At 68.8% G+C, this 57,177-nt stretch carries 53 protein-coding genes and 2 pseudogenes (2 of these 55 cut by a window edge); 37 read left to right on the forward strand and 18 right to left on the reverse strand.

Features of this window, described 5'->3' with window-relative positions:
* A protein-coding gene (locus tag ACQPYS_RS17190; protein ID WP_433490159.1) for a sigma 54 modulation/S30EA ribosomal C-terminal domain-containing protein crosses the window boundary here: on the reverse strand, positions 1-767 show its 5' portion. It extends 16 nt beyond the left edge of the window; the window shows 767 of its 783 coding nt (coding positions 1-767); the start codon lies at positions 765-767; its stop codon lies beyond the left edge, outside the window.
* Positions 768-1,242: 475 nt separating this feature from the next.
* On the opposite strand from ACQPYS_RS17190, the gene ACQPYS_RS17195 reads away from it, so the two are divergent.
* The 5 genes from ACQPYS_RS17195 to ACQPYS_RS17215 all read left to right on the forward strand — a co-directional run bounded on the left by ACQPYS_RS17195 (position 1,243) and on the right by ACQPYS_RS17215 (position 8,205).
* Positions 1,243-1,791 carry an Rv1733c family protein gene (locus tag ACQPYS_RS17195; protein ID WP_433490160.1) on the forward strand — a complete coding sequence of 183 codons (549 nt, stop codon included), beginning with the start codon at positions 1,243-1,245 and terminating at the stop codon, positions 1,789-1,791.
* A 239-nt stretch (positions 1,792-2,030) separates the two neighbouring features.
* Positions 2,031-3,974, forward strand: a complete 1,944-nt coding sequence (locus ACQPYS_RS17200; protein ID WP_433493066.1) for an MFS transporter — start codon at positions 2,031-2,033, stop codon at positions 3,972-3,974.
* The gene (locus ACQPYS_RS17205) at positions 3,971-4,534 is read left to right on the forward strand and encodes a TetR family transcriptional regulator (RefSeq protein WP_433490161.1); all 564 of its coding nucleotides are present in this window, start codon (positions 3,971-3,973) and stop codon (positions 4,532-4,534) included. The genes ACQPYS_RS17200 and ACQPYS_RS17205 overlap by 4 nt, the downstream gene beginning before the upstream one ends.
* A gap of 99 nt (positions 4,535-4,633) precedes the next feature.
* Positions 4,634-5,923 (forward strand): DNA polymerase IV, encoded by a 1,290-nt coding sequence (gene dinB / locus ACQPYS_RS17210; protein WP_433490162.1) that lies wholly within the window; start codon positions 4,634-4,636, stop codon positions 5,921-5,923.
* 176 nt (positions 5,924-6,099) lie between these two features.
* On the forward strand, positions 6,100-8,205 hold the full coding sequence (locus ACQPYS_RS17215; protein WP_433490163.1) for a neutral/alkaline non-lysosomal ceramidase N-terminal domain-containing protein: 2,106 nt from the start codon (positions 6,100-6,102) through the stop codon (positions 8,203-8,205).
* Between the two features lie 40 nt (positions 8,206-8,245).
* On the opposite strand, the gene ACQPYS_RS17220 is transcribed toward ACQPYS_RS17215, so the two are convergent.
* The 3 genes from ACQPYS_RS17220 to ACQPYS_RS17230 all read right to left on the reverse strand — a co-directional run bounded on the left by ACQPYS_RS17220 (position 8,246) and on the right by ACQPYS_RS17230 (position 11,248).
* On the reverse strand, positions 8,246-9,040 hold the full coding sequence (locus ACQPYS_RS17220; RefSeq protein WP_433490164.1) for an SDR family NAD(P)-dependent oxidoreductase: 795 nt from the start codon (positions 9,038-9,040) through the stop codon (positions 8,246-8,248).
* Positions 9,041-9,125: 85 nt separating this feature from the next.
* Positions 9,126-10,037: an RNA polymerase sigma-70 factor gene (locus ACQPYS_RS17225; protein ID WP_431937734.1), complete on the reverse strand. Its 912-nt coding sequence runs from the start codon at positions 10,035-10,037 to the stop codon at positions 9,126-9,128.
* A 41-nt stretch (positions 10,038-10,078) separates the two neighbouring features.
* Positions 10,079-11,248 (reverse strand): NAD(P)/FAD-dependent oxidoreductase, encoded by a 1,170-nt coding sequence (locus tag ACQPYS_RS17230; RefSeq protein WP_433490165.1) that lies wholly within the window; start codon positions 11,246-11,248, stop codon positions 10,079-10,081.
* Between the two features lie 333 nt (positions 11,249-11,581).
* On the opposite strand from ACQPYS_RS17230, the gene ACQPYS_RS17235 reads away from it, so the two are divergent.
* The 4 genes from ACQPYS_RS17235 (at position 11,582) to ACQPYS_RS17250 (ending at position 15,762) form a co-directional block, all read left to right on the forward strand.
* On the forward strand, positions 11,582-12,475 hold the full coding sequence (locus ACQPYS_RS17235) for an SDR family NAD(P)-dependent oxidoreductase (protein WP_433490166.1): 894 nt from the start codon (positions 11,582-11,584) through the stop codon (positions 12,473-12,475).
* 1 nt (position 12,476) lies between these two features.
* A complete protein-coding gene (locus ACQPYS_RS17240) occupies positions 12,477-13,400 on the forward strand; it encodes a ferritin-like domain-containing protein (RefSeq protein WP_433490167.1) in 924 nt (307 codons plus the stop codon).
* Between the two features lie 11 nt (positions 13,401-13,411).
* Positions 13,412-14,920 carry a flavin-containing monooxygenase gene (locus tag ACQPYS_RS17245; protein WP_433490168.1) on the forward strand — a complete coding sequence of 503 codons (1,509 nt, stop codon included), beginning with the start codon at positions 13,412-13,414 and terminating at the stop codon, positions 14,918-14,920.
* Positions 14,921-14,988: 68 nt separating this feature from the next.
* Positions 14,989-15,762: a MerR family transcriptional regulator gene (locus tag ACQPYS_RS17250; RefSeq protein WP_433490169.1), complete on the forward strand. Its 774-nt coding sequence runs from the start codon at positions 14,989-14,991 to the stop codon at positions 15,760-15,762.
* Between the two features lie 15 nt (positions 15,763-15,777).
* Here the strand turns inward: ACQPYS_RS17250 and ACQPYS_RS17255 are convergent, their stop codons facing one another.
* From ACQPYS_RS17255 to ACQPYS_RS17265, 3 genes are read right to left on the reverse strand one after another with little or no spacing between them, the layout of a single operon-like run.
* Positions 15,778-16,797, reverse strand: a complete 1,020-nt coding sequence (locus tag ACQPYS_RS17255) for an NADP-dependent oxidoreductase (protein WP_433490170.1) — start codon at positions 16,795-16,797, stop codon at positions 15,778-15,780.
* A 41-nt stretch (positions 16,798-16,838) separates the two neighbouring features.
* The gene (locus tag ACQPYS_RS17260; protein ID WP_431937728.1) at positions 16,839-17,210 is read right to left on the reverse strand and encodes a hypothetical protein; all 372 of its coding nucleotides are present in this window, start codon (positions 17,208-17,210) and stop codon (positions 16,839-16,841) included.
* Positions 17,207-17,587 (reverse strand): nuclear transport factor 2 family protein, encoded by a 381-nt coding sequence (locus ACQPYS_RS17265; RefSeq protein ID WP_063035011.1) that lies wholly within the window; start codon positions 17,585-17,587, stop codon positions 17,207-17,209. The genes ACQPYS_RS17260 and ACQPYS_RS17265 overlap by 4 nt, the downstream gene beginning before the upstream one ends.
* A 92-nt stretch (positions 17,588-17,679) precedes the next feature.
* Here ACQPYS_RS17265 and ACQPYS_RS17270 point away from each other — a divergent pair, with 92 nt between their 5' ends.
* The 15 genes from ACQPYS_RS17270 (at position 17,680) to ACQPYS_RS17340 (ending at position 31,196) form a co-directional block, all read left to right on the forward strand.
* Positions 17,680-18,822: an acyl-CoA dehydrogenase family protein gene (locus ACQPYS_RS17270; protein WP_433490171.1), complete on the forward strand. Its 1,143-nt coding sequence runs from the start codon at positions 17,680-17,682 to the stop codon at positions 18,820-18,822.
* 101 nt (positions 18,823-18,923) lie between these two features.
* The gene (locus ACQPYS_RS17275) at positions 18,924-19,712 is read left to right on the forward strand and encodes an enoyl-CoA hydratase/isomerase family protein (RefSeq protein ID WP_063035013.1); all 789 of its coding nucleotides are present in this window, start codon (positions 18,924-18,926) and stop codon (positions 19,710-19,712) included.
* 37 nt (positions 19,713-19,749) lie between these two features.
* Positions 19,750-20,124 (forward strand): Zn-ribbon domain-containing OB-fold protein, encoded by a 375-nt coding sequence (locus ACQPYS_RS17280; RefSeq protein ID WP_433490172.1) that lies wholly within the window; start codon positions 19,750-19,752, stop codon positions 20,122-20,124.
* Entirely contained in the window at positions 20,121-21,272 is a 1,152-nt protein-coding gene (locus ACQPYS_RS17285; protein ID WP_433490173.1) for a thiolase family protein, read from the forward strand. The genes ACQPYS_RS17280 and ACQPYS_RS17285 overlap by 4 nt, the downstream gene beginning before the upstream one ends.
* Before the next feature lie 14 nt (positions 21,273-21,286).
* A complete protein-coding gene (locus ACQPYS_RS17290) occupies positions 21,287-22,495 on the forward strand; it encodes an acyl-CoA dehydrogenase family protein (protein WP_433490174.1) in 1,209 nt (402 codons plus the stop codon).
* The gene (locus ACQPYS_RS17295; protein WP_433490175.1) at positions 22,492-23,442 is read left to right on the forward strand and encodes a phosphotransferase family protein; all 951 of its coding nucleotides are present in this window, start codon (positions 22,492-22,494) and stop codon (positions 23,440-23,442) included. The genes ACQPYS_RS17290 and ACQPYS_RS17295 overlap by 4 nt, the downstream gene beginning before the upstream one ends.
* A gap of 30 nt (positions 23,443-23,472) precedes the next feature.
* Positions 23,473-24,675 carry an acyl-CoA dehydrogenase family protein gene (locus ACQPYS_RS17300; protein WP_433490176.1) on the forward strand — a complete coding sequence of 401 codons (1,203 nt, stop codon included), beginning with the start codon at positions 23,473-23,475 and terminating at the stop codon, positions 24,673-24,675.
* Positions 24,672-25,427 carry an SDR family NAD(P)-dependent oxidoreductase gene (locus tag ACQPYS_RS17305; RefSeq protein WP_433490177.1) on the forward strand — a complete coding sequence of 252 codons (756 nt, stop codon included), beginning with the start codon at positions 24,672-24,674 and terminating at the stop codon, positions 25,425-25,427. The genes ACQPYS_RS17300 and ACQPYS_RS17305 overlap by 4 nt, the downstream gene beginning before the upstream one ends.
* Before the next feature lies 1 nt (position 25,428).
* Positions 25,429-26,220, forward strand: coding sequence for an SDR family NAD(P)-dependent oxidoreductase (locus tag ACQPYS_RS17310; RefSeq protein ID WP_433490178.1), 792 nt, complete (start codon positions 25,429-25,431; stop codon positions 26,218-26,220).
* The gene (locus ACQPYS_RS17315; protein WP_433490179.1) at positions 26,220-27,263 is read left to right on the forward strand and encodes an NAD(P)-dependent alcohol dehydrogenase; all 1,044 of its coding nucleotides are present in this window, start codon (positions 26,220-26,222) and stop codon (positions 27,261-27,263) included. The genes ACQPYS_RS17310 and ACQPYS_RS17315 overlap by 1 nt, the downstream gene beginning before the upstream one ends.
* 70 nt (positions 27,264-27,333) lie before the next feature.
* Positions 27,334-28,848 (forward strand): class I adenylate-forming enzyme family protein, encoded by a 1,515-nt coding sequence (locus ACQPYS_RS17320; RefSeq protein WP_433490180.1) that lies wholly within the window; start codon positions 27,334-27,336, stop codon positions 28,846-28,848.
* 43 nt (positions 28,849-28,891) lie between these two features.
* A complete protein-coding gene (locus ACQPYS_RS17325; protein ID WP_431937719.1) occupies positions 28,892-29,515 on the forward strand; it encodes a TetR/AcrR family transcriptional regulator in 624 nt (207 codons plus the stop codon).
* 72 nt (positions 29,516-29,587) lie between these two features.
* On the forward strand, positions 29,588-29,923 hold the full coding sequence (locus tag ACQPYS_RS17330; RefSeq protein WP_063035024.1) for an EthD domain-containing protein: 336 nt from the start codon (positions 29,588-29,590) through the stop codon (positions 29,921-29,923).
* Positions 29,920-30,939: an MBL fold metallo-hydrolase gene (locus ACQPYS_RS17335; RefSeq protein ID WP_433490181.1), complete on the forward strand. Its 1,020-nt coding sequence runs from the start codon at positions 29,920-29,922 to the stop codon at positions 30,937-30,939. Before ACQPYS_RS17330 ends, ACQPYS_RS17335 begins: the two co-directional genes overlap by 4 nt.
* Positions 30,940-31,040: 101 nt before the next feature.
* Complete coding sequence (locus ACQPYS_RS17340; RefSeq protein ID WP_433490182.1) at positions 31,041-31,196, forward strand: hypothetical protein; 156 nt, start codon at positions 31,041-31,043, stop codon at positions 31,194-31,196.
* 142 nt (positions 31,197-31,338) lie between these two features.
* Here ACQPYS_RS17340 and ACQPYS_RS17345 read toward each other — a convergent pair whose 3' ends face one another.
* The 5 genes from ACQPYS_RS17345 to ACQPYS_RS17365 are packed head-to-tail and all read right to left on the reverse strand — an operon-like array spanning position 31,339 to position 36,863.
* Positions 31,339-32,103, reverse strand: coding sequence for an SDR family NAD(P)-dependent oxidoreductase (locus tag ACQPYS_RS17345; RefSeq protein WP_433493067.1), 765 nt, complete (start codon positions 32,101-32,103; stop codon positions 31,339-31,341).
* Between the two features lie 40 nt (positions 32,104-32,143).
* Positions 32,144-33,841: an ABC transporter permease gene (locus ACQPYS_RS17350; protein ID WP_433490183.1), complete on the reverse strand. Its 1,698-nt coding sequence runs from the start codon at positions 33,839-33,841 to the stop codon at positions 32,144-32,146.
* The gene (locus ACQPYS_RS17355; protein ID WP_433490184.1) at positions 33,841-35,004 is read right to left on the reverse strand and encodes an ABC transporter ATP-binding protein; all 1,164 of its coding nucleotides are present in this window, start codon (positions 35,002-35,004) and stop codon (positions 33,841-33,843) included. Before ACQPYS_RS17355 ends, ACQPYS_RS17350 begins: the two co-directional genes overlap by 1 nt.
* 1 nt (position 35,005) lies before the next feature.
* Positions 35,006-35,788, reverse strand: coding sequence for an SDR family NAD(P)-dependent oxidoreductase (locus ACQPYS_RS17360; protein WP_433490185.1), 783 nt, complete (start codon positions 35,786-35,788; stop codon positions 35,006-35,008).
* 37 nt (positions 35,789-35,825) lie between these two features.
* Complete coding sequence (locus tag ACQPYS_RS17365) at positions 35,826-36,863, reverse strand: ABC transporter substrate-binding protein (RefSeq protein WP_433490186.1); 1,038 nt, start codon at positions 36,861-36,863, stop codon at positions 35,826-35,828.
* A 121-nt stretch (positions 36,864-36,984) separates the two neighbouring features.
* Here ACQPYS_RS17365 and ACQPYS_RS17370 point away from each other — a divergent pair, with 121 nt between their 5' ends.
* Complete coding sequence (locus ACQPYS_RS17370) at positions 36,985-38,931, forward strand: NAD(P)-binding protein (RefSeq protein WP_433490187.1); 1,947 nt, start codon at positions 36,985-36,987, stop codon at positions 38,929-38,931.
* 124 nt (positions 38,932-39,055) lie between these two features.
* The gene (locus ACQPYS_RS17375; RefSeq protein WP_063035032.1) at positions 39,056-40,111 is read left to right on the forward strand and encodes an extracellular solute-binding protein; all 1,056 of its coding nucleotides are present in this window, start codon (positions 39,056-39,058) and stop codon (positions 40,109-40,111) included.
* Here the strand turns inward: ACQPYS_RS17375 and ACQPYS_RS17380 are convergent.
* Positions 40,095-40,787: an RNA-guided endonuclease TnpB family protein gene (locus ACQPYS_RS17380; RefSeq protein WP_433490188.1), complete on the reverse strand. Its 693-nt coding sequence runs from the start codon at positions 40,785-40,787 to the stop codon at positions 40,095-40,097. The genes ACQPYS_RS17375 and ACQPYS_RS17380 overlap by 17 nt on opposite strands.
* Between ACQPYS_RS17380 and ACQPYS_RS17385 the strand changes: the two are divergent.
* The 4 genes and pseudogenes from ACQPYS_RS17385 to ACQPYS_RS17400 all read left to right on the forward strand — a co-directional run.
* Positions 40,729-40,931: pseudogene (locus tag ACQPYS_RS17385) on the forward strand (IS200/IS605 family transposase); the annotation flags it as partial. The gene ACQPYS_RS17380 and the pseudogene ACQPYS_RS17385 sit on opposite strands and share 59 nt — an antisense overlap.
* A 93-nt stretch (positions 40,932-41,024) precedes the next feature.
* Complete coding sequence (locus ACQPYS_RS17390) at positions 41,025-41,813, forward strand: SDR family NAD(P)-dependent oxidoreductase (RefSeq protein WP_433490189.1); 789 nt, start codon at positions 41,025-41,027, stop codon at positions 41,811-41,813.
* A gap of 62 nt (positions 41,814-41,875) precedes the next feature.
* Positions 41,876-43,204: an FAD-dependent oxidoreductase gene (locus ACQPYS_RS17395; protein ID WP_433490190.1), complete on the forward strand. Its 1,329-nt coding sequence runs from the start codon at positions 41,876-41,878 to the stop codon at positions 43,202-43,204.
* 238 nt (positions 43,205-43,442) lie between these two features.
* Positions 43,443-43,892: a hypothetical protein gene (locus tag ACQPYS_RS17400; protein WP_433490191.1), complete on the forward strand. Its 450-nt coding sequence runs from the start codon at positions 43,443-43,445 to the stop codon at positions 43,890-43,892.
* Between the two features lie 54 nt (positions 43,893-43,946).
* Here ACQPYS_RS17400 and ACQPYS_RS17405 read toward each other — a convergent pair whose 3' ends face one another.
* Positions 43,947-44,993: a YdcF family protein gene (locus tag ACQPYS_RS17405; protein ID WP_063035035.1), complete on the reverse strand. Its 1,047-nt coding sequence runs from the start codon at positions 44,991-44,993 to the stop codon at positions 43,947-43,949.
* 231 nt (positions 44,994-45,224) lie between these two features.
* Here ACQPYS_RS17405 and ACQPYS_RS17410 point away from each other — a divergent pair, with 231 nt between their 5' ends.
* Positions 45,225-46,637 (forward strand): hypothetical protein, encoded by a 1,413-nt coding sequence (locus ACQPYS_RS17410; RefSeq protein ID WP_433490192.1) that lies wholly within the window; start codon positions 45,225-45,227, stop codon positions 46,635-46,637.
* Between the two features lie 108 nt (positions 46,638-46,745).
* On the opposite strand, the gene ACQPYS_RS17415 is transcribed toward ACQPYS_RS17410, so the two are convergent.
* A complete protein-coding gene (locus ACQPYS_RS17415; protein ID WP_433490193.1) occupies positions 46,746-47,954 on the reverse strand; it encodes an MFS transporter in 1,209 nt (402 codons plus the stop codon).
* 503 nt (positions 47,955-48,457) lie between these two features.
* On the opposite strand from ACQPYS_RS17415, the pseudogene ACQPYS_RS17420 reads away from it, so the two are divergent.
* Together ACQPYS_RS17420 and ACQPYS_RS17425 are read left to right on the forward strand one after the other, a co-directional pair.
* Positions 48,458-48,892: pseudogene (locus tag ACQPYS_RS17420) on the forward strand (alpha/beta hydrolase fold domain-containing protein); the annotation flags it as partial.
* A gap of 169 nt (positions 48,893-49,061) precedes the next feature.
* Positions 49,062-49,259 carry an alpha/beta hydrolase gene (locus tag ACQPYS_RS17425; RefSeq protein WP_433493165.1) on the forward strand — a complete coding sequence of 66 codons (198 nt, stop codon included), beginning with the start codon at positions 49,062-49,064 and terminating at the stop codon, positions 49,257-49,259.
* A gap of 43 nt (positions 49,260-49,302) precedes the next feature.
* On the opposite strand, the gene ACQPYS_RS17430 is transcribed toward ACQPYS_RS17425, so the two are convergent.
* The 3 genes from ACQPYS_RS17430 to ACQPYS_RS17440 form a co-directional block, all read right to left on the reverse strand.
* Positions 49,303-50,355, reverse strand: a complete 1,053-nt coding sequence (locus ACQPYS_RS17430) for a hypothetical protein (RefSeq protein WP_063035038.1) — start codon at positions 50,353-50,355, stop codon at positions 49,303-49,305.
* Positions 50,356-50,481: 126 nt separating this feature from the next.
* Positions 50,482-51,117 carry an enoyl-CoA hydratase-related protein gene (locus ACQPYS_RS17435; RefSeq protein WP_433490194.1) on the reverse strand — a complete coding sequence of 212 codons (636 nt, stop codon included), beginning with the start codon at positions 51,115-51,117 and terminating at the stop codon, positions 50,482-50,484.
* A 40-nt stretch (positions 51,118-51,157) separates the two neighbouring features.
* Positions 51,158-52,063 (reverse strand): LysR family transcriptional regulator, encoded by a 906-nt coding sequence (locus ACQPYS_RS17440; protein WP_433490195.1) that lies wholly within the window; start codon positions 52,061-52,063, stop codon positions 51,158-51,160.
* Positions 52,064-52,160: 97 nt separating this feature from the next.
* Between ACQPYS_RS17440 and ACQPYS_RS17445 the strand changes: the two genes are divergently transcribed.
* The 4 genes from ACQPYS_RS17445 to ACQPYS_RS17460 form a co-directional block, all read left to right on the forward strand.
* Entirely contained in the window at positions 52,161-53,150 is a 990-nt protein-coding gene (locus ACQPYS_RS17445) for a YeiH family protein (RefSeq protein WP_063035167.1), read from the forward strand.
* A gap of 502 nt (positions 53,151-53,652) precedes the next feature.
* Entirely contained in the window at positions 53,653-54,834 is a 1,182-nt protein-coding gene (locus ACQPYS_RS17450; protein WP_431937700.1) for a cytochrome P450, read from the forward strand.
* Between the two features lie 594 nt (positions 54,835-55,428).
* Positions 55,429-57,024, forward strand: a complete 1,596-nt coding sequence (locus tag ACQPYS_RS17455; protein WP_433490196.1) for a tetratricopeptide repeat protein — start codon at positions 55,429-55,431, stop codon at positions 57,022-57,024.
* A 121-nt stretch (positions 57,025-57,145) separates the two neighbouring features.
* Positions 57,146-57,177: the start of an MFS transporter gene (locus tag ACQPYS_RS17460; protein ID WP_433490197.1), read on the forward strand. It continues 1,459 nt past the right edge of the window; the window shows 32 of its 1,491 coding nt (coding positions 1-32); the start codon lies at positions 57,146-57,148; its stop codon lies off the right edge, out of view.

Genomic DNA, 57,177 nt, shown 5'->3' on the forward strand with positions numbered 1-57,177 from the left:
TCGGTGCCGTCGTCGGGGAGGACAAGTGCCAGATCGGTGTCGTAACGCCGGTACAGCAACCTGCCGCGACCCGTACCGGGGTCGGTGTAGAACAGGACCGGCAATCCGTACTTACACAGCCTGGCCACGGCACCGGCTTCGGTCAGCGGCGGTGCCGGTCGTGGATTGACCGTGCACGCCCACGCCCCGCTCGGCGCCGGTGGCGGGTGGACGCTGTGGCAGCGGGCCAATCGCAGGCCACTCGGCCCCGCGCGGTAGACGATGGCGTCCTCGCCGGTATCGGCATCGACGAACAGGTGGGTGTCGTAATCCATCGCGTCCATCACCGCCGCTGCCGTCGACGGGTGGCACCTGACCACCGGAACCGGCTTCCGGCGGACCAACTCGCCCGGGCCCGGGGTATCGAGGGGCTGCCGGGTCGGATCCGGCCACGGCCGCGGCCGCCACACTCCTCGTAACGCCGTGATCTGCCGTTCCAGCCGCCTGACGGTCGACAGTGCGTCGCCGTCCCGCCGCGTGAGCGTCTGGACCCGGGCCGCGCCGCCGGCGATCCGCAGATTCACCTGGATCACCAGCGGACCACGCTCCGGAGCGGTGATCCGGAGCCGGGCACCACCCGGCACATCCAGCCGTTGCAGCAGCCGGCCGACCGCGCCGGCGAATCGTTCCCGCTCGATCGCCGGTACCCGGCCGCCGGTGTACACCACCACCTGGGGAAACGGCATCGCCGACCACGCCCGTGCGGCCCGCACCCTCTCACTGTCCACAGCACTCCATACGTCCGTCCGCCCCGGCGACCATCAAATGTGTTCGCGGCGCACAGGCGTAGGGCCGAAAGGCCCTGCCATCGGTGACGAGAGCACTTCGAGACACGGCGAAGCAGGGCCGCCGAGGCGGTCCGGCGACTCGCACGAGGCGGACCGTTCCATGACCCCGGCCACGCGCAGCCGGCTCGACGGCACATCACCCGGCCACTGCGCTGCCGACGCCGGGCCACCCGGGTCGGATCGATCACGCACGTATCGACGGCGCGAACGATCGGCACGCCCGGTACGACTCCGGCTCTGTCACTCGTGCGCGGGCAACACATTCGTGGCGATCGGCGATACATGAGACGTATCACAGATGCCCGGCACCGATTTCCCCGGCACGGCCTGACATGATCGAAAGAAGACGATACCGACCCGATTCCCCTCCCGGACAGAACAAATGATCCCCCCACCGAGCAGATACCCCACCGCCGTGACACGGCTGTGGAACCTGCGTCCGTGGCGCGACAGCCCGCTGCTCCGCCGCGAGGACCGCCTCCTGGCCTGGCTCGTATGCGGCGTACTACTCGTCACCGCCGCGGCGATCCCGATCGCGGCAGCGATCGGCATCGACACCCACCGAGCGCTCAGCGCAGCCGCCGCCGAGGCGGCCGCCGAACGGCACCGCGTGCCCGCGACGCTCCGGGAATCCGCGCCCGCCCCCAACGAATACGATCTGTACCCCACGATCCAGGCCACCTGGTTCACCGCCGGCGCCCAGCACACCGGCAAGGTGAACGCCCCGCCCGGCTATCGCCGAGGTGAGGTCATCGATATCTGGGTGGAGCGGGACGGCACGTACACCACCGCACCTCCGAACGATTCGTCGGTCCTGTTCGACTCGGTCCTCGTCGGACTGTTCGCCTGGAGCGCGCCGGGCCTGCTCTGCGCCGTGCCGACCGCGCTCACCGCCTGCCGCCTCCGGCTACGCCGAATGGAGCAGTGGGACATCGAGTGGGCTCGACTCCACGCCGGGTTCTGAGCTCCCGGGCGCGTGCTCTGCCTCGTCCGGCGACCGCGGCAACTGTTCGCCCAGCGTCTCGGCATACGCCGACGGGCGCCTCGAACCCCTCGCGACCTTGATCACAATCATCGCCCGGCGCTCGACTCGGGATGGTGAACACTGGTTCACTCATCGGGGTGAACACTTGTTCACGCCGAGGAAAGGGTTTCTGTGTGAGCGCGCCAGTCCGAGTCGAAGGCACACGGAGCTGGACCGTGATGGCGACCCTGGCGCTCACCGGCACCGTTGTCTCCCTCCAGCAAACGCTCGTCCTCCCACTCCTCCCCGATCTTCCCGGCCTGCTGAACACAACCGCCGACAACGCGTCGTGGCTGGTGACCGCGACCTTGCTCTTCGGTGCGGTCTCGATTCCCACCGTCACCAGGCTCGCCGATATGTTCGGGAAAAAGCGGATGATGATGGTGGCACTCGCCATCATGGTCCTCGGCTCGGTACTCGGCGCCGTCAGTACCGCCCTCATCCCGATAATCATCGCTCGCGCGCTACAGGGTGTCGGACTGTCCCTCATACCCGTGGGTATTGCGATTCTCCGGGACGAGCTACCGCGCGATCGCATGCCGCTCGGTGTCGCGCTGATGAGTGCCAGCCTGGCGATCGGTTCCGGCGCGGGGCTCCCCCTGTCCGGTCTGATAGCAGCGCATTTGGACTGGCATGCCATCTTCTGGGTTACCGGCGTAGTGGGAGTGGTCGTTCTCGCCGCCGTCTGGCGGGTGATCCGCGAGTCGCCGGTCAAGACCGGTGGATCGTTCGATTACCGGGGCGCGATCATCGGGTCGGTCGCCCTGACAGCGGTAATGCTCGCGTTGTCCAAAGGCGCGCATTGGGGCTGGACCTCGGGTATCACCCTGACCATGGTCGGCGCGGGCGCAGCCCTCCTGATCGCCTGGGTGCCGCTCGAACTCCGGGTCCGCAATCCACTGGTCAATGTGCGAATCGCAGCCCGTCCAGCTGTCCTGCTGGCCAACGTGGCCTCGCTGCTGCTGGGGTTCGCCATGTTCGCGAATATGCTCGTCACCACCCAATTGCTCCAATTGCCGGTCGGTTCCGGGTACGGGCTCGGATACGACATCTTGAACACCGGGCTGTGGATGGCACCCATCGCCCTGGTCTTCGGCGCGATGGCGCCGGTATCCGCGAAGATCCTGCGCCGATACGGCCCGGTGGCGACCCTGCTCACCGGAACACTTGTGATGGCGGGTTCCTATGTGGCTCGCGTGTACCTCAGCGACAATCTCTGGCAGATAGTCGTGGGCTCGGTACTGGTGGCCGCCGGGACATCGATGACCTACGCCGCCCTTCCCACGCTGATCATGCGCGCCGTTCCACTGACGGAATCGGCGTCCGCGAACGGACTGAACACCCTGTTGCGGTACATCGGCACGGCACTGTCCAGCGCGGTCATGGCCGCGGTGGCCACCATGAGTACGGTCCGAGTCGCCGACGAGGTATTTCCCAGCTTCGCGGCCTTCACCGTGATCTTCTGGGTTTCCGCGGGTGCCTGCGCCGTCACAGCGGTCATCGCGTTGGCCATGACCGGACTGCGCGAGACGCCGGACGAGAACAGCGAGGAACTCGACAAATCCGAGCATCCGCACGAGGCGGTGGCCGGCGGGAAAGTGATCAGCCGGTCGAAGCGCCCGATCGGTCACGCGGTCGTCACCGTGTTCACACCGTCCGCCGACCACGTCGATTGGAGCCAGGTGGACTCGGCGGGCCACTTCTCGGTCGCCGTACCCGGCCCGGGCCGCTATCTTCTGGTCACCGCGGCCGACGGATGGGCACCGGACTCTCGTTTGGTGGACATCGACGCCGGCGGCAGAATCGAGGCGATAGTACTGAAGGAACGGCTGATGATGGCGGGCACAGTGGTCGATGCGAGCGGGCCGGTGGACGGTGTCAATGTGGTACTCACCCGGCACACAGGCGAAGCTGTCGGGACCACCAAGACCGGTGCGACCGGAGATTACCAACTGCCACTTCCGCAGAACGGAAGATACATCATCACCGCGTTCACGAGTTCCTCGTCCGCCGCCCGCGCGATCACGATCTGGGGCTCGGCTCGTCACCTCGACCTCGAGCTGCTCGAACCCACCGCGCGGCCACCCGCCACATCGCACGCCGACACGGTATCCGCGCGGTGACCCGAGCCAGGGACGCCGCACTGGCGGCGGCGTCGAAACTGTTCGCGGAGCGCGGATACCGACAAGTGACCATCCGCGATATCGCGTTGGCCGCCGAGCTGTCGCCGGCCATGGTCATGAAAGTGGTGGGCAGCAAGGAGAAACTCTTCCACGAGGTGGCCGAAGTCCAGCCACTCGATCTCACCGGGATACCCGATGAGGAACTCGGCCGGACCCTGGTCGGAAACATCATCCAACGCATGCGGGCAAACGCGGTGGAACCTTTGGGTCGCGCGATCATGCTGCGACTCACCGCCCCGGATCCCCACACGATCCAGGAAAAGTTCACCGGTGGCTACTTCGACGCGCTGACCGAACGGCTCGGCGGCGGTGCGGAGGCCGAGTTGCGGTCCGAGCTGGCAGTGAGTGCGCTGATGGGCCTCGCCGCCACGCTGCGAATCTTCGAAGCCCCCCACTCGGCCGCACGGTCCGACCAGGTGCTGCTACGTTACGGCGATATCGTCCAGCGGCTATTGGACGGAGAGAGCCCGACCGAGCCCGATCGCCCGAACTCACCGTAGCGACCGGGGAAGGTGCAGCCGTTCCACCGGCACATGACCTCATGGCGACCAGTTGCCCCTTCCCCAGGTCGGAGGGCCATCCGCTGCTAGGGTGAACATATGTTCGAATACGGTCGGGTATCTCCCGCTCCGGGACCGCCCGCGGACCCTGCGGAGATCGCCCCGCTCGAACGGTCGCCCCGGCGTCCACGGATCGCCGCCCGGGCTCACGCGTCGATCCTGCACGCGGACCTGGATTCCTTCTATGCCTCGGTGGAGCAGCGGGATCAACCCCGGCTGCGCGGCAGACCGGTACTGGTGGGCGGTGGAGTCGTCCTGGCCGCCAGCTATGAGGCCAAGGCCGCGGGCGTCCGCACACCGATGAACATCGGCAAGGCGTTGAGCCTGTGCCCGGACGCGATGGTGGTCCCGCCGCGGATGTCCGTCTATGCCGAAGCCAGCCGGTCGGTGTTCGAGATCTTCGCCGATACCACCCCGATCGTGGAGGGGATATCGATCGACGAGGCGTTCCTCGATGTCGCGGGACTGCGCCGCATCGCGGGTGAACCGCAGGCCATTGCCGCCGGGCTGCGGGCGCGGGTCCGGCGGGAGGTCGGTCTGCCGATCTCGGTCGGTATCGCGGGGACGAAATTCCTGGCCAAGGTGGCCAGCGCGGTCGCGAAACCGGACGGGTTGCTGCGGGTGGAACCGGCCGACGAGCTCGCGTTCCTGCATCCGCTGCCGGTACACCGGCTGTGGGGTGTGGGCCCGGTGACCGAACGCGCCCTGCGTGCGCACGGTATCGAGCGGATCGGGCAGCTGGCGGAGCTGGGCGAAGCGGATTTGCGGCCGATCGTCGGCACGGCGGCGGCCCGGCATCTGCACGCCCTATCCTGGGCGCGCGATCCCCGGCGGGTGGAGACGGGGCGGCGGCGACGGTCCCTCGGTGCGCAACGCGCACTGGGCCGCCGGCCGCACCCGCCCGCGGAGATCGAGGCGTATCTACACGGTCTCACCGACCGGCTCGGCGGTCGGCTACGCGCCGCCCGGCGGAGCTGCCGCACGGTGGTGCTACGGATGCGTTTCGACGATTTCACCCGCGCCACCCGATCGCACACCCTGCCCGCGGCCACCGACCACACCGAGACGATCCTGCATGCCGCCCGGAGCCTGCTGACCGAGGCGATGCCGATGATCACCACACGCGGCCTCACCCTGATCGGGCTGGCGTTGACGAATCTGGAGAACGCCGACCCCGGACAGCTCACCCTGCCGTTCGACCAGGAGCCCGCCCCGGCGCTGGACACCACCCTGGACGCACTACGCGACCGGTTCGGCTCCGGGGCGGTCACCCGCGCCGCGCTGCTACGGCACGGCGAAGGTTTATCGGTGCCGTTGCTTCCGGACTGACCGAGCAGATCATCGATCGGCCCGATGTGACGCTGCCGCGGTTCGGGCCGAATACGACCGCTACTCGCCGAGAGTATCGGACGCGGTGCGCATTCGAGGCCGCGACCGGCCGGGCCGCATCTGGACGTTTGTTCAACAGTGTGGTTCGCTGCCAGTCGAGCAGGAAGGACATCTCGATGGTGGCAACCTCCGAAATACGGTCCGCGGCGCGTCCCACGGAATCCGACCGGGCGGCGCTCCCCCGCCGCACGGTGCTGGCGGGAGCGGCGGCCGGAACGGTCGCGCTGGGTACGCTCACCGCGACCGCACCGGGTCTCGGTGCGCAGTTCGCCGCCACCGCACAGGCCGCACCCGGCGGCTACCTCGTGGGCCTGGGTATCTCCGATATCACCGGTCCCGCCGCGGAATGCGGCATGATGGGCTACTCCCAGCAGGATCAGACCACCGCGGGCATCCACCTGCGCCCCCGCGCTCGCGCGTTCGTCTTCGCCTCCGGGTCGGAGCGGGTCGTCTTCGCCGTCGCCGAGAACGCGATGATCTTCCAGTCGGTGCACCGCGGCGTGCTCACCGAACTGGGCCGCCGTTTCGGCGATCTGTACACCGAACGCAATGTCCTGCTCACGTCGACACATTCGCACGCGGTCTGCGGCGGGGCCGCCCACGACTACGCCTACAACCTGTCTATTCTCGGGTTCAAGCAGCAGGTGTACGACGCCGAGGTGAACGGACTCGTCGAAGCCATCGCGGCCGCGCATGCCGACCTCTCCCCCGGGACGCTCGCCCTCGGCCGCGCCGAACTGCGCAACGCCAGCGTGAACCGGTCCCGGGTCGCCTTCGACCGTAACCCCGCCGCGGACCGGGCGCACTTCCCGGACGCCATCGATCCGGCGGTCACCACGGTATCGATCAGGAAGGCCGGAGAAGAGGTCGGCGCGATCACCTGGTTCGCCACCCACAACACCTCGATGACGAACAAGAACCGGCTGATCAGCTCGGACAACAAGGGTTACGCGGCATTCGCCTGCGAGCACACCGACCACGGCGTGCGCTATCTGGACGGCGCACCGGGTTACATCGCCGCCTTCGCCCAGACCAATGCCGGCGATATGTCGCCGAATCTGGATCTGCGGCCCGGATCGGGGCCGACCGGCAACGAGTTCGACAACACCCGCATCCTCGGTGAGCGCCAGCACGATGCCGCACGCACGGCGGTCGCGGCCGCGAACCCCATGAACGGGCCGGTGGGCTCGGTGTTCTGCTACATCGACCTGTCCGATATCGCGGTCGACGGACGGTTCACGCCCGACGGCGCCGCCCGCCGCACCGCCCCGCCCGCCGCAGGTGTGTCGTTGCTCGCCGGGAGTGTCGAGGACGGTCCGGGCCTGCCGGGCGGCCCGATTCCGGAGGGCGTACGCAACCCCTTCCTCGACTTCCTCGGCGACCCGCATCAGCCCGCACCCGGCTGGCTGGCCGATGCCCAGGCGCCCAAGGCGATCGCGGTACCGTTCGATCTGCTGCCACCGGCACCGTGGGTGCCCAGTGTCGTGCCGATCCAGATCGTCCGCCTCGGCGAGTTGTATCTGGCGGCGGCCGGTGGCGAGTTCACCATTGTGGCCGGCCTGCGGGTGCGCCGGGCGGTGGCGGCGGCACTCGGGGTCGAACTGGATCAGGTACTGCTCCAGGGGTACGCCAACGCCTACCACGAATACGTCACAACCCCGGAGGAATACGACGCGCAGCAGTACGAGGGCGCGTCCACCCTGTTCGGCCGGTACACGTTGCCCGCCTACCAGCAGGAATTCACGCGGCTGGCCACCGCGCTCGCCACCGGCGCGGCCGTCGACCGGGGCCCGGCCCCGCGCGACCTCTCGCATCTGCAACCCGACTTCGTCCCCGCCCCCGGCCCCGATACCGCCCTGCCGGGACACGATTTCGGCGCCGTACTCACCCCGCCGGCCCCGCACTACACCCGTGGCGCCCGGGCCGAGGTGGAATTCGTCTCCGCCCACCCGAAACACAATCCCCGCCGCAACGGCACCTTCCTCGAGGCGCAGCGGCTGGTGAACGGGACGTGGGTACGGGTCGCGAACGAAGGTGAGTGGGCCGTGCGCTTCCACTGGAGCACTCGCGGCCCGGGTATCTCGGTGGCATCCTTCACCTGGGACATCCCCACCGATACCGCGCCGGGACGGCATCGTTTCGTGCACTTCGCCGATCGGCTCACGCCCGACGGCCGCCTGGAGCCGATTGTGGGGACCAGCACCGAGTTCGATATCGCCTGACACCGCTCGACCGGCGTATCGCGGCGGTCGAGCGACCTGGTCAGGGCAGGATGGAATCGATGTAGCCGCCGTCCACCCGGACCGCGCCTCCGGTCGTGGCCGAGGCCTGATCCGAGGCGAGGTAGACCACCATATTGCCGATCTCGGCGGGTTCGATCAGACGCCGCAGCAGCGAATGCGGGCGATGTTCCAGCATGAACCGGTGCTGGGCCTCCTCCCAGGGGAGTTCGGAGCCGACCAGGTCGCGGACGAAATTCTCGACACCGGGCGTATGGGTCGGGCCCGCCATCACGGAATTGACGGTGACCCCGGTGCCCGCCGCGGCTTTCGCGTAGCCACGGGTGACGGCGAGCAGCGCGGTTTTGGTGGTGCCGTAGTGCACCATCTCCAGCGGGGTCACCACCGCCGAATCGCTGGCGATGTTCATGACACGGCCGAAACCCTGCTGCATCATGCCGGGCAGATACATCCGGAGCAACCGGACGGCGGACAGCACATTCACCTCGAAGTAGCGCCGCCAATCGTCATCGTCGATCTCGAGTACCGGTTTCGCCTCGAAGATGCCGAGGTTGTTGACGAGAATATCCAGCTCGGGGACCTTCTCCCGCAGTATTCCGGCCCCCACGGCCGAGGAGAGGTCGGCGGCGACAGCACGCACCGACGCCCCGGATACTTCCTCCAGAATGCGGGTGCGGGCCGCTTCGGCCTTATCCGGCCCGCGCCCGTTCACGATCACCGACGCGCCGGCCCGCGCCAGCGCGGTGGCGATGGCCAGGCCGATGCCCTGGCTGGAACCCGTGACCAGTGCGTGCCGTCCGGAAAGGTCGATATTCATCTCCTCATCGTGCCGCAGCACCGCGTGGCGGCCGGGAGCGCCACGCGGGTCACCTGCCAGGTCGACACCCTGATGCCGCCGGTGTTCACTCCACCGGATTCGGACCGCCGCACACCCCGCCGAGCTTGTCGGGGTTGACCTGGAAACGCAGTCCGTGAATGCATCCACCGGCGATTTCGAAGGTGAGCACACCGATCGGGTGTCCATCGATCGTGCCCAGGATCCCGGTCTCCCCATTGACAGGCACGGTGGCGAGTTCGATACCGGCACTGATCGGCTTGGCCAATACACCGATCATCCAGCGCGCCACATGATCGGGCCCGTGGACCGGCCGTCGCGCGGCGGTGATCTTCCCACCGCCATCGTTCCAGGCGGTGACATCCGGTGCCAATACCTCCATGAGCGCGTTCACGTCTCCCCCGCGGCAGGCCGCGAGGAATCGCTCGACGATCGCCGTGCGGGGCTGCTCCTCGGTATCGCACCGGGGCCGGCGAGCTCGCACATGTCCTCGGGCACGGTGCGCGATCTGGCGGATGGTGGCCTCGGGTCGCTCCAGATATCCGGCGATCTCGCCGTACGGGTACCCGAACACCTCGTGCAGGACGAACACCGCACGTTCCACCGGCGTGAGCGTTTCCAGGACCACGAGCAGGGCCATGGACACACTGTCCGCCATCTCGGCTTCCTCCTCGGTCGAGTCCGGCGCCGTGAGCAGGGGTTCGGGCAGCCACGGACCGATATATCGCTCCCGGACCGCGCGCGCCGAGGTGAGCCGGTTGATCGACAGGTTGGTCACCGTCCGGACCAGGTAAGCCTTCGGGTGCGCGACCCCGGCGCGATCGGCCGCGTTCCAGGTGAGCCAGGTGTCCTGCAGGACATCTTCGGCATCGGCCACGCTGCCCAGCATCCGGTAGGCGACGCCGAAGAGCAGGCCCCGATGCTCGCCGAAATGATCCGCCGAGGCCGCTGTCCCCGCATTGTGCTCGTGGTGTCCCATCGTGATCGATTCTGTCCGGTCGCCACCGCGCCAGGGTGATTTCAGGCGACGTGTCCCGCGGACGAGGGCCGGACCGGAACCGGGAGATGCCTGCTCAGCCGGAACACCGGCAGCGGGCTGCTGCTGACGGTCTCCTTGTACCCGACCGCGACCCGGCCGGTCAGGTACCAGCGGCGGGGCGTCTCGTCTGCGGTGACGAACTGGATCACCGCATCGTTGCGGCCCAGGCTCAGGGGCTGGTGGACGTATCCGAAGCGGAAGGGCGCCACCTTCTTGCCCTTCAGCCGGCGCGCGATGGTGTCTCCGACATAGGCGGCGGTCGGCATACCGCTCTGGCAGGTGCCGTGCAGTGGGCCCCATTCCATCCGGACCGCCGCCGCGTCGCCGACCGCATAGATTTCGGGATGGGATACCGAACGTAGGGTGGCGTCGGTGACGACCCGGCCACGCTCGTCGGTCCGGATTCCCGCGTCGGCCGCCAGCGGCGGCACCCGGACTCCCGCCGTCCACAGCGTGAGATCGGATTCGAGCAGTTCGCCGGCCGACAACCGCACCGCGCCCGGCACTACCTCGGCGACGTCGCTGCCCACCCGCCGGTCGATACCGAGCCGATCCAGTGCCCGGCTCAGGTAGGCGCGGGCCTTTTCACCCATCATGGCGCCTGGCTCGTTCCGGCTCAGCAAGGTGACGGAGAGGCCCGGATAACTCTCGGCGATCTCCGTGGCGGCCTCGATTCCGGTGAGGCCGCCACCGCATACTGTGACGGAGCCACCTGTCGCGGCGATTCCGGGTAGTTGTTCGGAGAACCGTTGCGCGAGCGCCCGGTTGTCCAGGGTGAAGGCGTGTTCCCGAGCCCCGGGCACACCCGCGGTGTCACTGACGCTGCCGAGCGCGTAGATCAGGATGTCGTAGCCCAGGGCGGTGTCGTCGTCGAGCGCCACCATGCGCTTCGTGGGGTCGAGTGCTGTCGCGGCGGCCCGGCGGAACTCGATATCCGAACCGGCGAGCAGATCGGGGATGGAGTACTCGGCCAACTGCTGCCCGGTGGCGATCTGATGCAGGCGCAGACGTTCGGTGAACCGGGCCGACGGGTTCACCACGGTGATGCGGACCGGCATCCGACGGGTACGCCGGGCGGTACGCAGTGCGGCCAACATGCCGGTGTAGCCGGCGCCGATGATCACGATGTCCTGGTGGTGGGTGGCGTTCATGGCGTTCTCCCTGGGTCTCGTCTCGGTGTCTGTCATGGGACAGGGCAGCGGTCCGAAACGTGACAGTCGTGGATATGTCACCGGTCACACCACCGATTGATCCGCCAATAATCCGCCATTGACAAATGGCACATTACTGAATGATTCTGAACACATGACTAGGTCGATGAGGACCTCGCGCTCGAACGTCCCGCGGACGCCCTCCCCGCGTTCACGGCCGGCCGCACAGGCACTACCGCGCCTGACCCCCGAGGCCGACGCCGCCCCTGGGCCGGGCCGCCGATTTCCTCTGCGCGGCACTCGAGGCCGGCACCCCACGGAAAGTGAGCCGAGATGACAGCCCTGCGTGATCTCCTGCCGTTCGGCACCTCGGGCCGCACCCACGGCGCCCGCGCGGTGGTCACCGGGGCCGGGAGCGGGATCGGCCGCGCCCTGGCCCGCGAACTGGCCGCCCGAGGCGGACAGATCGTCTGCGCCGATATCGATGAGAGCCGCGCCGCGGAAACGGTCGCCCTCATCGAACACGAACATCCCGGCGCCGCCCACGCTTTCCGCTGCGATGTCGCCCGCCGCGAGGATGTGGAGATCCTCGCCCGGTTCGCCGACTCGGTGTTCGACGGTGGGGTCTCGCTGGTGGTCAATAACGCCGGCGTCGGAATCGGCGGGAAACCGGTCGGCGAGATCGGGTTCGCCGACTGGGAGTGGGCGCTCGGTATCAACCTGTGGGGCGTGGTGCACGGATGCGAGATCTTCGCACCCCGGCTGCGGTCCACCGGCCGCGGCGGCATCATCAATGTGGCCTCGGCCGCGGGTTTCGCGGCCGCGCCCTCGATGGCGGTCTACAACACCTCCAAGGCCGGCGTGCTCGCCCTGTCGGAGACGATGGCCGCGGAGTTCAGCGGCACCGATATCGCGGTCACCGTACTCTGCCCCACCTTCGTCCGGACCGATGTCGCCCGGGACGGGCGGATCACCCCGGGGTCGCGCCATCTCGCCGACACCCTCATGCGCTGGACCGGTTTCTCCCCCGAGCGCGTCGCCCGCATCACCCTCGACGCGCACGACCGCGGCCGGCTCCATGTCCTCCCGCAGCCCGACGCCCAGCTGATCTGGCTGCTCAAGCGGGCGTTCCCCGGACCGTACACGACCGTGGCGGGCCTGCTCGAGCGGCTGCTGCCGCAGGACGCGCCGGCCACGCCGACCACTATCCAGAGAACAGGAGTCTGATATGGCGACCATGGACTTCCAGGACATGCTCGAGAAGATCAAGGACCGCCAGTGGGCACTGGCCGATATCGATTGGGACGCACCGGGCGCGGAAACGATCACCCCCGAACAGCACGCGCGCCTGAAGCCGTTCATATCGGACCTGATGTGGATCGAGAATGTGGGGGCGCGCGGATTCGCCGCCATGGCCAAGAAGGCTCCCGACGAGACCCTGCGGGAGATCTACCGTTATTTCCACGCCGAGGAGCAGAAACACGCCAATGCCGAACTCGCGTTGATGCGGCGCTGGGGCATGCTCGACGGCGAAGAGATCCCACAGCCGAATATCAACGTCAAACTGGTGATCGACTTCCTGGACACATACGCCGACGAGATGTCGCTGTCGTTCCTGGGGACCGTGATCCCGATGCTCGAGGTGGCACTGGACGGCGCACTCGTCAAATTCATCATGGACGAGATCGAGGACCCGGTATGCCAGGAGGTGTTCCGGCGGATCAATGCCGACGAATCCCGGCATCTGGCGGTCGATTTCGCGGTGATGGATGTGCTGGGTCACGCCGAGATGCGCAAACTGCTCATCGAACTGGTCGGCGGTTGGGTGAGGCCGACCTTCCTGATCGGCGTGCTGAGTTATATGCCGCTGCTGAACAAGATGCGGGACAATATTGTCGCGATGGGGGTGGACGAGAAGAAGCTGTACTCGGCGCTCGAGCGCTATCGGAAGGTGGGCGAACGCAGCGAGTTCGCACGCCGGCTGCCGATGTATCAGATCGTGAAGATGCACGGGGACTGGGTCGTCGACCGGAAGCACCCGTATCACCTGCTCGCGGACACCCTGGTGAAGATCACCGGACGTATTCCACGGCGGCTGCTGCGCAAGGACCCGAGCTGGTCGAAGGAAATCACCTACACCCCCGCCGCGTGACGAGGACGGATATGACCACGACCAGCACAGCCCCGCTCGATGTCGCCGTGATCGGTGCGGGATTCGCCGGGATCGGCGCGGCCATCCGGCTGCGGGACCGCGGTCTCACGAATTTCGCGGTGTTCGAACGCGGTAACGCGATCGGCGGAACCTGGCGAGACAACACCTATCCCGGCGCCGCGTGCGATATTCCCTCCCGGCTCTACTCCTATAGTTTCGCGCCCAACCCGGATTGGTCACACACCTATTCCGGGAGCGATGAGATCCTGGGCTATATCGACTCGATGGTGGCGAAATCCGGTATCGCACCGCATATCCGGCTGCGGCATAACGTCACCGGAATGGAATTCGACGAGTCCACCGGGACCTGGGATATCTCGATCGAGGGCTCCGGGACGGTCCGCGCCCGCGCGGTGGTGCTGGCGTCCGGGCCGCTGACCGAACCCGGTTATCCCGATATCCCGGGTATCGACTCCTTCACCGGCCATACGATCCACAGCGCCCGCTGGGACCACGACTACGATTTCACCGGCAAACGGGTCGCGGTGATCGGTACCGGAGCCAGTGCGGTGCAGATCATTCCGGAACTGGTCGAACGAGCCGGTTCGGTGAAGGTTTTCCAGCGCACCCCGGGCTGGGTCCTGCCCCGGGTGAACCGGCGCACCGGCGCCCTCGCCAAAGAGCTCTACCGGCACATTCCCGGCGCGCAGAGCCTCGCGCGGCAGGCATGGTTCTACGGACACGAGTCGGTGGCGCTCGGCGTCGTCTGGAACACCCCGCTCACCCGGGTGGTCGAACTGGTCGGCCGGGCGCAATTGCGGCGGCAGGTCGCCGATCCGTGGCTGCGCCGGCAGCTCACCCCCGATTTCCGGGCGGGCTGCAAACGACTGCTCATGACCGACGATTACTACCCGGCGCTGCAACGGGAGAACTGCAAACTGATCACCTGGCCCATCGCCCGGATCGCGCCGGACGGTATCCGCACCGCCGAGGGGATCGAGCATCGCGCCGACTGCATCGTGTTCGCCACCGGGTTCGAGGTCTCCAAAACAGGGACGCCGATCCCGATCACCGGTCGCGACGGCCGGGTGCTCGCCGACGAATGGCGGCGCGGCGCGTTCGCGTACCGCAGTGTCGCGGTCTCGGGATATCCGAACCTGTTCCTGACCTTCGGTCCCAATTCCGGTCCGGGGCACAACTCGGCGCTGGTGTACATGGAGGCGCAGATCGACTATCTGGTGCAGGCGATCGGCCTGATCCTGGATCGTGATCTGCGGATGCTCGAGGTGCGCTCCGCGCGTCAAGAGCGTTACAACGCGGCGATCCAGCGCAGGCTCGGCGCGACCACCTGGAACTCGGGCTGCCGCAGCTGGTATCTGACCGAGGACGGGTTCAACGCGACCATGTACCCGGGGTTCGCCACGCAGTACCGCAACCAGTTGCGCGAGGTCGATCTCGACGACTACACGGTGGTGGCGGCCGAGCCGCGGATCGCACCGACGGTGGCATCGGTCTCATAACCGGCGGTTAGACTCGGATTCGGCGTGCCGGAGTCACCGGCGCAGGCGGGCGAGGGAGGTGCGGACTCATGGCGCGATACCGGATCGACGATCTCGCCCGCGCCGCGGGCACCACCTCCCGCAACGTCCGGGCCTATCAGGAACGCGGCCTGCTACCGCCCCCGGCCGACCGCGACGGCCGGGCCAGTATCTACGACGATTCCCATCTCGAGCGGCTCCGCCTCATCGATGCGCTGTTGCAGCGCGGTTTCACCACCGCGCATATCGCCGATTTCATCACCAGCTGGGAAACCGGTAAGGACCTCACCGAGGTGCTGGGTCTGCAGCACGCCGTCACCGCGAACTGGTCGGAGGAGGAGGCCTTCGAGGTCCCCCGGGAGCTGCTCGCCACCATCCTCGGTGAGCAGACCGAGGAGCTGGTAGCGCAGCTGAGCCGGATGGGTCTGGTCCGGGTGGACGGCGAGACGGTGGTGATCACCGATACCCAGTTGCTCACCTCGTTCACCGAACTCCACGAGTACGGGGTGGAACTGGGCACGCTGATCTCGGTGTACGCCGAGGTCGCGACGCGGATCGACGATATCAGCGAATTACTCATCAACGCGGCGAAGAAACATATCGTCGACGCGCACGGGCCCGGCTGGCTACCGGATTCCAACGACGAGATCGCCGCCACCACCCGCATGCTCAATACGATGCGTGAGCTCGGTGTCGCCGCGGTGCACACCAGTCTGGCCCGGTCGCTCGACACCACCCTGCGCCGCGAACTCGGTGACTATCTCGCCACGGCGGCCGAACGGGAGCGGGAACGGAAAATGGGCCGCGCCCAGCGCGACCGCTGAGCACCGCGGCGCTCCTCAAACCAGCCGGCACAGGGTTTTACCGGTGGTCGCGCCCGAGAGCATCGCCACCAGTGCGGCCGCCGCCTGCTCGATCCCCTCGAACACCGATTCCCGGTGGACCAGTCGCCCGGCCGCGAGGTGCGCACCGACCTCGGCACGCATCGGCGCCTCGAGGTGGTTGAACGATCCGGCCCGGAAACCCCGCATGCGCAGACCTTTCGCCACCATGGTGAACAGGTTGGGCGGCCCGGCCGGGGCGCCGCCGTCGTAACCGGATACCGCACCGCACAGCGCGATCCGGCCCTGCGGGCGCAGCGCGTCCAGCGCCGCGGTCAGATGGTCACCACCGACATTGTCGAAATACGCGTCGATTCCCGTGGGCGCGAGCGCGGCCAGCGATTCGGCGAGGGCGGGGCCGTGGTAGTCGAAGGCCGCGATACCCAGTTCGTCGCGCAGGTAGGCGACCTTGTCCGGGCTGCCCGCCGAGCCGAGCACCGTGGCGCCGCGCGAGGCCGCGAGTTGCGCGGCGAGCGAGCCGACCGCACCGGCGGCCGACGACACCCACAGCGTGTCCGCCGCGGTCAGCTCGAGGATCTCCACCAGCCCTACATACGCGGTGAGTCCGGCGCTGCCCAGCGGCCCGAGGAACCATTGCGGAGGCAGGTCACCGGCCTCGATCCGGGTGGGCGCACCGTAGCCGCCGATGGTCTGCGTCCCAGCACCCACCAGCGCGTATTCCCGGTAGCCGAGAGTGTGGGAGACCAGATCGCCGACGGCGTAGTCCGGATGGCGGGTTTCGGCGACCACACCGAGGGCGAGACCGGTGAGTTCCTCGCCCGGCCGCAGCGGCGGCAGGTATCCGTCGGGTGTGGTCTCCGCCAGCCGGATGCGGATCGACGGATCGATCGACAGCCAGGTGTTGCGCACCAGGATCTCGCCCGGACCGGGGTCGGGAACGGGTTCCGCGATCAGCTCGAGATCGGTGACGCCCAGCTTTCCGGCCGGGCGCCGGGCCAGGCAGAGCCGGCGATTCATCGGTGGTCCTCCTTGTCGGACGGGCCCGGGACCCGCGCCGCTCAGCGCGCGAAGGCGACTTCGGGTGTCCGGGCGATGAGCAGCCGGCGCACCGCACCGGCGGCGTCGAGCTGGACGGTCGCATTGAACGACGCCTCGAACTCCCCGTCGCGGGTGGTGCGACCGAGCACCAGTTCGTATTCGCCGACCACCGCGCCCACGTCGATGTGGTGGATCAGGGTGCTCTTCTCGCGCTGCGCGAGGTAGGCGACCAGACCGGCCCGGTCCCCGACGAATTCGGCGCTCGCCCCGGATCCCTTGGAGAACTGCACCGACATGGTGAAGTCTTCGGAGATCATGTCGAGCACCCGATCGGGATCGTCGGAATCCATATAGCCGAACCACCGGGCCAGCACGGGCACATCCGTCGTCATTTCTGTTCTCCTTCGGTCGAGGACCGGTCCACCAGCGCGAAGTCCGCGCTGAACGTGACCTGGTATCGGTCGATGAGTCCCGCCGCGTCCAGATGCATCGCGGCCACGAAGTACCCGGTGGTCACGGTGTCGTTCTCGGTGACTGCGCCGTGGGCGAACTGCACATCCCCGTCGGCGGCGACCCGCAACAGCACGTGCTTGCGATTCACCGGCGGCCGGCCGCTGAGGTACTCGAACATGGCCGGGCGGCCGCGGTCCCGTTTCACACCGGTGGGCAGGACCATCGTGAAGTCCACGTCCTCGGCCAGCAACGCCACCGCGTCCCGCAGGCCGCCGCTGTCGACGGTCGCGTAGTAGTGCTCGATCACGTAACTCATGAAATGAACTTAGTTCAGCAAACCACTTCTTGTCGAGACCGCGAACCGCTACGCTCAGCTTACCGAATTGAACTCAAGTCAACCGGAGAATCATGTCCCCGACCTCAGCAGCCGCCGTCGAAGTTCCCTGGCCGCGGGCGGAACCGGCGGCTCTCACGCCCGGCCCGGAACAGGAACAACTGCGCGAAACCCTGCGGGCGCTGCTCGCCAGGCACAGCGGTATCGACCAGGTCCGTGCGGCGGCGGAATCCGCGAGCGGATACTCCGAACCGCTGTGGCGACGTCTCGTCGACGAGATGTCGGTGACCTCGCTCGCCGTGCCGGAGGAACACGGCGGGCTGGGCTACGGCACCGCCGAGCTGGCCGTCGTTCTCGAGGAATGCGGACGCGCCCTGGTCTGCGAACCCGTGATCAGCTCGGCAGTCCTGGGCGTGCAGGCACTGCTGCCGGCCGCCGCGGAGACCGCCGACCTCTTCACCGAGGTACTCGCCGGGCGGTCGCTCGCCACCGTCGGCGCCCTCGATCCGGCGACCGACGCGCTGCGAGCCCGAGCCGAATCCGGCGGCTGGCGCGTCGACGGCACGGTCACCCACCTACCGGCCGGCGAGTCCGCCGAGATCGTCGTGGCCTCGGCGGATACCCCCGAGGGCCGCCGCCTCTTCGCCCTGCGGCCCGGACCGGAAGCCGTCCGCAGCCCACGCCGGGTCCTCGACCCCACCCGCAGACAGGCGGACCTCACCGTCCGCGACTGCCCGGCCGTCACACTGACGACACCGGAATCGACACCGGCCGCCGTCGCGCGGCTGCACGACCTGGCCACCCTCGCCACAGCCTGCGAGAACACCGGCATCGTCGATCATCTACTGGAGCTCACGGTCGACTACGCCCGCACCCGCCACCAGTTCGGGCGACCGATCGGCTCCTTCCAGGCCGTCAAACACCGGTTGGCCGATCTACTAATCGAGCTGGAACGCGCGCGTTCGGCGTCCCGGTACGCCGCCGCCCTTTACGCCGAGGACCCCGACTCGGCACGACTGGCCGTGGCGGTGGCGGGCACTGTCTGCACCGACGCGGCCGTACTCGCGGCCTCCGAAGCGGTGCAGTTACACGGCGGCGTCGGCTTCACCTGGGAGCATCCCGTCCATTCCTATTTCCGGCGCGCGCTAGGAAATGAAGCAGCACAGGGTGATTCGCGCACCCATCGCGCGCGAATCGCCGATCTGATCGGCGTCTGAACGACCCGGACCGGCGCGGAATTCCGTATTGACGCCCTCCGCGCCGTCGAGTACAACTGAAGTGAATCCAGTTCAATAGCGGACAATGAAAGAGGCCCTCGATGGTTGACACCGACCACATCGTCCTGGAGAAAGACGGCGAAATCGCCCGTGTCTGGCTCAACCGCCCGCACAAGAAGAACGCGGTCACCGTAGAGCTGCTGCATCGGCTCGACGAGATCATCGTCGAGGTCGACAACGACCCCGAGCTGAAGGTGCTCGTGCTGCGCGGCCGGGCCAACACCTTCTGCTCGGGCTTCGACCTGGACGAACTGCGGGAGAACTACGTCGGCAAGACCAACGCGATGGATGTCGCGGTGCTCTCGGCGAAGGTCTGCGACCGCCTCTACTCCATGAACACCCCCTCGGTAGCGGTGCTGGAGGGCTACGTCACCGCGGGCGGTTTCGAGCTGATGATCTCCTGTGATTTCGCGGTCGCCGCCGACGATGCCAAGATCGGCGACTTCCACATCCGCCGCGCACTCTTCGGCGGCGCGGGCCCGATCTACCGTCTGCCGCGCATGATCGGGATCCGCAAGACCAAGGAGCTGATGCTCACCGGCAAACTACTCTCCGGTAAGGAGGCCGAGGCATTCGATCTGATCAACGCCTCCGCACCGGCGGCCGAACTGGATGCCCTGGTGGACGATTTCATCGCGCCGATCATCGACAAGAGCCCGTTCGCCATGAAGCTCACCAAGATGACCATCGACCGCGGCCTGGACGCCGATATCCAGTCGCTGATGGTGATGGAACATCTGGCGGTCGGCAACGCCCTGCAGTCCGAGGACGCGCGCGAGGGTGTCAACGCCTTCCTGGAGAAGCGCGAACCCAAGTGGGTCGGTCGCTGAACCAGCGGGCGGCAGACCGACTACCGGAAGGAACGACATGGGTGAGCAGGTGAAACCCGTACTGGAGGGCAGTAGGTGCCGGGTCTGCGGCACGGTCGGCTACCCGGCGAGCGCGATCTGCGCGCGCTGCGCCCGGCCGACCGCCGACCCGCTACCGCTCAGCGACGAAGGGGTGGTCTGGGCCTACACCGTCCAGCGGTTCCCACCGAAATCGCCACCGTATGTCGTTCCCGCCCAGGGCTTCGCACCGTACGCGGTCGGCTATGTCGAACTCCCCGAGGGGATCAAGATCGAGGCGATCCTCGACTGCGACGATTTCGCCCGTTTGGACCGGGCTCCGGTGCGACTGGTCGCGGTCACACCGGCCCCCCGGTTCGCCACCACTACCACCCAGCAGAGCGAGGACCGGTGACCGAGCAGGTTTCCATCATCGGGAGCGGACTGTCGCGCTTCGGCCGCCGGCCCGGCGTCAGCGGGCGGCAGATGGCGGTCGAGGCGATCACCGCCGCGGTGGCCGACGCCGGACTGACCTGGCCCGATATCCAGGTCGCGTTCGGTGGCAGCGACGGGTCGGGACTGGCCGACACCCTGGTCGCCGAACTCGGTTTCACCGGTATCCCGTTCACCAATGTGAAGAACGGCTGCGCGACGGGGGGCAGTGCGCTGTTCTCCGCGGTCAACGCGGTGCGGTCCGGAGCCGCCGAGATCGCGCTCGCGGTCGGCTTCGACAAACACCCGCGCGGGGCGTTCGACCCCGACCCCGCCGACTGGGGCCTGCCCGAGGGGTACGGCGCGGCCGGACTCATGGTGACCACCCAGTTCTTCGGCGCCAAGATCGGCCGCTATATGCGCGAGCACAATATCTCCGCGGCGACGCTGGCGAAGGTCGCCGAGAAGGCCTACCGCAACGGCAGCCGCAATCCCAATGCCTGGCGGCGGGAGCCGATCTCGGCAGCGCAGATCGCCGCGGCGGAGCTGGTGAACGACCCGCTCACCAAGTTCATGTTCTGCTCCCCCGGCGAAGGGGGCGCGGCCGTGGTCGTCGCGAACGAAGCCGCCGTGCGCCGGCTCGGCGGGCGCCCGGTGCGATTGCGGGCGATCAGCCATCGCACCCGACGCTTCGGCTCCTTCGAGGTGTTCAGCCCCGCGGTCCAGGGCACCGGGGAACCGACCAGCGTCAGTACCGATGCCGCCACCGCGGCCTTCGAGCAGGCCGGGATCGGGCCGAACGAGATCGACGTCGCCCAGCTCCAGGACACCGAGAGCGGCGCGGAGATCATGCATATGGCCGAATGCGGGTTCTGCGAGCACGGCGCACAGGAGGAGCTGATCGCCGCGGGCGCCACCGAGATCGACGGCCGGCTGCCGATCAATACCGACGGCGGCTGTATCGCCAACGGTGAACCCATCGGTGCCTCGGGACTGCGGCAGGTCCACGAGATCGTCACCCAACTGCGGGGCGAGGCGGGCGACCGCCAGGTACCGGGTGACCCGCGCCTCGGTTTCACACACGTCTACGGCGCTCCCGGAATCAGCGCCTGCACGATCCTTTCGGTCTGAGGGCGAGGGAAACAGTGAGTACACAGACACTTCCGGATCTCGCCGAGTTCACCGAATCGGCCCGGGGCTGGTTACGCGGGGTCGCCGCGCCCCGCACCGAAGCCGCCTGGGGTCACGGTGACGATTCGGTCGCCGTATTCGAGAACTGGACCGCCGCGGAGGAACGGCGGCACACCGACGCGATCCGCGACTACGAGCGCACCAAATTCGATGCGGGCTGGGGACCGCTGAACTGGGCCCCGGAATACGGTGGACGTGGGCTGCCGATGTCCTATGTGCTCGCATTCCGGCGTGCCGAAGCGGAGTTCGAGGTACCCCGGCGCACCGAGATGTTCTCGGTGACACAGCAATTGGTGGCTCCGACCATCGAGCAGTGGGGTACACCGGAACAGCGAGACTGCTATGTGCGGGCCATGCTGCGCACCGATCTCATCGCCTGCCAGCTCTTCTCCGAAACCGAGGCCGGGTCCGATCTGGCCGCGGTACGGACCCGGGCCACCCGGAACGCCGACGGCACCTGGACCCTCGACGGCCACAAGGTCTGGACCTCGGGCGCCCGCGTCGCCGACCTCGGTGTGGCGGTGTGCCGGACCGATCCGGCGGTGGCCAAGCACGCCGGACTCACCGCATTCCTGGTGCCGATGGATGCTCCGGGCGTCACCGTCCGCCCGATCCGCCAGATGACCGGCGGCACCTCGTTCAACGAGGTCTATCTCGACGGTGTAGAGCTCGACGACGGGCTGCGGCTCGGACCGGTCGGCGAGGGCTGGCCGGTCGCGCTGACCGTGCTCGCCGCCGAACGCCTCGACGGCGCGACCCTGGGTCTGGCCAATGCCGACCAGGCGGTGGCCTTGGCCCGCAACGTCGGGCGTGACCTGTCCGACCTGGAACGCGACCGGGTCGCCGACCTGGTCACCCGCAGCTACGTGCAGCGGGTGGCGGGTATGCGGGTCGCCGCGGCAGTGGTCGCGGGCCGGGACCCGGGCCCGGAGGCCTCGGCGGGCAAGCTGCTGGCCACCGACACCATGGCGCGTACCTCGGAGGTGGTGCGGCTGCTGCTCGGCCGCGACCTGGTCGCCGATTCCGGACGCTGGGGCACCTACGCGTGGACCGAGCACGTACTCGGCGCGCCGGGCTACCGGATCGCCGGGGGCACCGACGAGATCCAGCACAACATCATTGCCGAGCGGGTACTCGGCCTGCCCAAGGAGCCACGCCCATGACGCTGGAACACCGGGTCCGCGACCGGCTGGCCGCCGAGCTCGGGCACGAACTCACCGCCTTCGAACGCCTGCCGGGTGGCCATTCGGGGCTCACCTACCGGGCGGTGACGACCGGCGGCACCTATGTGGTGAAGGCCGTGCCCGAGGGGTGCGAACCCATCGGCCGCCACGATATGTTGCGCCAGGCCCGGATCATGCGTGCGCTGGCGCCGACCGAGGTCCCGGTGCCCCGCGTCGTCGTCACCGACGCGCGCGAGCCGGCCTGGTTCGCCATGGAATTCGTCGCCGGCGAATCACTGGAACCGGTACTCGACGATCCGCCCGTGACGCCGGAGCTCGCCGCGGCCCGGATGCGCCGCGCGGCCGAGGTACTGCCCCGGCTGCACGCGGTCGCTCTCGACATGGTGCCCGGTATCGAACCCGCGCTGACCCCGGGCGATGAACTGGCTCGCTGGGCCCGCACCCTCGGCGCGGTACCGCCGGAACTGGTCAACGGCGGTGACCAACTTCTGGAACTACTCGGCCGGCGCGTGCCGGAACCATTGGCCCCCACTCTCGTCCACGGTGACTATCGGCTCGGCAACATCATCGCCGCGGGTACCGAACCCGTCGCGCTCATCGACTGGGAGATCTGGAGCGCCGGCGACCCCCGCGTCGAACTCGGCTGGTTCCTGATCTTCGCCGACGGCACCAACTTCCCCGGTGTGGGCCGCCCAGTTCCCGGGCTGCCGAGCGCTGCCGAACTGGTGGAGCTGTACCGCGTGGGCGGTACCGAGCTACCCGAACTGCCCTGGTTCGACGCGCTCGGCCGGCTCAAGATGGCCGCCATCATGGGCCACAACCTGCGGCGGCACCGCGAAGGCCGGCACCACGACCCGGACCAGGAAAAACTCCCCGCCACCATCGACCGCCTCATCGAGACCGGGACCGCGCTGCTCGCCGGTTGAGGTCTCCTCCCCCAGTTCAGGAGCCGCACTGTGGATTTCTCCTACTCCGCCCGCACGGCGGACCTGCTCGACACACTCGGCCGATTCATGGACGACCACGTCTACCCGGCCGAGCGGGTCTACGACGAGCAGATCGCCGCGGCGGACAATCCGCACGAACAGCCGCAGATCATGCGGGAATTGCAGGCCCGGGCGCGGGAGCTGGGTCTGTGGAATCTTTTCATGACCCACGACGGATTGGGCGCCGGACTCACCAATCTGGAATACGCACCGCTCGCCGAAATGGTCGGCCGGTCGATCATCGGTAACGAGGCGATCAACTGTTCGGCGCCCGATACCGGGAATATGGAAATCCTGGCCATGTTCGGCACCGACGAGCAGAAGCAGCGGTGGTTACGACCGCTGCTGGATTGCGAGATCCGGTCGGCTTTCGCCATGACCGAACCCGCGGTCGCCAGTTCCGACGCCACCAATATCACGTCGACCATCCGCCGCGACGGCGACGATTACGTCATCAACGGCCGGAAATGGTACACCTCCGGAATTCTCGACCCGGATTGCAAACTCGTCATCTTCATGGGCAAATCCGATCCGGAAGCGCCGGCCTATCGCCGGCAGAGCATGATCCTGGTCCCCGCCGACGCACCTGGCGTCGAAGTCCTGCGTGATCTGCCGATGTTCGGTTTCCACGACCGGCTCGGGCACGGCGAGGTCCAGTTCACCGATGTCCGGGTGCCCGCGGCGAATATGCTCGGCGCCGAAGGCGACGGATTCGCCATCGCGCAAGGCCGGTTGGGCCCGGGCCGGATGCACTACGCCATGCGGGCCATCGGAATGGCCGAACGTGCCCTCGACCTGATGTGCCGTCGCGCGCTGGAGCGCACCGCGTTCGGGGACCCGCTGGCCGACCGGGGTGTGGTGCGGGAGTGGATCGCCCGCAGCCGGATCGAGATCGACCAGATCCGCCTACTGGTCCTGAAGTCGTCCTGGCTGATGGACACCAAGGGCAATGCGGCGGCGCGTTCGGAGGTCGCCGCGATCAAGGTGGCCGCCATGGAGGTGGCGCACACCGTGGTCGACCGGGCGGTCCAGACCTTCGGCGCGGCCGGGGTCAGCGATGACACCGTGCTGGCCCGGATGCACGCGATCACCCGCGCACTGCAGATCGCCGACGGCCCCAATGAAGTACATCTGCGCACCATCGCGCGTCTGGAGTTGAAAAAGCACCGATGAGCACAACGGATCTGACCGGAAAGGTCGCGCTGGTGACCGGCGCGAGCCGCGGACTCGGGCTGGCGATCGCCCGCGGGCTACGCGACGCCGGCGCCACGGTGATCGTCTCCAGCCGCAAACTCGCCGCCTGCGAGGTGGCGGTCGCCGCGCTCGGCGCGGGCCCCGGCAGCGCGCACCCATGGGAACTGCATGTGGGCAGGTGGGACAGCATAGAGCCCGCCGTCGACGGGATCGTGGCCGAATACGGCAGTCTCGATATCGTGGTCAACAACGCCGGCATCGCGCCGCTGGCCGCGAATCTGGCGGCGGTGACCGAGGGCCTGTGGGACAAGACCCTCGAGGTGAACCTGAAGGGCCCGTTCCGGCTGATGGCTGTCGCCGGGGCCCGGATGGCCGCCGCCGGTGGCGGTTCGATCATCAATATCTCCAGTATCGGCGCGGTCCGGCCCAGCCCGCCCGAGGCGATGTACGCCGCGGCGAAGAACGGTCTCAACGCGCTCACCATGGCGTTCGCCCAGGAGTACGCGCCGTCGGTACGGGTGAACTGTGTGATGCCGGGCGGGTTCGCGACGGATATGGCCGAGCACTGGGACGACGAGTTCGTCGGCAAGATCGTCGACCGGCTCCCCGCGGGCCGGCTGGGGCGACCGGAGGAGATCGCCGGACTGGTCGTCCACCTCGCGAGCGATGCCGCGGGGTACACGACCGGGGCCGTGATCCCGGTCGACGGCGGCCGGACGGCGGTGTACTGAGATGAGTACGCAGCCGAGCGAACCGGAAACCGCCACACCGGCGAGCCTGTTCGATCTGAGCGGGCGCGTCGCCGTGGTCACCGGTGCCTCGTCCGGCCTCGGGCTGGGCTTCGCCCGCGTGCTGGCCGGCGCGGGCGCCACCGTCTACGCGGCCGCCCGCCGGGTGGACCGGCTGACCGAGCTGGCACGGGCCGATTCCCGTATCATGCCGGTGCCCTGTGACGTGACCCGGGACGCGGACCGTACCGCACTGGTGGACCGCTGCTACGCGGAGTCCGGACGCCTGGACGTGCTTGTCAACAATGCGGGCCGACCGGGTCCGCCGCGGGCGGAACAGGAGACCGACGCGGAGTTCCACGCGATCCTGGAGTTGAACCTGCTCGCCGGATTCCACCTCGCCACCTACGCCGCGACCCGGCTGCCCGAGGGCGAACACGCGTCCTACATCAATATCTCCTCGGTGATCGGACTGGTTTCCACCGCCCCGATCGGTGGCGCGAGCTATGCCGCCTCCAAGGCCGGAACCCTGGGACTCACCCGGGAGCTCGCCGGCCAGTGGGGCCGGCGCGGTATCCGGGTGAATGCCGTGGTGCCGGGGTGGTTCGATACCGAGATGACCGACGGCCTGTTCAGCAACGAGAAATCGGCGGGCTGGGTCCGGCGCAACACCATGCTCGGCCGTGGCGGCCGGACCGGAGAGGTGGACGGCGCGTTGCTGTTCCTGGCCTCGGACGCGTCGTCCTATATGACCGGGCAGACCCTGGTGGTCGACGGCGGCTGGACGGCCCGCTGATGCTGGCCGTACAGCTCACCGCCTGGGGCGCCGAACCCGAACTCCGCGAGATCCCCACACCGCGACCGGACGGGGAGGAACTGCTGGTGCGGGTCGAGGCGGCCGGGCTGTGCCGCTCGGATCTGCACATCATGGATTCCGCCGTCGGCGCGTTCGGCTATCCCCTCCCGCTCACCCTCGGACACGAGGTCGCGGGGACCGTGCTCGACGCCGGCCCGGCAGCCGACCGCGGCTGGATCGGGGAAACGGTGGTGGTTCACGGAATCTGGAGTTGTGGCGGGTGCCGCAACTGCGCACGAGGGCGAGAGAACTACTGCCTGCGCCTGCGCCCGGGCCCGGACGGCCGGGGGAAGCCGATCGGTAACGGCCTCGGCCATCCGGGCGGACTGGCCGAGGCGATGATCGTGCCTTCGGCCCGCTACCTGGTTCCGGCGCGAGGTGTGGACCCGGTGCTCTGCGCGCCCCTCGCGGATGCGGGCCTCACCGCGTATCACGCGGTGCGGCAACACCGCGACCTGATCGATTCCGGCAGCGTATGTCTCGTGGTGGGGGTCGGCGGGCTCGGCCATCTCGCGGTCCAGCTCCTGCGCGAGTTCGGTGCCGGACGGATCATCGCGATCGACAACCGGCCGGAGGCACTCGAGGTGGCCCGCCGGCTGGGCGTGGACGCGGCCTTCCCCGGTATCCCCTCCGCGGCCACCGGCCTGCGCGACGGCGCGGATCTGATCTTCGACTTCGCCGGCGCCCCGGATACCGTGGGCCCGGCCGGGGCGGTGCTCGCGCCGGGCGGCCGCCTGGTGGTGGTGGGCAGCGCGGGCGGTCGGATCGAGGTCGGTAAGGACGTCGGCCTGGCCGCGGGCTGGACCGTGACGGCGCCGTTCTGGGGGCCGCGGTCGGATCTGGCCACAGTGGTCGATCTCGCCCGCCGGGGCGCCCTGCACGTCACCGCGGAGACCTTCCCGCTCACCGAGGCGGTGGAGGTCTACCGCAGGCTGCGGGCGGGCGGGATCACCGGGCGCGCCGTCCTGATCCCACCGGCGTGACGAGCGCATTCCGCCCCGCGGGAGCGCGGCGACGAGTAAACAGAGAGAACAGCGGCACGAGGAACGGGCGATGAGAGTACTGGCGACGGAGATGCTCGAACGGGCACGGCGGACACCGGCGGATATCGCGGTGATCGACGAACTCGGACAGCACACTCTGGGTGAGATCATGGCGACGGCGAACGCCCTGGCCGAGCAGATGGCGGCCCTCGACGAGCGCGCCCCCACGGCGCTGATCCAGGCCGACAACACCTGGCGCACCCTGGCCGCGGCGCTCGCGGTCGGGCTGCGCGGCGGGGTGGTGGCCGTGTTCAGCCCGCACGCCACCGAATCGGAGTTCCGGCTCGCGATGGAGGACATCGGCCCCGATCTGGTGATCGGCGACCCCGAGGCGCTGCGCCACTGGGAGGTCCCCGAGGAGGTCTACTCCCGGCGCGATACAGCGTTCGACGAACATCTGCTACTGGCCCGCGCCACCCCCTTCGAATCCGTCCGGCGCTGGCACGGCGGCAGCGCGATCGCCATGACCTCCGGTTCCACCGGCCGGCCCAAATGCGTGGTCCAGTCCGAGGACGCCATCCGCTACGCCTGTCGCAGCACCGTCGACACGGTCGGACTGCAGCCCGGCGAGACCGTGGGCGCGTTCGTCCCGCTGTCCTCGGTGGCGGCGTTCTGCTTCGGCATGTACCTGCCGGCGTTTCTCGGCGCCACCATGGTCACCATCGGCCGCTGGTCTCCCGGCGCCGCGCTCACGATGATGGCCGAGCGTCGGGTGGCGTGGACCATGCTGGTGCCGACCATGGCCCTGCAACTCTCGGTGGTCGAGGGCAGTACCGGGCAGCTGTCGGCCATGCGCGCGATGACGGTGGGCGGCGGACCGATGAACCAGCGGGCGCTGGCCGAAGCCGAGCAGAAGCTCGGGACCACATTCCTGCGGGTGTTCGGTATGTCGGAGTGCCTCGGCCACACGACACCTCGGCTCGACGACCCGCCGGAGATCCGGTTGGGCCGCGACGGCCGCCCGTTCCCGGGCACCGTGGTCCGCGCGGTCGACGAGAACGGTGCGGCACTGCCCGCCGGGGAGATCGGCGATGCCCAGGTGAGGGGCCCTTCCCTGTTCGTCGGATACGCACGTGGGGGCGTGCCGGTGGCGCCGGCGCTCACCGACGACGGATTCCTGCCCACCGGTGATCTGGTGGAGGTGGCCGGGGATGGTTCCATCCGGGTGATGGGCCGGCAGAAGCAGATCATCATCCGCGGTGGGCGCAATATCGATATCAACGAGATGGAGGCGGCGATCGCGGCGATACCGGGCGTGGTGCAGGTCTGCGTCGTCCCGGTCCCCGACGATCTTCTCGGCGAACGCGCGGCGGCCCTGGTTGTCACCGACGCCGGTGAGCTGAATCTGCCCGCGGTGACCGCGCAGCTCGCGGCCGCGGATTTCCCCAAATTCAAATGGCCCGAATACCTGTTCACCGTCGCCGACCTCCCGCAGAATCGGGTCGGGAAATTATCCCGGCCGGACGCGGTCCGACTCGCCGCGCAACTCGCCGCAGCCGACTCGAGTTCATATCGGGTGGGGTAGAGTTGAAGCATCCACATCGTCGAATCCTGGGGGCACTTCACTCATGACCGTTGATACCGGAGCTCGGCGGGAGAGCCCGCGTTCCAAGCGCGGCAGCATCCTGACCGCGGCGATAGAGCAATTCGGACGAATCGGTTACGAGCATACGAAATGGGCCTCCATCGCCGACGAAGTCGGAATCGGCCAGACCGCGCTGTACCACTATTTCGAATCTAAAGCGCACTGCCTGCTGACCATCATGCGGCTGGAATTGGCCGATTCCGCGGATCGTTTCGGCGAGGCCATCGAGGGCGAGGAAAACCCGGAAAAGGCATTGCGCGCGGCCGTGGCGGCGGCATTGCGCGCCGAGCCCATCGACGCACTGCAGCGACGCATTCTGCAGAACCATATGGATCTGCTCGCCGCACCCCGGCAGTCCGAGAAAGAGGAAGCCGAACGGCTGCGGTCGCGGGAACTGGTCCAGGAGATCGAACAGAACTGGACCGATCTCATCGCCCGCGGTATCGAGACCGGCGATTTCGCCGGTGACGACCCGCGGGTACTGGGCCGGCTCGTACTCGCCGTGGTGATCAGCGTCTGGCGCTGGTACCGCCCCGACGGTGCGCTCACCCTCGCCGAGATCACCGAAACGGTCACCGAGACCGCGGTGCGAATGGTGCGCGTCTGAATACTGCGGGGCACGGGCTGCGCACTGTCGCATACCCTACGAAACCGAACAGAATTCAGTTAGGATACGGTCATGTACAACCTCATGGTTCTGGCGTCCCGCCCCAACGATTGGACCCACGACCAGTTCATCGAGTGGTGGCGCGGCGAACACGCCGAGGTCACCTATCCCCTGCCCGGCCTGCTGCGCTGGCAGCACACCGAACTACTCGACAGCTTCGACGAGCGGTCCGCGGGCTGGGACGGACTGTCCATCCTGAGCTTCGAATCGCGGGAGGCGCTCGACGCCGCGCTGGCCAGCCCGGAATGGAAAGCGGCCGTCCGCCATGTCGGCGCCATGCGTGGTCGCCGCATGATCTGGTACGGCGAGGAACAGACCCTGGTGCCCTTGGCCGGCAGCGGCGAATGAGCGCCCACTGGGCCGAGCCCGGCTGCTATCCGGTAGCCGAGGGCATCCACCGCATACCGCTGCAATTGCCGCAGGACGGATTGCGCGCGGTCAATGTCTACGCCGTCGAAACCGACGACGGGCTCGTCCTGATCGACGGCGGCTGGCACCGTCCGCAGACCTACGACGAACTGTCGGCCGGGCTTGCGTGGATCGGCCGCTCCCCCGGCGAGATCCATGATGTCCTGGTCACCCATATCCATCGCGACCACTACACCTTCGCGGTGGAACTGCGCCGCCGGCACGGCTGCCGGGTCCATCTGGGCGCCGGCGAGTCGGTGGGGCTCGACGCGGTACGCGCACTGGGCAGCAATATCCCCGAGAGCTCGCTGCGGGAACTGCGCCGCGCGGGGGCGGCCGGTATCGCCGCGCGCGCGTACCTCGGCAGCGCCGACGAGCCCTTCGATCTCGCGGACTGGGAAACACCGGACCATTGGCTGCGGCCCGGCCCGGTGACATTCGGCGGTTACGAACTCGAGGTTCTCGAGACACCCGGGCACACCAAGGGTCACACCGTATTTCACGATCGGCGCCGCCGGCTCGTCTTCACCGGCGACCATCTGCTCCCCACCATCACTCCGTCCATCGGATTCGAACTCGGCACCTGGGAACTCCCTCTGGACAAGTTCCTGCACTCACTGGCCCTGCTGCGTGACGACGACAACCGGACCATGTTGCCCGCACACGGACCCGACGGCGGCAGCGTCGGCGCACGGGCCCGTGAGCTGCTGGCCCATCACGATCGCCGCTTCGGCCAGATACGCACCGTCGTAGCAGATCTCGCGCCGTGCACCGGCTACGAAGTCGCCCGGGCTCTGACGTGGACCCGCCGGGAACGCGCCTTCGCCACCCTGGACACGTTCAATCAGATGGTCGCCACCTGCGAAACCATTGCCCACCTGGATGTCCTGGTGGCACAGGAGATTCTCGCCGCCGACGAAACCGAAGGTGTGGATATATTCCGACTTCCACACTGAAGGCCGGCGCCCCCCGGAATTGTCATCACAAGCAGAGACCGGCCTGGGCGAACATCACCGAGATCGGCCGGGCCGAGGCGCGGGAGCGGATGATTCCGCAGATGGGTCTCCGGACGGCGGAGGCGCTGCTCGATGTGACGGGCGGCGATATCAATGAGGAACTGCTGACAGTCCGCGACACCGTCACTCGGGTGACCGGTTCCCCCGCCCGGACGTTCGGCGACTGGATCGCCCGCAATGTGTCCGCGTTCCGCTGAGGCGAGGCTGCCGGCAAGCGAGCGAGCCGATCAATCTGCTGGACGTTTGAATTACACTGTGTAGAAACAGCTCTCGGCGAGAAGAAGACGACCGTCCCGGACCGCTTCACCCTCATCCGATGAAGCGGCCCGGGTCACGGGTTCAGGCGCAGGTCCAGCCGCCGTCCACATAGAGTTCGGTGCCGGTCACGAAGGTGGCATCGTCGCCGGCCAGGAACGCGACCGCGGCGGCGACCTCCGTGGCACGGCCGAGCCGGCCCATGGGGGTATGGGCCAGCATCGCCCGGTGGCGCTCGGTGCCGTCGTACCGCGCGCGCAACTGTTCGGTTTCGATGAAACCCGGGTGGATCGAATTCACCCGGACCCCTTTCGTGGCCCAGTGCAGCGCGGCGTTCTTGGTCATCGTGCGGACCGCGCCCTTGGCCGCCGCGTAGGCGAGACTGTTGCCCAGTCCGCCGACCGTGCCCAGGATCGAGCAGAGGTTGACGATCGACCCGCCCCCGCTCTCCTCGATCAGGGCACCCGCGTGTTTCATGCCCAGCCAGGTCCCGGTCTGGCTCACCTCGACCACCCGGTTGTAGCGCTCGAGGTCCTCGTCGACCACGGAGGCGAGGCTGCCGATGGCGCCATTGTTGACCAGCGCGTCCAGCCGTCCGTACCGGCGACGGACGATATCGACGCTCGCCCGCCACTCGTCCTCGCGGCCGATATCGAGCGGCCGAGTGAGGTGCCGGTCCGGTTCGTCCAGGCCCGCGACGAGTTCGGCGCAGGCGGCCTCGCCGAGATCGGTTACCACCAGCACGGCACCTTCCGCGGCGAGCCGACGCACGATCTCCACGCCGATCCCGCCCGTCGATCCGGTCACCAGGACGACCTTGTCCTGAAGCCTCGCGGCTCCCGTTGTCATCACGGCCCTTTCTGTTCCGGTGACGGCTGTTGCTCCCGCGTCACAGTTTGTTCAGCACATTCCGGCCGCCCACCAGCATCGCGACCGCGACACCGGCGGTGGTGACCGCTGTCATCAGCAGCGCCATGGCGGCGACCAGCGGATAGGACCCGTTCTGCCACAGATCGAACAGCAGGGTGCCCATCACCTGGGTGGTCGAGGCCCGCACGAGCAGCGACGCCGCGAATTCGTGGGTCAGCAGGATGAACATCAGTGCGACGGCGCTGAGGATGGTGGGTCGCATCAGCGGCAGCATGATGCGCAGATTCGTCACCAGTGGCGACGCTCCGCTGGTCGCCGACGCCTCACTGTAGGTGTTGCCGAGCGAGAGCATCGCCGTCATCTGCATTCTGGTCGCGTACGGCAGCATCAGGACGATATAGACCAGGATGATGACGGTTTTGGTGCCGTACAGGATGAGCGGCGGCTCGGTGTAGGTGAGCAGGAACCCGACACCGAAGATGACCGCCGGAATCCCCAGTGGCAGCGCGGTGACGAGATCGGCCAGCAGGGCGAGCACCCTGAACTGCCGTCCCCGCACCAGCAGGGTCGCCATCAGGTAGCCCAGCGGTACACAGATGACCACGGCGGCCAGCGAGGTCGACACGCTGGTGAGCACCGATCCCACGATGGCGTTGTCGGCAGCCAGCGTGCGGAAGTTGTCCAGCGTCAGCAGATCCCACGACAGCGAACCCGACCAGTAGGGCGTCAACGAGACGATGACCAGCCCGATCAGCGGAATGACCAGGGCGAACAACGCGTAGACGACAATGGTGAGGGTGGCCCACAGCGACCGCCCACCGGCCGGCGCGAAGGCCTTCCCGCCGTGCGTAACGAAGCGCGACTGGTTGCCCAGCAGGCCCTTCTGGACCAGCACCAGCACCAGCCCGAAGATCACCAGCGGGGAACCGGCCGCCGCGGCGGCGGCGAAATCCGAGGGCGATTCCGACACCCGCCGGTACATCTCGGTGGTCAGCACCTTGACGCCGTAGTTCTGGCCGAGCAACAGTGGCCCGGTGAACTGTCCCAGCCCCAGCAGCAGGGCGATACCACCGCCGTAGATCAGCGAAGGGCGCAGGAGCGGCAGCACGACCCGGAAGAACACACCGCCGGTCGAAGATCCGCTGATCTGTGCGGCTTCCAGGTGTTCGGCGCTGATGTTCTGCATTCCGGCGCTGACGAACAGGTATACGAACGAGGTCAGGCCGAAACCGGTCAGGATGATGATCCACGGCACCGTATAGACATCGATCGGTCCGGAATCCGAACCGCTCCACCACGGCAGTTTCCGCAGCAGCACATTGAGGTACCCCGGTCCCGGGGACAGCAGGAAGGCCCAGCCGACGATATTGGCCACCGCCGGCATCACGATCGGCAGGATCGGAATGATCCGCAGGAAGCCGAGCCGGTCGGGCAGCCGGCTCGCGGCGAAGGCCAGCAGGGTGCCGAGCACCATCGCGATCACCAGCGACCCCAGCGCCAGCGCGATGGTGGTCTGGATGGTCTCGCCGATATCGAAGCGGGTGTACTGCGCGCGATACCCGCGGGCACCGTCCTCGAAGGCCAGAGATTGCAGCCGGATCATCGGCAGCACCACCAGATACCCGAGGACGGCCAGCAGCGCCAGGTAGCCGAGGCGTGGCCGCCACTGTGCCGGGACGGCGAACGAGCGGCCCGCGGCTGTCGACAGAGTGGCCATCAGGCGTTCCCTCCCGCCGTGGCGGCCACCGGCTCGGGGACTGCGGCCGGGATATCGCCCGAGGCCGGGAAGACCCGCAGGCTCGCGGGCGAGAAGCTGACCACCAGCGGCGCTCCCGACCGGCTCCCGCGCAGCGCCGAACTGTGCTGGGCCGCGGGCGCGCGCAGGATAAGCTGTTCGCCACCGGTTTCCACGGTGACATCGAAATAGCGGCCGCCGTATTCGTAGGTGACCAGTTCGGCGGGCAGCGCCACATTGCCCGGCGGTACCTCGTCGGCCGTAGCGTGCAGCAGGACGTCGTCGGGACGCAACCGGGCCACCGCGGCACTGTTCTCGTCGGCACGCTCCCGGACCACCGCGTGGGTGAGATCTATCGGATCGCCCGCCGGGGTACTCCATCCGTCGTGGCCGCGCCGCAGCGACAACCGGTTGCTCATCCCGATGAAGGCGGCGACATAGTCCGAGACCGGGTTCTCGAATACTCGCTCCGGCGCGTCGTACTGCTCGATCTTGCCCGCCTTCATGATGGCCAGGCGGTCGCCGAGAGCGAATGCCTCGGACTGATCGTGGGTGACAAATACCGCGGTGAAACCGAGCTGCTGGTGCAGCCGGTGGATCTGGGTGCGCACCTGATCACGCAGGCGGGCATCCAGATTGCTCAGCGGTTCGTCGAAGAGCACCAGGTCGGGCCGCGCCACCAATCCGCGGGCCACCGCCACCCGCTGCTGCTGGCCACCGCTGAGCTGTGAAGGGTAGCGGTCGAGCAGTTGCGCACAGTCGACCATCTCGGCGGCGGCCTCCACCGCGCCTTCCGCGAGGGCGTCCTTCATCTTGCGCACCTTCAGCGGATAGCCGATGTTCTTGCGCACCGTCATATGCGGCCACAGCGCGTACGACTGGAAGACCATGCCGATATTGCGTTTGTGCGCGGGTACGTTCACTCGGGCCGCGGCGTCGAATACCGTATGGTCCTTGAACGCGATGGCACCGCCCTGTGGGTTCTCCAGACCCGCCAGGCACCGCAGGGTCGTGGTCTTTCCGCAGCCGCTGGGCCCGAGCAGGACCAGGAATTCACCCTCTTCGATGGTGAGATCGAGCTGGTCGACGACGGTATTCGCGCCGTAGGTCTTGGTGAGGCCGGAAACGGTGAATTGCGACGTCATCTCATGCCTTCTGAGTCGAGAGTTTCGGGGTGCGGACACCGGCGGCGGTCCCGCCGTCGACCAGCAGATCGATACCGGTGACATAGCTGCTGTCGGCGGTCGCCAGGAAGGCGATCACCGCCGCCACCTCCGCGGGCGAGCCGCGGCGCTGCATCGGAATACTGCGGATGTATGTCTCTCTATCGTCGGCGGCGAAACCGGGCGCCGAGGTGATCTCGGTGGTGATACTGCCGGGACAGACCGAATTGACCCGGATGCCCTGCTCGGCCAATTCCAGCGCCGCGACCTTCGTCAGGGCCCGGACACCGGATTTCGCCGCGCCGTAGGCGCCGAGCTCGGCGGTCGCCAGGACACCGCGCAACGACGAGATGGTCACGATGGTGCCCCCGCCGGTCATGGCCGCCGCGGCGGCCCGCAATCCGAGGAACGTACCGACCAGGTGCTGGTCGATCATCCGACGGAACTGCGCGAGCGTCGTCTGCGCCAAGGGCGCCTTCAGCGCGGTCCCGGCACTGTTCACCAGAACGTTCATCGGGTGCCCGGCCAGCTCCATCGCAGTCGATACAGCGTGCCAGTCGTCCTCATCGGTGACGTCCAGATGGTGGTAGTGGGCCCGGGGGCCGAGCGCCAGCGCCCGTTTCCGGCCCGCGATATCGTCCACGTCGGTGAGGTAGACGGTCGCGCCCTTGGCGGCGAACAGTTCGGCGGTCGCCCCGCCGATCCCACCGGAGGCCCCGGTCACCAGCACGTGGGTGCCCTGCTGGGGCTCGGCCCTGTTGTCCATGCCTGTCCTTCGTCGGTCGGTGTGAATCGGAGCCCGATCAGCTCTGGAAACGCCGCGCCCATTCCTGCGAGTACTCGGTGACCTTGTCCGGGGTGAGGTCGGCGGTATCCGGGGCGGCGATCTCCTGCGCCTGCACGACCGCGCCCGGGATATCCGGCAGCGCCGCGGCGTATCCGTCGTTGAGGGCGGTCTGGCCCTCGCGGGTCGTCATGAAGTCGACCAGGACCTGCGCCGCGTTCGGATGCGGCGCGACACTCAGCGCGTGGGTGTACCAGGGTGTGCCCCAGGGCTGCGACGGCAGCGCCCAGTCGACCGGAGCACCGGCCGCCACCTCGGTGACCAGCGGCTGCACCGACGGGGACACCACGATCTCACCGGCGGTGAGGGCCTGGGCGATACCGAGCGCGCTCGGATAGATACGCGGTTTCAACTCAGCGATCCGGTCCCAGTAGTCCTCGCCGTAGGTCCGCGCGTAGAAGCGGTAGAGGTCGACGTAGGACGCGATACCGGTGGGGTTGACGATGCCGATCTTGCCCCGGTACTTGGAATCGAGCAGGTCATGCGGGGATCGCAGGCCACCCGGTACCGCGGCGGTGTTCCAGCCGAGCGCGAAGACGGCCGCGCTGCTCAGCGCGAACCGGTTCTCCAGCACACTGGTTTCCGGCCGGTACTCCGGCGCCTGCAGATGCGGGCCGACCAGGTCCGCCGAATAGCTGCCCGACTGGGCCGCATTGGTGACCCAGGTCGCGTCGGTGAGCATATGGACGTCCGCCGTGCCGCGCCCGGTGCGGTTCTCCGTTTCCACCCGCGGGTTGATATCGGCATCGGTACCGCGCACGAATTCCAGGTCGATGCGCGGATACTTCGTTTCGAACGCCTTCTCCAGCCGTTCCAGGTTGGCGGGTTTCTGGCTCGAATAGAGCAGCACGCTGCCCTCGTTCTCGGCGGCCGCCTCGACGTCGGACCAGGCCCCCGATACGGGTCCGGTGGTGCCGGGACTCGACCCGCACGCCGTGAGAACCGAAATGACAGCGAGGGCTGTCGCGGCCGCCGTGGCCTTGAACAACAACTTCATGGTCCGAATACCCACATCCCGCAGAACTGAACTGATGTCAGTTTGAAACTATGCCATACCCATTGTGGTGTCAATCACTGTGTGGCAATAATATGAAGTGAATCCAGTTCAAGGAGGAACGGTGAGCTCTCCTCATATGTCGTCCCCGCTGCGGGTCGGCTCCCTCACGCTGCGCAACCGGCTCGTGGCCACCGCGCACGGGTCCGGGGCGGTCAGCGCGGGTACGGCCCAGCCCGGCGACGAAGACTACTGGCGGCGCTGCGCGGCCGGCGGCGCGGCCATGGTGATCGCCGGCGGCACCGTGGTCGGATCGGATTCGGGCAACCGCACCGGCAATATCACCGACGCCTCCGATCCCGCGGGGCTGCCCGGACTGCGCCGGCGCGCCCGGGCCATCACCGAGGAAGGTGCGGTGGCGGTCTGCCAGCTCGTCCACCTGGGCCGCGAAACATTGGGCGCGGAGATCTGGGAACATCCGATAGCACCCTCGGCCGTTCGCTCCCCTCGCGAACCGGTCCGGGCGCGCGTACTGTCCGACGGCGATATCGACGCGCTCGTCGATGCCTTCGTCCTCAGCTCCCGGCACGCCGCGGAAGCGGGATTCGCCGCGGTGGAACTGCACGCCGCGCACGGATACCTGCTGGCCCAGTTCCTGTCCGCGGCCTCGAACACCCGCCCGGATGCGGACACCCTCACCGGACGCGCCGCGATACTGCACCGGCTGCACAGCGCGATCACCGCGGCTTGCCCGGAACTCGCACTCGGCGTACGCGTCTCGATCGACGGCGCCGAGGAGGCCGGAACGGACACCGACGGCCTGTGCGAACTACTGCCGCTGCTGAGCATGTTCGACTACATCAATGTGACAGTGGGTGTCCGTACCACCTACGTCCGCGATATGGCGACCGCCGGACCTCCGCTGCTGCCGGAGCTGCACCGGCTGCGCGTGGCCACCGACCGGCCGCTGCTGGTCTCCCAGGCGTTTCGGTCCCGGGCGGATATCGAGGCGGCGCTCGCCGCGGGCGCCGACCTGGTCGGCATGGCGCGGCCCTTCGTCGCCGACCCCGATATCGCGCGGAAGCTGCTGCGCGGGGAGGACAGCCGGATCCGGCCGTGTGTCTCCTGCAATGAGGACTGCCGGTCGTTCACCCCGGTCCTGCTCTGCTCGGTGAACCCGGACCTGGCGCCGCCCGGGCGGTCGGCCCGCCCGGCCCGGCCGTTGCGGTTCGGTCCCGCATCGGACGGGTCGCCGCGGGTCGCGATCGTCGGCGCCGGGCCCGCGGGACTGGAAGCCGCCTTCCGGTTGGCCCCGACCCATACCGTCACCGTCTTCGAGGCGAGCCGCTGGATCGGGGGCCAGTTGCGCACCGCCGCGCAGGCCCCGAACCGGACCGGCTGGTCGGCGCTGCTGCGCTACTACCAGGACAATCTCGGCGGTGCCGCGCTGGAACTGGGATACCGCGCGCGCCCGGCCGATCTCGCCGATTACGACGAGGTGATCGTGGCGACCGGCGCCACCGAAATCGCGACCCCCGGCACCGCGACGACCACCGCGGCCCTGATCGACCCCTGGCAGGTATGGCCGGGCGACCGGGTGGTGGTCGTCGACGACGGTTTCGGCTACTGGCCGGCCCTCGGTGTGGTGGAGGCGGCCCTGGCGGGCGGCGCGAGTCAGGTCACCGTGCTCGTACCCGGACCGGCCGTCGCCGCGAGCATCCCCGCGGAGAGCCGGGTCCAGCTGCGGCGACGCTTGGCGGGGCGCCCGGTGGAGTTCATCGTCGAGGCCGCGCTCACGGAGGTGACGCGGCAGGAGTCGCGGACCGGGGTCACCTACCGGAACCTGCTTTCCGGCCGGACGGCCGAACTGACCTGCGACCGGGTGGTGGTCGCGGGCGAACGGCTGGCCACCGACTGGCAGTCGTTCACTCAGGAGGCGGCGCACGCCCGCGTCCAGATCGTCGGCGACGCGGTGGTGCCCCGGCGGGTTTCCCATGCGATCGCCGAGGGTCGTGCCGCCGCGGCGGCCGTCCTGGGCAGTGCCAACCGCTCCCCCGACCGGGCCGGGTGATCGGCGCCCGAGTCGGCTCGCGACCCCCTCACTTCCTCCGGCCGGACACGTCCGGTCGCCCCGAGACCACCAACCCCACGGTGTCGATACCCCTTGACATCCGGATCGAAATGATGAGGTACCCATGCGAAAAACCCTGCGAACGCGCGTCCTGAGAACGGCTGCGGTACTCGGCTCCCTCGCCCTGGCCCTGGCAGGCTGCGGCGGGGCCGGTCAGGTCTCCCGGCCCGTCGCCGGCACCTGGGACGAGGTGGTCGCCGCGGCGAATACCGAGGGCGCGGTCACCATCTACTCCACCCAGGCCCAGCCGGTACTCGCCGACCTGGAGAAGGCGTTCGAATCCGCCTATCCGCAGATCGATCTCACCGTCGTGCGGGGCGTCGACGCCGATCTGCTCTCCCGGATCGACGCGGAATCACGGACCGGGAAGGGCGCCGGCGATATCGCGGTCATCACCGATGTGTCCTGGATGCAGCAAGCCGAGGGCACCGATTCCGCCGTGGAGGTGGTCGGGCCCGCCTTCGACGCACCCGAATACCGCCGGGCGGACAGCATCGTCGACGGGAAGTTCTTCCTCGAGGGCGCGGTGATCCTGGGCTTCGGCTGGAACACCGCCGCCTACCCCAAGGGCATCCGCACCGCCCAGGATCTGCTGGACCCCGCACTGAAGGGCAAGGTCGGCGTCGTCACCCCGGCCACCTCACCGACCTATATCGACTACTACGACCACATCGAGGAGCATTACGGCGGCCGGGATTTCCTGCGACAGCTCGCGCAGAACAGTCCGCGGATCTACCCGAGCAGCCAGCCGCTGGGACAGGCCCTGGCCTCCGGGGAGATCGTGGCCGCGCTCATGTGCAATCCGATGCTGCCCGAACGGGCCGCGGGGGCGCCGGTCGCCTGGACCGAGGGCCCGCACGTATGGGGCGCCCGGTGGTACGGGCTCGCACTCGGCTCGGCGCCGCACCCCAACGCCGCCCAGGTACTCGCCGATTTCATGGTGAGCCGGCCGGGCCAACAGGCGACCTCGCCCGGATACGGCGCCGTGCTGCCCGATATCGACGGGGCGCTGGCGGTCGCGCAGGACGTCCCGGACCAGAACCTCGCGGTCACGATCGGCGAAGGCGCCGAACGCTATCGCAACGAGTGGGAGGAAATTTTCCTTAACCCCTCCCCATGACTGCAGCCGGGGGATTTCCAGCTCGGACCGCACCACCAACCGCCCCGGAGGGAGGCCGATCATGTCTTACGTCGTCAACACTGACACCGTCGAGTTCTACCGTGGCCGCCAAAATCACGTGGGCGGCGTTGCGGTCGCGGTCCGCGGTATGGCCACACGCCTCGCACCGGAAGACACGCACATCCAACGCGAGCCGCTGCTTGGCTCTCGCACCACAGCTCGCGCAGGTCATCGTCGTATAGGCGGGCGGAACCAACACCACCTTCCATCCCGCCCGCGTGGCACGTTCGATCAGCTCGCGTTTCGCCGCACCGATCGCGGCATCCGCCGCTTTCCTGGCCATACTGCTGTCGGCCAGGAACTCGGGTTTGAAGTCCTCGACAGCGATCGTTCGATGGTCGGCGACCACCCGCCGCGCCCACACACGCGCGGCGTGAGTGTTCTGCCGGGCCGCTTTCTTGTGCAGGCGGGCGGCTTCACGCCGGGCCCGCCGGTAACCGTTGCTCGGGGTGTGACCTCGCGGGCGTCGGCGGCGGGTCATCTTACGCTGAGCTCGTGCCAGTTCGGCGGCATAACGACGCCGGTATCGACACCTTGCCCGGCAAGCGCAGGCAACGGTACACCTGCTCGTCACCTGCGACCCGCTGTTCGGAATCCACCGGCCGGCCGAGCACATCAAGGGTCGGTCTTCTCGCGTACGCGCAGAGATTCCCGTCGCTCGAGCCCCGCCTGCCCACTTTTTGACCAACTCGTATTTCGTCGCCACGGTCGGCGGCGCGACCGTGGAGAACGTTATGTCGAGAACCAGAAGAACACATGACCCCGATTCCTCCCCACGCCTGAAGGCGGGGATTCACAAGGGGTCGTCTCGATGACCGGCGACGCGCATACTGCGGCGGACGAGGAGAAGACCATGACGGCAGCACAGTTCGACGACACGGTGGCCCTGGTGACCGGAGCGGGTTCGGGCATCGGCGCCGCCACCGCCCGCCTGCTCGCCCGGCGGGGGGCCCGAGCGGTCTACCTGTGCGATATCGACCGGCAGGCGGCGGGGCGTATCGCGGCCGATATCCCCGGCGCGACCGCGATCGAACTGGACGTGGCCGACTCGGCCCAGGTGGACAGCGCCTTCGCCACCGCGCTCGGCGACCACGGTCGCGTAGATGTGGTGATCCACGCGGCGGGTGTCGACGATCCGCACAGCAAACAGCGGATCTACGAGGCGGCCGAACAGCACCGGCCCGCCGACGTCCTCACCCATCTCGGCGACGAGCAGTGGCGGCGGATCCTTTCGGTGAATCTGGACGGCACCTTCCATGTGCTGCGCGCGGCGGTCCGGGCGATGAAGGAGACCGGCGGCGGCGCGATCGTCACTGTGGGATCGTCGGCGGCCTTCGACACGCTCACCGGGTATCCGCACTACGCGGCCTCGAAGGCGGGCGTGCACGCACTGAGCCAGTCGGTGGCCAAGGAGGCCGCGCATTTCGGAATCCGGGTGAACACCGTGGCACCGGGCCCGGTGGATACCGGAATGGCGGCTCGAACCCCGGCGCATCTGCGTGCGGCCATGGCCGACGGCGCCGCCCGCGGTTACGCGACCGCCGCGGAACTGGCCGACAACATCCTGTATCTCGCCTCCCCCGGCGCCGCCAATATCATCGGCGCGGTCCTGCTCAGCAATGGCGGCAGGTTCACGGTATGAGCCGGTCGGCCCCGGATCCACGACGGACACACGCCCGCGTATCGAGCGACAAGGAAACACCTTTGCAGACAATCGACACAGATGTACTGGTGATCGGCGCGGGAATGGCCGGCCTCACCGCCGCCAGCCGGACCCTCGACCGGGGACGCTCAGTCGTGGTGGTGGAGAAGGCCGAGACGGTCGGCGGATCGGCACGGTATGCCGGCTACGCCTGGACCGCGCCCACCCGCGCGGTGATGGACGAGGTGAACCCGGACGGCGATCCGGCACTGCGCCATGCGCTGGTCGACGGGTTTCCCGAGGCCCTCGCGTGGATCCGCGCGCTCGGCGTGCAATGCGGTGACCCCGTCCCCGTGCTCCGGTACGGGATCGGGCATCAATTCGACACCAACCAGTACATCGACGAATGCCGGCGCCGGATCACCGCGGCCGCGGAATTGTTCACCGGTACCGAAACCATCCGGCTGCTGACCGAGGACGACGCCGTCACCGGCGCCCGGGTCCGCCGCGCGGACGGGACCGAGCTCGAGATCCGCTGCGGCGCGGTCGTCCTCGCCACCGGCGGATTCCAGGCCGATACCGGATTGGTCGCCGAGAACATCCATCCGCAGGCACCGGCCATGCAGTTGCGCTCCAATCCGGCGAGCGCCGGAGACGGACTGCGGCTGGCCATCGGCGCCGGAGCCGCCACCGGGACACCGAACTCCGGGTTCTACGGGCACCTGGTGCCGACACAGGTCCCGTTCCGCGACCCCGCCGATTTCGTGGCGCTGTCGCTCTACTACAGCGAACACGCTCTGCTGTTCAACCTGGAGAACCGGCGTTTCACCGACGAAACCCTCGGCGACCATCTGACCGCCATGCGGCTGCTCGAGCAGCCGGAGGCCCGGGGGCTGCTCGTCGCCGACGAACGGGTCTACCGCGACCGGGTACTCGGCAGCTATGTCGAAGGTGCGGTGGCGGTCGACAAGTTCGACCTCACCCGGCGCCGCGAGGGACGTTGTGGAATCGCGGAGACCCTGGACGATTTCGCCTATCTGCCGGAGGAATGGGGTTACGACGGGGCCGCCATCGCCCAAGAGATCCGGGCGGCGAACGCCGCCGGGGACGCGGTGGTCCCCGCCCGCACCCATGACGCACAGCCGCTGGACCAGGGGCCCTACTACATTATCGAAACCTGCCCGGCGCTGACCTTCCCGTTCCACGGAATCCGCATCGACGCCGCCGCCCGGGTGCTTTCCTCCGCAGGTGATCCGATCGACGGTCTCTACGCGGCGGGGTCCGATATCGGCGGTCTCTACGACAACGCGTACGCGGGCGGTATCGCACCGGCACTCGTCTTCGGCCTGGCCGCGGCCGATACCGCGGCAGACCGGCCGGTGGCGGTCTGAGCGCGGTGCCGGGCAGCCCTCGACCACTCCACTCGGAGCGGGGGCCGAGGGCGCCGGCCACCCCGGCGGGGCACGGTTCGCCGCCGGACGAGCGGTCGAACGCCCTCCGCCGGTCCCAGCCGAGGATGCGATCGGCCGACCGCACCGAACCGGCGGGTTCGCCGACATCGTTGCTCGGCACCGAGGGGCCGGGCGCGGATACCGGTCGCGGTGGCTCCCGGCCGGTACTGTGCCGGATATGGCCGAAACGAGTGGACTACCCGGTACCGCCGAACCGTTCGATGCGCGGTCGGAGGTCGAACGGGTCCACTCACTGCTGGCCGCCTGGCTCGGTACACCCGCGTCTCCCCAGGTACTGGACGGATTCGCCGCCGCCCAGGACGACGATTTCTCGATGGTGACGGTCACGGGCGCGATAGTGCGGAAAACCGAACTGCTCGCGGGACTGCACCGGGCCCGCAACAGTCGCCCGGGTCTGGTCATCGAGGTGTCGGATGTCGACACGGTGTGCGCCGCGGCCGGTCTGTCCGTGGTGCGCTTCGTGGAAGCGCATTACGTCGGCGATATCGGGGAATACCGGCGGACGACCGCGGTCCTGCGCGCCGACCCGGAGGGGCACCGCTACCGCTGGCTGACCGTTCACGAAACCGCGCTCGGGCCGGACGAGCTCGAGCGCTCCCGCAACTGATCGGGGTGCGCCGGAGTTTCCGGTCCCGGCCGCGGTATCCGGAAGTCCGGGAACTCATATGGACAGGTAGGCGTCGACCGCGGCGGCCGCGAGCGCGACGACCGTGGCGGCGGCCACCGCCAGGTGGGTGCGGCGGTAATGGGTGGTCAGCACGGCCGCGAACTCGCGCAGGAAAGCGGCGGGGATGAAGTAGCGCGCGGTGCGGGCGCCGACGACACGGGCCCGGATGCCGAGACGGCGGGTCAGCGCCGCGGCGCGCAGCACATGGAAGTTACTGGTGACGACGGTGACCCGGGCCTCCGCGATATCGAGCCCGTACCGGTGGAGCAGGTCCGCGGTATTGCGCAGGTTCTCCTCGGTATTGCGGGAGCAGCGTTCCCGGAGGATCGACGTTTCGGCGACGCCGGCATCGACGAGAAAGGCCGCCATCGCGTCGGCCTCACTGAGTGCCTCGTCGCTGCCCTTCCCCCCGGAGGTGACGAGGACCGGCCGGCGCCCGAGCGCTGTTTCGGCACGATAGACCTGAAGGGCTCGGTTCAGACGGGCCGCGAGCAAGGGCGTGACCCGGTTCCGGTTCAGGCCACAGCCGAGGACCACCACGGCGTCCGCGCCCGTCTCGTCCGGGAGTTTGCCGTAGAGCACGGCATGCCCGGCGAAAGCGAGCAGATGCGCCAGCAGGTAGAGACCCACCAGGGTTGCCGTGGCGGCGATGAGCATCAGCCAGTGCGGTACGGCGGGTCCGCGCCGGAGCACGAGCAACGCCGCGACGGGCAGCACGAGGAGTCCGAGCCCCACCACCACCGGGGTCATGGTGATCGGCCGTAGCCCTTCGCGCCGCGCGACGGTGACGCCGTTCGTGAGCAGCCCGAGGCCGACCACGATCACACCCAGCGAGAACAGTGCGCCCAGGAGCACCGAAACCGATTCCGGGCCGGACGGTTCGGCCAGCCGCGCGGCCGCGGCTCCCGCGCCGGCGAGGACCAGCGCGACCGCCGCGAGCAGGAAGAATCCCGTGGACAGCCGGCGGGGCTCCCGGCCGAGCCGGGTGGCGCCGAACACCCCGGCCGCCCAACCCGCCACGAGCAACACCGCAGGATCCACGCTATTTCCTCCTCCACCGTTACGGTCGGAACTGCCGCTACTCCGGCCGGATACCCGAAAAGTTGCCCGTCGTTCGCCTCCGCCCGGAGCAGGTACGGGCCGTGCGGAAGATGCTCGGTGATCCGCGCTCCCCCGTATGCTGCCCGCAGTGCGAAACCCGCCGCCGCGCCGCCGGATCGTGCTCGACGGAACGGATCCGGGTGCGTGGGCGAGACCGGAGGGATGTGATCGATGCGGTGCAGCAGCGCAATCGTGCGCCGAGTATTGCCGGTGGCGGTGTCCGTGCTGATGATGGCCGGCGGTGCGGCCGCGGACCCGGCGATCCCCGACCTCGGGCCGGCCGGAACCTCGCTGATGGACGGCGATCTCGCGTCCACCGACAGCACCGGGCACCCCGGGCCCGGGCCGGACGGCCGGCTCGCCGCCTCCTCGGTGCCGGGTGGGGCGTGCAGCGCCACATTCGTCGCCTCCGACGGTGTGGCGGTGGCGCTGTGCACGGGCTACGCCGGACTCGCCCCACCGGATATCGCCGTGCCGACGGTGAAACTGTTCGACCCGGTCTCCGCGGCTCCGGTCGCCTCACTGCAGCTGACCAAAGGCGGTCTACTCGGCGGGGTGTACGGCTACCTCGACAGCCGGGACCGCGTGGTCGTCGCCGACGGGTCGGGCGCGATCGTCGAGGTCGGGCACCGGCGCGACGCCGGTGGCCACTGGGAGTTGTTCGTCGATGAGCGGGTCGATATCGCGGGCAGCATTCCGGCCGGCGACGCGATCACCGGGGTGGCGCCCGACTATGCGGGCCGCGTCTGGTTCGCCACCACCGGCGGGGTGATCGGCACCGTCGCCCCCACCGGCCGTGTGGCGGCGACCCGGCTGCCGGAGGGCGAGCAACTCACCAACGGTCTGAGTGTGCGCCGGGCCGGTACCTCGGTACTCACCACCCGCGCGCTGTACGAGATGCGGGCCGGGGACTCCGGCGTGCCCGAGGTGGTCTGGCGGCGGCCCTACGCGGCCGGCACGGTACGCAAACCCGGCCAGCTGGGCCCCGGATCCGGCACCACCCCGACCTATTTCGGCCCGGACGGTGACGAATGGGTGGCGATCGTCGACGATGCCGAACGTCCGGATTTGATCGTCTACCGTGCCGACGACGGAACGCAGGTGTGCCGGACCCCGGCCTTCGGAACCTCCGGGCAGGGCACCGAGAACTCACCGATGGCCTGGGGGAATTCCCTGGTGATCCCCAGCACCTACGGTTTCGGCTATCCGCCGACCGCGACATCGGGCCCCAGCGACCCGCCGACCGCGCTGTTCACCGGCGGTATGACCCGCATCGATGTCTCGGCGACCGGATGCCACCGGATTTGGGAGACCGGGGACCGCATGGCCTCGCTGCCCCGCCTCTCGCGCGCGGACGGCCTGATCTACGGGCTCTCCTACGGGCCGCTTCCGCCCGGCGGCGAGATCCAGCAGGTGGGTCCGGTGTACTACACGGCGGTGGACTTCGGCACGGGTGAGCAGCGCGCGCACCGGCCGGTGGGTATCGCGCCGCTGGACGAGCCCCTGCAGCTCACCGGAACCATCGGTCCCGATCGTTCGTACTGGCAGGCCACCGTCGGCCGGATGCTGCGAATCGCGCCCTGAGTACGCCGCCCGAGCACGTCGATCGGATCGCCGAAGTGAACGGCCCGAGACGCCGCGGTGCCGGTGGCGCGGGTCTACGCGGACCCCGGCTCGACGAGTACCCGGAGGTCAGGAGCGGTGGGCGGCCCACACGGTCACGGTGAACAACGCGACGCCGAGGGCCGCCAGACCCGCGCCGACCAGCGTCGGCGCGGTATAGCCGTAACCGGCCGCGATCACCAGACCGCCGAGCCAGGCGCCGGCGGCATTGGCGATATTCAGGGCCGCGTGGTTGAGCGCCGCGGCCAGGGTCTGCGCGTCGGCGGCCACATCCATCAGCCGGGTCTGTAGTCCGGGCGCCAGCGCGGCGCCCGTGGCGCCCACCAGCAGGGCGCCTATCCCGGCGGTGATCGGGTTGTGGGCCGCGGCGACGAAGCCGAGCAGCACGACCATCATGGCGCCCATCGCCACGAAGATCGACCGGTCCACCCCACGATCGGCGAGCACACCGCCACCGATATTGCCCAACACCATGCCGACACCGAACAACGCGAGCACCAGCGGTACCAGGCCCGCTCGCAGACCCGCGACATCGGTGAGGGTGGTGCTCACATAGGTGTACACGGCGAACATACCGCCGAAGCCGATGGCGCCCACCGCGAGGGTGAGCAGGACCTGCGGCCGGCGCAGTGCGCCGAGTTCGGTGAGCGGATTGGTGGTCACGATTGCCGTCAGCGGCGGGACGAAGCGCAACAGCGCGACCACCGTGGCCACCCCGATCACCGCGACCACCACAAAGGCGCTGCGCCACCCGAGATGCTGCCCCAGCCAGGTCGCCGCCGGAACCCCGATCACATTCGCGGTACTCAACCCGAGCATCACCGCCGCCACAGCCTTGGCGCGCTGTCCGGCCGGGGCCAGGGTCGCGGCCGCCAGCGAGGCGACACCGAAATAGGCGCCGTGCGGGAGCCCGGAGACGAAGCGGGCGGCGACCATGGTGCCGAAGTTCGGCGCGAGCGCCGAGGCGAGATTGCCGATCACGAATGCCGCCATGAGGACCACCAGCAGCCGCTTACGCGCCACCTTCGCGCAGGCGGCCGCGATCACCGGCGCACCGACCACCACTCCGAGCGCGTACGCGGAGACTGCGTGCCCAGCGCTCGGCTCGGAGACCGAGAAGGCGCCGGCGATATCGGGGAGCAGCCCCATGGTGACGAATTCGGTGGTGCCGATACCGAAGCCGCCGAGCGCGAGGGCCAGCATCGCCGGTACATGCCAGCCGGTGCGGGGAGGCGCGGCGACTGCTGCGCTCGCCGCGGTGGTAGCAGGAGAAGTCACGCCCTCGTGCAACAGACAACCGTCGACGAGGTTTCCGCACACCGCTGTGAGTTGGGGCACCGCGACCCGGCGCAAGTGACCGGTATGTCCGGTTCCAATGGCGTAATTCGAGGTGCGACGTCCCGCGGTCCGGTACCGGGAATCAGCGATCATCTCGAGTGCGGCGCCGGATGATCGTGGTCACGTCCGCTGGTCGCCGCCGACAACCTGCTCACCTTCGTGGCCGCCGCCGGGCTCATCGTCGTAGTCCCCCGGTCCGACGTGCGGTGCGCCATCGGCCCGACCCCGGGGCAGTCGACCTCATCCGGAGGGCACCGACACTCGCGCCGCGGTCGGCGATACCGGGTCGGTGGCAGGCCGCGGAGGCTCGGGGATACCATCGCCGGTACCGTACGGCGGTGAGCCGGCGGTGTACGCGGTACGCAAACCCCCGAGGAAGCCGTCCGGGCGGGGCAAGGATTCCGGATCGAGGACTATGGATGGGCGACACGCAGATCCGTGACATGCACCTTTCCGGACTCCGGGGCCGGGTACCGATTCGCGAATATTCTCCTGCCTCGCCGAACCCGGCGCTCCCGCCGCTGCTGTGGATCCACGGTGGGGCATTCGTCTCGGGCGGGCTCGACCAACTGGAATCGCATGCGGTGGCCCTGCGGGTCGCCGCGTCCGGACGCCGGGTACGCACCGTCGATTACGCGCTGATCCCCCGGTTCCGGGCGTGGGGGCCGCCGAGATACCAGCCGTCGGACAACCGGTATCCGGCGCCGCTCGACGATGTGCTCACCGCGGTCGCGGATCTGATGACCGATGAACCCCGGACCGTGCTCGGGGGTGCCAGCGCGGGTGCCTGCCTCGCCGCATCCGCGGCGCTGCGGCTACGCGATTCGAGTGGGCCAGGACCGGCCGGGCTCGTCCTGGCCTATGCCACCCTGCACGCCGAACTCCCCCGCCTCCCGGAACCGGTGCGGGCCCGCCTACGCGGACGACGCCGGATCGGCACCTTCACCCCGGACGTCATCCGGCGGATGAATCTCAACTACGTGGGTTCGGAAGCGCTGTTGCGCGGACGTCTTCCCGGGCGGCGGCAAACTGACCGGACTGCCGCCGGTGCTGCTGCTCGACGCCGCCTACGACTCGTTGAGCGCGTCGAGTACGACCTTCGCCGGGGAACTCACCGACGCCGGGATCGAGAACGAGCATGTGATCGTGCCCGGCACGCGGCATGGTTTCTTGAACCGGCCCCGGTCCGCCGGATTCCGGTACGGGACCGAGACCCTGGTGCGCTGGCTCGATCGGCTGACCTGACGTTCCGGCCGGGACTTTCATCGAACCGGCCGGAACACCCTGCTCAGCGGGCCGCCGCGGCCGTCTGCCCCTCGGCCGGATGGACACCGTACTGATCGGTCTCCATCAGATGCGCGATATCGCGGCCGGCCGGGGTCATGGTCAGGTCCGACCTGGTCTCGATGAGGAACGCCCGGTACCCCGGCTGCACATCCTCTTCGGGCCCCTGGTGCAGCAGACCCTTGGGCGTCCAGGTGACGGTCCCGGGCGTATCGACCGAACCCCATGCCGACGGCCCCATGGCGTAGCAGATGACCTCGTCGAAATCGGCATTGTGGTGAACCGGCGGGCGGGTACTGCGTCGGCTGCCGGTACCGAAGACGAAATCATTGCCCGAGATGCTGCTCATGAGTCGGGCCGGGGCGAGACCGCCCTCCGCGACGCTGAGACCCTGGACATGTTCGAGATTGAAACGAACGACGAGCGGGGCGCCGAGTACATCAAGGCACGGAATGGGATCGACATCGTAGAAATACGAGGTGAAGGTATCGCCGGTGCGGACGACCACCTCGTATTCGTCCTCCACCGGCAGCCCGGGGCGGCCGTGCGGGGTGGGCCGGTCCAGGTGCAGATCGGGATTGAAGGTGCCGGGCGCACCTTCGGGGTCGAGGTGGAGTTCGGAGGCGGTGACCACGATGAACTCGCTGATCTCCTCGGCGATCTCGCCCCACCGGTAGGTGACCGCGCGCGGAATCAGGACCAGATCCCCGGCCCGCACGTCGAGCGTGCCCACCTCGGTATCGAGTTCGCCGCGGCCGGACACGATGTAGTGCAGTTCGTCGGACCGGACGTTGACATAACCGAAGGACATCGCGGCCGAGCGCCGATTCAGCTCGAAGCCGATGCCGTCACCCTCGAGAATCGGGACCGGTAGGGCTTTCGGCTCGGCGAACACCCCGGCGGGTAGGTCCCAGGTGTGGAAGCGCCGCGGCACGTATTCGCCACGGGCATGTAGGAAACGGGGTCGGTACTGGGCCCGCACGATGGTCGTGTTCGGACCGGCGAAACCGTTGCGGGAGAAAAGCTCGATGTTGGGCGCCAGGACTTCGTCCGGCATGCAGCACCTCCGAAAATCGTTGTGCCACAGATCCTAGACCCGCGCCGCACCCCGCGCGCACTTTTGCGAACTCACCTTTGCCCAGGTATCTGTCACCGAAAGTACACTCCCAGCGGCGATTCCGGGTCAGCGCCGGAACGGCGGCACCGGCAGATCGTCACCGAAGATGTCCGGCAGATCGCGCGCCACACTGTCGGGATACCGCGCGGGCCGCTTCTCCAGGAACGACGACACGCCTTCCTTCGCGTCGGCGCTGGCACCCCGGCTGTGGATACCGCGCGACTCGACCCGGTGCGCGGTCATCGGATGATCGGCGCCCAGCCCGCGCCACAACATCTGCCGCGACAGCGCGACCGAGACCGGAGCGGAATGCTCGGTGATCCGGCGCGCCAGCCGGAAATCGGCGGCCAGCGTCATGGTGATGCCCACCCCGACCGCGGGCCCGTTGATCGCGGCGATGATGGGCTTACGAAATTCGAACATCCGCAGCACCAGTTCCCCGCCGCCGTCGCGGAAGTCCTCGGTCGCCGCGTGCGCGGGGGCGACGAAGGTCTCCGCACCGGCGGACAGATCCGCGCCGGCACAGAAGGCGCGTCCGGCTCCGGTGAGCACCACGGCACGCACCGCGTCGTCCCGGTCGCAGGTATCGAACGCCTCGATCAGCTCGTAGCCCATCGCGGTGGTGAAGGCGTTGAGTTTGTCCGGGCGGTCGAGGGTGACGGTGGCGACGGAGTCGGAGATATCGAGGCGAATAGCGGCCATACGAAGCAGCATGCCATCGGTGTCCCGGATATGGATCGGTTCACCGCGCGCTCGCGCACCGCACGAGGATCTCCGCCGCATCGGCCGGCGGGTGGCCGCGCCGCCAGATGGCACGGAACCGCCTGGTCAGCACCACCGAATCGGCCAGTGCGACCTGATGCAGTGCCCCGGCGGCCAGCTCCGGTGCGGCGACCAGAGTACTGAGCACCGCCGGCGCCATCCCGCTCCGGGCGGCGGCGACGATGGCGACCGCCGAGCCGAGTTCGGCGGCCGGCGGCGCCGGCGGACCGTACCCACCCAGGATCTCCTGGACCGTTTCCCGGGTCCCGGACCCGGATTCGCGCCACAGCAGCGGGGTCGCCGCCAGCTCGCGCAGGCTCACCGGGTGCGTACGGGCGGCCCACGGATGCGTGGGTCCCACCACTACGAGTAGTTCGTCCGCGCCGAGCACCCGACTGCCGAGCCCGGGCGGTGGATGCGGGCCCTCGACGAATCCGATGTCGGCCGCACCCGCGCGCACCATGGCTTCCACCTGGGCCGTGTTGTCGACCTCCAGGGACACCGCGATATCCGGACGGATCCCGCGCAGATCGGCGAGCCACTGCGGCATCCGGTGGTCGGCAATGGTTTTGGAGGCCGCGAGGCGCAGCCGGGGCGTATCGGCGGAATGCAGGGCGGCGACGGTCTCGTTGAACGTCCGAGCCGCGTCGAGTACCGCGCGCGCCTGATCGACCACGGCGCGACCGGGTGCGGTGAGCGTGGAGCCGGTGGGTCCCCGGTCGAGCAACCGTAACCGCAACCGCCGCTCGAGGGCACTGATCCGCATACTGGCGGCGGGCTGGGTCATTCCGTGCCGCCGGGCCGCGGCGCCGAGACTGCCGGTATCTGCCACGGAGACCAGCAGGTCGAGCACCGCGAGGTCGGGAGTGGCGGGCGGCAGGGTCACGACATCGATTATGGAACGCCGGCCATCAGATTTTCTTATGAGGTCCTCCGGAATCGGAGGCTACCGGCGCGCGCCGACATTCAGCAAGGTCACAGGGGTGAACGAGGTATATCGCAGGCTTCCGGGGCTGACCCTGGCGGCCGCACTGGCGACCGTGGCCACCGGCCTGGCCGTTGCCGTCCCGCTCGCGGGAGCTCCGGTACTGGCCCTGGCCTGCGGCGCAGTCCTGGGTGGGCGGATCGCGCGGTCGGACCGGTTCGGCCCCGGGCTGGACTGGGCCCGGCAGCATCTGCTGGGCGCCGCGATCGTCCTGATGGGCCTCGGTCTGCCCCTGGACGCGGTGCTCACCGTCGGCCGGGAAACCGCCGCGGTGCTGCTGGGCACACTGGGCGTGGCGGCGGTGACCGCGGTCGTAGTGGGCCGGCGGCTGGCGCTGCACCGCGAATCGGCGGTACTGATCGCGGCGGGGTCGGCCATCTGCGGCGCGTCCGCTATCGCCGCGGCCACCGCGGTCCTGAAACCGGCCCGCGAACACGTGGCCTACGCGCTCGGCACCATTTTCGTCTTCAACATCGCCGCGGTGCTGGTCTACCCGCCGCTGGGCCGGCTGCTGGGAATGTCGGAGCGGGCGTTCGGACTGTGGGCGGGTACCGCGGTCAACGACACCTCCTCGGTACTGGCCGCGGGTATCGCCTTCGGTCCGGCGGCGGCGAGTTTCGCCGTGATCGTGAAACTGGTCCGCAGCCTGATGATCGTCCCGCTGTGCTTCGGCCTGCACCTGTCGGCCCGCCGCGCCGCGCCGTCGGCACCGCGCGCTCCGCTGTGGCGCAGCGTTCCGCTGTTCGTCGTGCTGTTCGTCGTGGCATCGATCGTCGCTGGGTTCGGCGTGCTGCCGGCCGGCTGGACCGACCGGCTCACCGGCTTCAGTTCCTGGCTCGTCGCCGTGGTCCTCGCCGCGATCGGCACCTCGCTCACTTGGCGGCGACTGCGCGCGGCCGGACCGCGCCCGCTACTCTTCGGCGGCATCCTGGCGGTGACGCTCGCGGTGTCCGCGCTGGGATTGCAGTACGCGACGGGATGGCGCTGAGATACGACGCGACCGGCCGGTCCGCTCGCTGTTCGACGAATGGGCGGCCGACCAGGAACCCCGGTTCCGTGAGGTCTTCTATCGGAAGATCCTGGAAAAGCTGCGGCAGCGCGGAAAACGGTCGTAATGGTCACCCACGACGACCGCCATTTCGACTGCGCCGACCGCCTTGTGAGACTCGATGTCGGCCGGGTGGTCACGCCGGTCACCACGAGGGGCGAACCGATCACCTGAGGCCCCGCGGCAGGGCCGGGCAGACGAGGCCGAAACGCCGGGCGGTTCGCATACAACTTCCACAACGGCCTGGGTATCATCTCTCGCCAGACGCGAAAGGCGCACCGGCCGAGCGCTTTCGAGCAGGGGATCCCGCCGCGGCCGGTGTACATCCGCGCCCGGATGCCGGGCGCACGACCTCAGGGGGTACCGAGTGACAGGGCCGAACCGGCTGCAGCCGGCACACAGACGCGGTAGACACGCCGCCCCCGAGACCAGTGTGTCCCGGATGCCCATCTACACCGCGGAGTTCGCCGCGGATCCGCACGGCTGCTACCGGCGGATGCGCGCCCGGTACGGATCGCTGGCTCCGGTGGACCTCGCGCCCGGGGTGCCCGCCACCCTGGTCCTCGGCTACCGCACCGCCCTGCGCATCCTCGCCGATCCCACTCATTTCCCGGCCGACCCACGCGCCTGGCAGCAGAAGGTACCCGCGGGCCTGCCCATCGTCGCGATGATGCGGCATCGCCCGAATCCGTTGCGCACCGACGATACCGAGCACGAGCGCTATCGATCGGTGACGATCGCGGCACTCGCCGGTGTCGATCCGCACGCGCTGCGCGCGATGATCGCGCGGGCCGCCGTCGAGCTCATCAACGAATTCTGCGCCGACGGCGGTGCCGATCTCCTCGACCGGTACGTCACACCGCTGGTGTTCCGGGTCCTCGGCGAATCGGTCGGTTGCCCGCCTGCCCTCGCCGACCGGCTGACACCGGCGCTCACCACCCTGTTCGTCATGCGCACCGACGAGGGCGCCGCGGCCGCGGCCGAGACGGCGCTCGCCGAACTCGTGGCGGCCAAACGCGCCGAACCCGGTGACGACATCACGACCCGCCTCCTCGAGCATCCGGCGCAACTGTCGGATGCCGAACTCGTCGATCAACTGCTCGCCGTCTATCAGGCAGGGGTCGAGCCGACCCGCGATCTCATCGCCAACACGCTGCTGCTGATATTCCTCGACCCGCGGTTCACGACGAACCAGGTGGGATTCGCCCCGCCGACCCGGGCGGCGCTCGACGAGGTGCTGGCCACCGACCCGCCGCTGGCCCACCACAGCATCGTCTACCCCCCGCTTCCGGTGCTGATCGAGGATGTGTGGCTGCCCGCCGATCAGCCGGTACTCGTCAGCCCGGCGGCCTGCCACGACGATCCCGAACGCACGGCCGCCCACCACCCGGGCCACGGCACGGATCTGGCCTGGGGCGCCGGTGCGCACGCCTGCCCGGCGCAGGCCCGGTCCCTCACCTATCTGCTCGCCGAAGAGGCCGTCGACCAGTTGCTGGACGCCCTGCCGGACCTCCGCCCGGCATTCGGCCCGGACGAACCGGTCTGGCGGCCGGGGCCGTTCCAGCGTGCACTCACCGCCCTCCCGGTCACCTTCCCGCCCACCCCGGGTATGACCGTCTTCTGACCCGGCGGCCGCTGTTCACCGCGCGTCCTCCGGCTCCCCGCCGGTCGCGGAGCCGGTCGGCACCTGCCGTACCGCAGGCCTGGACAGCGGCCGGGGCCCAGGCCGGACGCACTGCCGGCACCGCGTCCTCGACCACGTAGGTGTAAAGTGTCGGTATTCGCCGGTTCTCGGCCCTTGTTCCCGGTTCGAGTTGTTCTCTATTTATGTGTAACCAGCGGTTACACATAAATACGGCCGGTGCCGATACCGCGCCGAAGCACGATCTCCCGCACCACCGGAGCCACCGGCCCTCGTGAGGGCTGCTACCTCCGGTCCCGTTCACCGGCCCTCGCGCCGGTCATCGGCACCTATCGAGCACCGGAATCCGATATCGGAGCGGCGAACATGTTGTCGCCCACGGAATCGGCCCCCGCGCGACGGGTCCGGCTAGTACGGTATAGCCACCGCATTGCTGCGGGGCCAAAGGGAGCGGTGGGAAAGGCGGGGCAGGATATGTTCGATCCGGTATCTTCGTCGACCGGAGTTGTTCCATCGCAGGCCGATATGCCCGTTTCGGGACCGCGTGCCGGACAACTACCGAGGTACCTGCGCCGTATGCGTCCCGATGCCACACCGTTGCTGACGGGCGACGCGCTCGACGCGCCGACCGCTACCGGGGCACCGACGATCCCACCCGCCGACGATCCGGCCCTGGCGTTCCGCTATCGCAGCGCCGAACCGATCGACTGGGAGGGCACCGCGGTCCACCCCCTCTACAGTGAACAGTTGCCCACCGCGACAGCGGCACTCACGGTCACCCTGCTCTCCGCCACGCCGCCCGCCGGGCTGACCGGCGTCGGCATCGGCCTGTCCATGGTGGACGGCCACATCGATATCGACGGGCGCCGGCTGGCCGGTGTCGATATCTGGCGCGACGCCCTGGAGCGGGGAATCACCTTCGATCTCACCGCGAACTCTCCCGGTGCGCTCTTCGTGCTGACCCCGGTCTGGGCCGACACCGCCGGGGAACCGCAGTCCTGGTCGGGCAACTACGGCATCGTGGTCGAACGCACCGATAACGACCGCACGGTGCTGTGGTGCAGTATGGGCGAGGGACCACCGCATTTCGCGGATCTGGTGGTCGAGGTCCGCCATACCCCGCTGGATCCGCATCCGCGCCCGTCCGCTCCGGGAACAGGTGTCGTCCCGTCGGTATCCGTGCCCGTCGCGCGCGACGGCTCCGGTGGCGAAAGAGTTCCGCGCCCGGCCGCCGGCGGCGCGATCGCGATCACCGCCCGCCCGGGGCAGTACGGCACCGGAAGGGACGTGGACCGCGGGCGTCCCGGCGTGGACAGCGGTGCCCCGGAGGGCTACCCGTGCAGTCTCGCGGATCTGGTCTTGCACTCTCCGTATACCGACGGCGCCGATATCCTCATCGAATCCCTGGACGGCACCGACGAATTCTTCGACTACTCGTCCCTCTTCGACGAACCCGTGCCCGATCCCCTGCCCGCACTCGCGTTCTCCGGTCCGGCGATACTGCTCACCGGCCCCGAACAGTGGTACCTGCGGTCCGCCGAGGAGGACGCGGACACCGACCCGGCCGCCGCCCACGGCTGGGCCGACGCTCCGGACCGGACCGGCCTGGTTCCGGTGATCAGCGGGGACGACCTGCCGGATTACGGCCCGGAACCGGTCCGGGAGCCGTCCCCCGGCGAACCGTCCGTATTCCCGCTACCCGCCGCCTATTTCACCGCGGCGCGCGCAGCCCACGGTGACGCGGAGGACGACGAGTCCGCGGCGGCGGATACCATCGCCGACGGTTCCCTCCCCCCGTTTCCGGCCGACGACAACGCCACCGGCAGCCCGGACCGGCTCTACGATCTCGGCGCGGCCCGGTGCGCGGTGGGAGACGACGAACAGGCCGCGCGGTGGTGGGCCGAAGCCGCCGACGCCGGGCATCTCGGCGCCGCCTACGACCTCGGCGCACTCTATTACCGGCACGACGAATTCGACGCCGCGCAACGATGGTGGCAGGTCGCGGCCGGGCGCCGGCATATCCGGGCCATGGCGAGCCTCGCCGATCTGCTCGAACAACGCGGCGCCATCCCCGAGGCCCGGATGTGGCGGACCCAGGCCGTCGCCGAGGAGGTCATCGCCAATGCCGCCCAGACCACCGACTCCTTCGCGGTGCCGACCGCGGGCCGGTGAGCGACGCCGAGCGGACACTTCCGCGGGCACCGATCATTTTCGGTGGCGGCGGCGGTCAGAGGTGGTGATACTTCCGACAGGTCACCCCTTGACCTGAACCATTGTCGAGGTTGTTGAGTACATGACTATGGACACCACCCGGCGCCCCGCCAC

It is taken from the genome of Nocardia grenadensis (assembly GCF_050942415.1).
Lineage (GTDB): Bacteria > Actinomycetota > Actinomycetes > Mycobacteriales > Mycobacteriaceae > Nocardia > Nocardia grenadensis.

Coding starts and splice junctions, on each gene's coding strand:
- ACQPYS_RS17455 (WP_433490196.1), top strand. CDS start 55,429: ATGCGTCCCGATGCCACACCGTTGCTGACGGGCGACGCGCTCGACGCG.
- ACQPYS_RS17225 (WP_431937734.1), bottom strand. CDS start 10,037: ATGGGACACCACGAGCACAATGCGGGGACAGCGGCCTCGGCGGATCAT.
- ACQPYS_RS17270 (WP_433490171.1), top strand. CDS start 17,680: ATGTCCCCGACCTCAGCAGCCGCCGTCGAAGTTCCCTGGCCGCGGGCG.
- ACQPYS_RS17310 (WP_433490178.1), top strand. CDS start 25,429: ATGAGTACGCAGCCGAGCGAACCGGAAACCGCCACACCGGCGAGCCTG.
- ACQPYS_RS17410 (WP_433490192.1), top strand. CDS start 45,225: ATGCGGTGCAGCAGCGCAATCGTGCGCCGAGTATTGCCGGTGGCGGTG.
- ACQPYS_RS17200 (WP_433493066.1), top strand. CDS start 2,031: ATGGCGACCCTGGCGCTCACCGGCACCGTTGTCTCCCTCCAGCAAACG.
- ACQPYS_RS17235 (WP_433490166.1), top strand. CDS start 11,582: ATGACAGCCCTGCGTGATCTCCTGCCGTTCGGCACCTCGGGCCGCACC.
- ACQPYS_RS17365 (WP_433490186.1), bottom strand. CDS start 36,863: ATGAAGTTGTTGTTCAAGGCCACGGCGGCCGCGACAGCCCTCGCTGTC.
- ACQPYS_RS17295 (WP_433490175.1), top strand. CDS start 22,492: ATGACGCTGGAACACCGGGTCCGCGACCGGCTGGCCGCCGAGCTCGGG.
- ACQPYS_RS17450 (WP_431937700.1), top strand. CDS start 53,653: ATGCCCATCTACACCGCGGAGTTCGCCGCGGATCCGCACGGCTGCTAC.
- ACQPYS_RS17275 (WP_063035013.1), top strand. CDS start 18,924: ATGGTTGACACCGACCACATCGTCCTGGAGAAAGACGGCGAAATCGCC.
- ACQPYS_RS17215 (WP_433490163.1), top strand. CDS start 6,100: ATGGTGGCAACCTCCGAAATACGGTCCGCGGCGCGTCCCACGGAATCC.
- ACQPYS_RS17220 (WP_433490164.1), bottom strand. CDS start 9,040: ATGAATATCGACCTTTCCGGACGGCACGCACTGGTCACGGGTTCCAGC.
- ACQPYS_RS17260 (WP_431937728.1), bottom strand. CDS start 17,210: ATGACGACGGATGTGCCCGTGCTGGCCCGGTGGTTCGGCTATATGGAT.
- ACQPYS_RS17335 (WP_433490181.1), top strand. CDS start 29,920: ATGAGCGCCCACTGGGCCGAGCCCGGCTGCTATCCGGTAGCCGAGGGC.
- ACQPYS_RS17255 (WP_433490170.1), bottom strand. CDS start 16,797: ATGAATCGCCGGCTCTGCCTGGCCCGGCGCCCGGCCGGAAAGCTGGGC.
- ACQPYS_RS17400 (WP_433490191.1), top strand. CDS start 43,443: ATGGCCGAAACGAGTGGACTACCCGGTACCGCCGAACCGTTCGATGCG.
- ACQPYS_RS17250 (WP_433490169.1), top strand. CDS start 14,989: ATGGCGCGATACCGGATCGACGATCTCGCCCGCGCCGCGGGCACCACC.
- ACQPYS_RS17325 (WP_431937719.1), top strand. CDS start 28,892: ATGACCGTTGATACCGGAGCTCGGCGGGAGAGCCCGCGTTCCAAGCGC.
- ACQPYS_RS17355 (WP_433490184.1), bottom strand. CDS start 35,004: ATGACGTCGCAATTCACCGTTTCCGGCCTCACCAAGACCTACGGCGCG.
- ACQPYS_RS17230 (WP_433490165.1), bottom strand. CDS start 11,248: ATGAACGCCACCCACCACCAGGACATCGTGATCATCGGCGCCGGCTAC.
- ACQPYS_RS17345 (WP_433493067.1), bottom strand. CDS start 32,103: ATGACAACGGGAGCCGCGAGGCTTCAGGACAAGGTCGTCCTGGTGACC.
- ACQPYS_RS17375 (WP_063035032.1), top strand. CDS start 39,056: ATGCGAAAAACCCTGCGAACGCGCGTCCTGAGAACGGCTGCGGTACTC.
- dinB (WP_433490162.1), top strand. CDS start 4,634: ATGTTCGAATACGGTCGGGTATCTCCCGCTCCGGGACCGCCCGCGGAC.
- ACQPYS_RS17305 (WP_433490177.1), top strand. CDS start 24,672: ATGAGCACAACGGATCTGACCGGAAAGGTCGCGCTGGTGACCGGCGCG.
- ACQPYS_RS17280 (WP_433490172.1), top strand. CDS start 19,750: ATGGGTGAGCAGGTGAAACCCGTACTGGAGGGCAGTAGGTGCCGGGTC.
- ACQPYS_RS17430 (WP_063035038.1), bottom strand. CDS start 50,355: ATGCCGGACGAAGTCCTGGCGCCCAACATCGAGCTTTTCTCCCGCAAC.
- ACQPYS_RS17245 (WP_433490168.1), top strand. CDS start 13,412: ATGACCACGACCAGCACAGCCCCGCTCGATGTCGCCGTGATCGGTGCG.
- ACQPYS_RS17330 (WP_063035024.1), top strand. CDS start 29,588: ATGTACAACCTCATGGTTCTGGCGTCCCGCCCCAACGATTGGACCCAC.
- ACQPYS_RS17380 (WP_433490188.1), bottom strand. CDS start 40,787: ATGTGCTCGGCCGGCCGGTGGATTCCGAACAGCGGGTCGCAGGTGACG.
- ACQPYS_RS17240 (WP_433490167.1), top strand. CDS start 12,477: ATGGCGACCATGGACTTCCAGGACATGCTCGAGAAGATCAAGGACCGC.
- ACQPYS_RS17435 (WP_433490194.1), bottom strand. CDS start 51,117: ATGGCCGCTATTCGCCTCGATATCTCCGACTCCGTCGCCACCGTCACC.
- ACQPYS_RS17350 (WP_433490183.1), bottom strand. CDS start 33,841: ATGGCCACTCTGTCGACAGCCGCGGGCCGCTCGTTCGCCGTCCCGGCA.
- ACQPYS_RS17320 (WP_433490180.1), top strand. CDS start 27,334: ATGAGAGTACTGGCGACGGAGATGCTCGAACGGGCACGGCGGACACCG.
- ACQPYS_RS17390 (WP_433490189.1), top strand. CDS start 41,025: ATGACGGCAGCACAGTTCGACGACACGGTGGCCCTGGTGACCGGAGCG.
- ACQPYS_RS17360 (WP_433490185.1), bottom strand. CDS start 35,788: ATGGACAACAGGGCCGAGCCCCAGCAGGGCACCCACGTGCTGGTGACC.
- ACQPYS_RS17265 (WP_063035011.1), bottom strand. CDS start 17,587: ATGAGTTACGTGATCGAGCACTACTACGCGACCGTCGACAGCGGCGGC.
- ACQPYS_RS17340 (WP_433490182.1), top strand. CDS start 31,041: ATGGGTCTCCGGACGGCGGAGGCGCTGCTCGATGTGACGGGCGGCGAT.
- ACQPYS_RS17315 (WP_433490179.1), top strand. CDS start 26,220: ATGCTGGCCGTACAGCTCACCGCCTGGGGCGCCGAACCCGAACTCCGC.